Below are 40,590 nucleotides of genomic sequence, written 5' to 3'. Positions count from 1 at the left end.
GTCTTGTGGGCAGGTTGCCTACGTGTTACTCACCCGTCCGCCGCTAGGTTACTTAGAAGCAAGCTTCTAAGTAACCCCGCTCGACTTGCATGTATTAGGCACGCCGCCAGCGTTCGTCCTGAGCCAGGATCAAACTCTCCATTAAAGACCAACCGAAGCTGGTTTATTGAAAGAGCGATTAGCTCATTTGAAACTGACGAGATAAAATATCTCATGTTTGATTTTGCGAACAAAATCAGTTTACTCACTCGTTGTTCAGTTTTCAAAGATCAAACTTTTTTTGAATCAGCTCATCGCCTCATCAACTCTTATATCATATCATGTCCGAACCAACTTTGCAAGCATTTTTTTGAATTCTTTTTTGAATCAATCGCTCACAACTATGTGTTTCTTGGCCGGAATTAGAATATACCATATTCATTTTTACTTTGCAAGCATTATTATATGAAATTTCTCAGCATATATTTGTTATTCGTTTCCCTTCATATATTATTTCTTTTGATTCTGCTCGTGATTAACTAAAAAAAGAACCTCCTTCCTTAAAACAACAGGAAAGAGATTCTTTTATCTACTGAATTATTCGGAACCCATAAAGGCAAAGCGGATCACTACAATAATAGCAAGCACCCACATAAGCCAGTGAATTTTAACTTTATTACTGGTAAACAGATTACTGAATCCCGCCAGCACAACGTAAGACAGGATACCAGCAGAGATACCATTCGCTATCCCACCTGTAAAAGGCATCAAAACGATGGTCAAGAATGCCGGGAATGCCAATAGGAAGTTATCCCATTCAATATTGCGAACCTGACTCATCATCAGCACACCAACGATTATCAGAGCCGGAGCAGTAGCTGCAGAAGGGACAACCAGAGCCAACGGAGCTATAAAGAGGGATAACAAGAACAACACGCCTGTCGTTACAGCAGTAAGACCTGTACGTCCACCTTCTTCTACCCCTGCGGAACTTTCTACAAATGCCGTAATTGTACTTGTACCCAACACTGCACCAGTACTTACACCAACAGCATCTACAAGCATCGCTTTACCGATAATTTTTTCGCCCTTTTTCTTATCTTTCATTATGCCTGCACGCGTCGCTGTACCCACCAACGTACCAAACGTATCAAACAGCTCTACAAATGTGAAGATAAAAATAATATCAAACAGACCGATATGCAAAGCTGCTTTCAGATCTAACTGCCCCACTGCCAAATTGCCGAAGTCTGGAATCCAGTGGCCTGTTGTCAAGCTGCTCAGATTCGTTACACCCATCGGAATACCGATTAATGTAGTCGCTACGATTCCAATCAGTAATGCACCTTTGACCCGAACGACCATCAGCGCTGCAATAATAAGCAACCCGATTAGCGCCAGCAGCGCATCTTTTTGATGTACCAGACTACCTAGAACCAAATTAAAGGCATGACCCGGAACCGGATGACCAACATCGGTCCCTGGAACGATACTCACCATAACCAGATTACAAAGCTTGAAGCCTACAATTGTGACAAACAAGCCGATACCAACTGTAATAGCTGTTTTTAAATTTTCCGGAACCGCAACAAGCAGCATCTGTCTTACCCGGGTAACGGTCAAAATTAGAAAGACGATACCGGATATAAATACAGCGCCAAGTGCCGCTTGCCAAGTAATCATCCCATTAGAACTCAAGACTACAGTCATAAAATAAGCATTCAAGCCCATGCCTGGTGCCATACCGATTGGTACATTTACAAACAAGCCCATCAGAATGGTAACTAAGCCTGCACCTACTGCTGTCGCAAAGAAAACAGCTTCACTAGGCATCCCCGCTCCAGTGGGTCCCAAAAAGGTATTGTTGACCACCAGAATATAAGCCATAGTCATAAAAGTAGTGATCCCCGCAATAAGCTCAGTGCGGACGTTCGTGCCATGTTCCTTTAATTTAAAGAAACGCTCCATGAGTCGTAATTCCTCCTACGCAAAGCATACTCGTATTGTTGTCGTTCAATTGCTGTAATATTCGCATTCATATACGCTGTATTACATCCGTTATTTTAGGCTCTCCCCTACGGCTTGTCAACAGAAAAAGCGAATGTTACAAATTAAACGCATATGTATTGTTCGGAAAATAGATAACCCGCAAGCTATTATCCAGCTGGCGGGTTATCATTTAGGATAATCAGATGCCTTTAAGATCATTTCTTTTTGCACACTTTACATATTCTTCACATTGCTAGACATACGCTGTAGTGCATTTGTTAAAGCCACAACTTCCTCATCGTCAAACTTAGAAAGGAACTTTTCTTGAAAGGCTTCTCTTTGCTCTGTCAAAACTTGCAGCTCTTGAATCCCTAATTCGGTTAAACGTATATAAGTCACACGCTTATCCTGCTCTTTTTTACTGCGTAAAATCAGACCTTCCTCTTCCAGCCTTTTCAGATGCCGGGTCACTGCTGCACCATCCAGAACGAGCAGATGTTGAAGCTCCAATTGACTTAGTTCCTGACGATGATTAACATGATACAAAATTTCAACCTTGGTGAAGCTAGTTTTTAACTGTGCTTCAAAAGCATTATTCATTTCTTTACACAAAAGATGCATGCGATAAAATAACTGGCTTTTTTCAGAGCAATGTTCGATGACTACTTCTCCTCCTCATGATACTTGACCTATCAATTGACGCTTCGAGCATTATACACTCTTACTGAGAATTAACAAGTCTTGTGCCTAATCTATATAAACGCTCTTAACATAAAAATACCTACGCTTAACAGGTAACGTGAGCATTTCTGAGTTTTTACTCTCCTACTCTATTAAATCGTATTATTGATTTCGATAAATTTATGTTCAATTGCTGTCATTTTATGATTTGGACGGGATATTAAATATGTATCCATGCAGCCAAAATTTGAAGGAACGGGTAAATAGGACGATACTTTAAACTGCCTCGCCAGCTTTTTAGACATAAGGGTGATTCCCATTCCCATCAGAGCAAACTCCACCATCGTATCGAATATTCCAACCTCGACAACCTCGCCATGGGTCAATTGCATGTCCTGATACATCTTCTCTAAATGCGTGAGGTACAGGCAGCTATCCGACAATATGATAATAGAAGCTCCTTGCAGCACCTGTTGGAGATCCGAGCCTTCGTGTATACCTTTCCCCACCAGCACCAGCTCTTCACGACATATTTTTTGATAATGAATATATGGGTTGGTAGGATATCCTGTAACAAAAGCAATATCAAGCTCGCCGTCGAGGATGAATTGCTCCATTTCCGTGGTGGTTCCCGTTTTTAATGTCACCGAAGCCTGCGGGTACATCTCGTACACCTTCGTTAGTGCCCTTGTTGTTCCGCCTGCTACAATGGACTGCATCGTGCCGATGCGCAGTTTTTCCTCGTGGGGTCTCATTTTCATTTCTGTGTCTTGCCACAGCGTTAAAATTTGCTTGTACTGAGCATATAAAATTTCTCCGGCGGGTGTCAGTTCCATACCACGAGGCTTTCGGTAAAATAGCGCTGTGCCATAGTAGGTCTCCAGCTTCTTTATTTTAGCCGTCATATTCGATTGCAGATGATTCAGCTTTTGGGCAGCTTCTGTTAAACTTCTAAGCTCCGCTACTGAAACGAATGCCTGCATATTTTGAATATCCACATCTTTACCTCCCATCAAAAAAAATGATATCAACATCATTAACAAACATTATTCTTTATGAGTTAAGTGTATTATATTGGCCTTGAGCGCTATTTTCTACCCACATTTTAAAATCAGGAGGGATGGCACATGGTTAAGCAGAAGATTCGTGCAGGTATCATAGGAGGTTCAATGAATAATAAATGGGCCAGCCAAACGCATATTCCGGCTTTACTCAAACACCCGGACTTGGATATCACAGCCATCGGCACTTCCCGTATGGACAGTGCACGCAAAAGTGCAGAGGATGTGGGGGCGCCATTGGCTTTTGACGATGCCAAAAAGCTCGCAGCTTCCGAGGATGTGGATATGGTCGTGGTGAGCATAAAAGTTCCCCATCATCACGAGGCCGTAATAGCGGCTATCCAAGAGGGAAAGCATATTTTCTGTGAGTGGCCTCTGGGGGCCAACACTGCGGAAGCTGCTGAAATGACTAGAGCAGCGGAACTGGCGGGCATTCATCATACCGTTGGCTTGCAGGCTCGGCAGGATTTTGAGGTGCAGACGATGAAGAGGCTGGTCGAGGACGGGATAATTGGTGAAATTGTATCCTGTCATATGCAAGTAGCTACTTCTGGCAAAGGAGGACGAACAGATCAGGATACGGCTTACTTGCTCAATAGAGCCAGTGGTGCCAACCTGCTGACCATTAACGGGGGGCATGCTCTAGACGCGCTGCAATACATCGTTGGTGAATTCCGCGAACTGTCGGCTATCACATCTTCCCGTTATAACGAAGCCATGATTCAGGAAACGGGTGAAATCATTTCCAAGGATACAGCAGATCAAATTCTGATTCACGGATTGCTGGAAAAAGGAATTCCTGTATCAGTTCACATTCAGGGTGGAGTGAATTCTAAGTTTGAGCTAGAGATTCAGGGAAAAAAGGGCATTTTACGTTTGAGCCAAAATCCTTCGCTTGGACATGTTCAATTTGGGAACCTGACGCTTGAAAAACTTGTATATGATCAGGGAAATCATCAAAGTCATGTGCTTAATGGCTTTTTTGAAACAATATACATAGCAGCTGAGCCTGATGCCGGCCTGGATTTCCCCAAAGAAGGGGTAACTGTAAATGTAGCCAAGGCTCATGACGTATTTGCCAGCGATATTTTGACGGGCACCCGTCTTGCCCCCGATTTCAATCATGCACTACAGCTGCATCAGCTACTGGACCGTATTGAAGAATCGGCCGCAACCGGGAAAAAGATTGTATGGTAAGGTAGAGTTGTAAAAAAAGAACCTTTCAACACCACTATTGATGTGGTGAATTGAAAGGTTCTTCATCTTTATCATATTAGTCGTTAAAATCCTACTCCCACTCGATTGTTGCTGGTGGTTTGGAAGTGATATCGTACACGATGCGGTTGACGTTGTCCACTTCGTTGACGATCCGAACGGAGATTTTCTCCAATACATCCCAAGGGATACGTGCCCAGTCAGCGGTCATACCGTCGATTGAGGTTACTGCACGGATACCTACCGTGTAGGAATACGTACGAGCATCACCCATAACGCCAACGCTCTTCATATTCGGCAGAGCGGTGAAGTATTGCCAAATTTCCCGATCCAGACCCGCTTTGGCAATCTCCTCGCGCAAAATATAGTCAGAATCACGGACAATCTTGAGCTTGTCCTCTGTCACTTCGCCCAATACACGAATGGCAAGACCCGGGCCCGGGAATGGCTGACGCCATACAATTTCGGCCGGAAGTCCACATTCTTCACCGACTTTACGCACTTCGTCCTTGAACAACGCATTTAGTGGCTCGATCAGTTTGAACTTCATGTCTTCTGGTAAACCGCCCACGTTATGGTGCGATTTGATAGTTTGCGCCGTTGCTGTTCCGCTCTCTACAATATCTGTATACAACGTGCCTTGTGCCAGGAAGTCAAAATCATCGAATTTAGCTGATTCTTCTTCAAAAACGTAAATAAATTCGTTACCGATGATTTTACGTTTTTGTTCCGGATCATCCACTCCTGCCAGTTTGGAGAGGAAACGCTCACGTGCATCAATTTTAACAACCTTCATATCGAATTTACCAACGAATGTCTCCATTACACTTTCGGCTTCACCTTTACGCAGCAGGCCGTGATCAATGAACATACACGTCAGTTGGTCACCGATCGCTTTGTGAATAAGCATAGCCACAACGGAGGAATCCACGCCGCCACTTAGAGCGCACAGTACTTTCTTGTCGCCTACCTGCTGACGAATTTCACGGATTTGCTCTTCAATGAACGATTCCATCGTCCAGTTGCCTTCACAACCACACACTTCATACAGGAAGTTGTTAATCATCTCATTACCTTGAACAGAATGCCGTACCTCTGGATGGAATTGTACCGCATACAGATTCCGCTCCAGATTACTCATTGCGGCAATCGGGGCACTCTCTGTTCCTGCATCCAGTGTAAAGCCGGTTGGCAGATCTGTAACGTGGTCGCCATGGCTCATCCATACGGTTTGACGAGAATCCAGTCCTTTAGTCAACCGAGCGCCCTCATTGAATTGCACGTCTGCTTTACCATATTCACGCTTGCCCGCACGTTCTACCTTACCATCCAGTTGGTGGGCCATTAGCTGCATACCATAACAAATACCAAAGATAGGGATGCCAAGATCATAAATTGCCCGATCCACCTGAGGAGCATTGTCTGTATATACGCTGGAAGGTCCACCTGAGAAAACAATCCCTTTCGGCGCCAGCTCTCTCAGCTTCTCCGCAGGCGTATTGTATGGAAGGAGCTCGCTATATACGCCGAGATCCCGAATTCTTCTTGCAATTAACTGGTTGTATTGTCCTCCAAAATCAAGAACTACAACGATTTCATTAGGCTTATTCATTACCGTGCCTCCCTCAATTGTTCGTTTCATTATACGCAACGACAAAACAACACGTCAAGAAATCAACCATAGTTGAGTGGTCATGAAAAGATTGATAAAATAAATTGATTCTAAATTACTTAATCTGCCCGTAGGAGTGTACATGATGGATGTGCTGAAATGGATCGCGCAATTGTTCGAAGAATATGGATATGGCGTCCTTTTTTTCGGCTTGTTACTGGAGTTTATTGCTTTGCCTTTTCCCGGGGAAACCACGATGGCTTATGCGGGATATCTCTCCTATGCCGGTACTCTGGATTTCGGCAATCTAGTGCTGCTAGCTTTTTTGGGCACAACCATCGGTATGACCTTTACCTACTTTATTGGAAAATGGGCTGGACTCCCCTTTATTCAGAAATACGGCAAATGGGTTTTGCTATCGCCGGACAAGCTTCAGAAAACACAAAAATGGTTTCAACGTTATGGATACTGGCTTATTTTCCTTGGATATTTCATCCCAGGTGTCCGGCATTTTACTGGCTATTTTGCTGGAATTATCGCTCTTTCTTTCCGTAAATTTGTCTTGTATGCTTACAGCGGTGCTTTATTCTGGGTCATCCTCTTTCTAAGCATCGGCAAGCTGTTTGGTCCGCAGTGGGATGCCATTTTCCATCTGGTAGAACTGTATGCGTTACGAATCGCGGCTGCCGTAGGATTCATCATCCTGCTGTATTTTATATATCGGTGGAGGAGCTTTCTGTTTGGAACGCTATACAAATCTAAAAAATCGGTAAAAACCAGCAACAAGGATGACATGGAATAGTTTTGCATAATATACCGAAATCACGAAAGATATTACTATACTCCCCCGCTCCTTGAGCCGCCCCATATTCACGGCTTCATTATTTGAGCGCTTCCCCTACTCCAAACATAACAATCTGATGATATCTTGACTCTACGTCGTCAGCATACCCAACAATGGACCCTGTAAATACAATGGGTCAAGCATAAATTCATATTTTCAGAGCATACTAAGCCAACAAACTCCAATATCGGAGGATTTTACGTATGCCGAATCTGAATAAAAGTTGTCCACTAACTCATGTATCCTCTAACTTGGAAGATAACGTGAATCATATCGAGAGCTCCTTTGGGAACAGCGGAGATGTAATCATTAAAGAGCTATTATGGATGCAAAAATGGCCGGCAGCTCTGTTTTATATCGATGGTCTGGTCAACACTCAATTACTTCATGATTCCGTTCTGCGTTCATTAATGCGGGTAAACGAACATCATGTACCTGAGGGCATAGAACCATTTAATTATTTGAAGGATCAAGTTTTAATTGCGGGGCATTCAGGTAGTGTGGACGAAATGGACGCTCTATTCAACCGGATGCTATCCGGCGGTATTATCATTTTGCTGGATGGATACACAAAAGGCATATGGATTGATGCGGTCGGTTGGGAGGATCGCAATGTCAGCGAACCCCAGTCCCAGACGGTTGTACGGGGTCCCATGGAGGGGTTTACTGAAAATTTACGTACCAATACAGCTCTACTTCGTAGACGAATCCGTGATCCGCGGCTGTGGATGGAAACAAGACAGATCGGTCAAGTGACTCATACCAATGTGTCTGTAATGTATATCAAAGGAATTGCTGACGAAGAAGTTATTCAGGAACTGAGAGATCGTTTGGACCGAATTGATATTGACGGAATCCTGGAAGGGGGTTACATCGAAGAGGAAATTCAGGATGAAACCTTCACCCCATTTCCGACCATTTATAACAGCGAGCGTCCGGATTCAGTCGCTGCCAGCCTGCTGGAAGGCCGAATTGCTATATTGGTGGATGGAACTCCCTTTGTTTTGTTAATACCTGCGTTGTTCGTTCAATTTTTCCAGTCGGCCGAGGATTATTACCAGCGTGCTGACATCAGTACTTTGCTGCGTTTGCTGCGATTCTTTTCCTTTTTTATCGCCATGCTTGCACCCGCAGTTTATATCGCGATAACTACCTTTCATCAAGAGATGCTTCCGACAAACCTTTTGATCAGTCTTGCCGCACAAAGGGAAGGCGTACCGTTCCCGGCATTTGTCGAGGCGATGCTTATGGAGATTACTTATGAAATTTTGCGTGAAGCAGGGGTGCGAATTCCCAAGACCGTCGGACAGGCTGTCTCGATTGTAGGTACACTGGTCATTGGACAAGCAGCTGTAGATGCAGGAGTAGTCTCAGCGGCTATGGTCATTGTTGTGTCGATCACAGCGATCTCTAGCTATGTTATTCCAGAAAACGGTTTGTCGATAGCGGTTCGTATTGTACGCTTCGCCTTAATGATGCTAGCGGCAGCCTTCGGACTTCTTGGAATATTGATGGGGATCATTGTACTTTTGCTGCACTTAACCAGTCTGCGATCATTTGGTGTCTCTTATATGAGTCCATTCGGCCCATATGTGGAAAGCGATTTGAAAGATACGCTGTTTCGCCTACCTTGGTCTTATATGAAGTCACGACCTCAATCCACCCCTATCCAAAATACGATCCGCCAAAAAACAAAAAAAAGACGGATTGGCAATAAACCAAAAGCCAGAAGGGATCAACCATGAAGCAGACCATACATTTGCTCTTCGTCTGGGGGCTGATTGCAGTACTATTGGGTGGATGCTGGGATCGAAAAGAATTAAACGAGTTGGGCATCGCTATCGGGATCGGGGTGGATATGGAAGGAAACCAGTATCAGGTGACTGCACAGGTGGTGATTCCTTCTGCAGTAGCCTCCAAATCCTCACCTAGCTCCGGCTCGCCGGTTGTTACTTATCAGGCTACTGCGCCCACGATTCAAGAGGCTATTCAAAAAATGACGGATACAAGCCCGCGATCCATCTATTTATCTCATATTCGAATGCTGATTTTAGGTGAGGAGTATGCGCGAAGAGGAATTTCCGATGCGATTGAAACCTTAATGCGAGAGCCTTTTACCAGAAGCGACTTTTATATTGCGATAGCCAAAAATAACAAGGCCTCTACGATGTTAAAGATCCCCACTCCACTGGAAAAGTTGCCGGCCAATAAAATGTTTGCTTCATTGGATACCTTAACTAAAACATGGGCTCCGGCCACCAAAGTAACCATGGATCAACTGCTTAGCGACTTGGCTAATCCTGACATCCAGTCCACCCTGCCCGCATTGGAAGCTGTGGGAGATATAGAATCGTCCAATGAAAAGGGTGTAGATGCCACCAAAAGCATATCTCCTGGCACCATATTAAGGTTCTCTGGTATTGGTGTCTTAAAAAAAGACCGCTTGCTGGGCTGGATCAATGATCAAGACAGCAAAGGGTTCAATTATATCCGGAATAAGGTAGTTTCTACTACGGGACACGCCGACTGTCAAGGAGGGGGGGACATTGCCTTATTAACCTTAAGCAGCGACACCCAAAAAAAGGTGCTTATTCGCGATGGAGAGCCTGTTATCTCCATATCAGTTACTAACAACAGCACAGTACGAGAGGTTAACTGCCAGCATATGAAGTTAAGTAGTATGGCGGATATTAAAGAAATCGAAGCTGCAAGCAATGAAAAAATCATTGAAATTATGAAACATTCCGTAGAGACCGTTCGGAATGAGTTTAAATCAGACATTTTTGGCTTTGGTCAGCTGATCCACCAGTCCAAACCAGAGCTGTGGAAAAGACTAAAAGAACAAAAAGAAAATCCTTTTATGGATTTAAAGATTGAATATAAGGCAAAAACCAGGATCCGGAAAATTGGTTCTTTGTTAGAATCATTCCAAAAACGAATGAAGGAGTGAGCTTGATGGAGGAGAAAGGGCGTATTAGCATTACAAATATAGCCATACTCGTATTTTTGAGTATTATCGGAGACTGTGTACTGGTGTATCCCTCCCTCATTACAGGCATATCCAAGCAGGATGCCTGGATCAGCTCATTCCTAAGCATCCCTGCAGGACTGGCTTTACTATTGCTACTCCTGCGGGTGCATCAGCTATATCCTGATCTCACCTTTATTCAACTCAGTCAGCGAATTTTGGGTCCGTGGTTTGGCGCTCTCATCTCCATATGGTATCTGTTCCATTTATTAATGAATTCAGCGATTTATTTAAGAGAAGCCGGAGATTTTATGAACAACCAGACCTATGTGATGACGCCCCTTCCCGTTATCAATTTACTCTTAGTTCTTGTGCTTATGTGGGGCATGTATATGGGGCTGGAGCCTATTGCACGTACGGCTCAACTCATGTTTCCATTATGCCTGGCTTTCACTTTGTTTTTAATCCTGTGCCTGCTTCCCCAATGTGACAGTCAGCAGCTTAAGCCTGTAATGGAGCAGGATATTCCTAAGATTATAGAAGGCGGCATTTTTGCATTGTCCTATCCATTCGGAGAATTAGCCTTTTTACTCATGATTTTTCCTTATGTGAACAAACAACCAGGTCTAAAAAAATCCGTTTTACTATCCGGACTGGCTGCAAGCGTTCTGTTAAGTGTACTGCTCCTGGTTTCTCTCCTGGTTTTAGGCCCTTTTGTAACTGAAAATAGTGTGTACACCTCTTATACGCTATCAAAGAAAATCAATATAGGGAATTTCTTGCAGAGAATTGAATCCATGATGAGTACTGCCTGGATTATCACCACTTTTGTTAAAACTATTTTACACTTCTATGCCTTTACCTTAGGAATCACCCAGCTACTGCGATTACATAATGTCCGGACCTTTCTTGGGCCAAGCTTCATGATCCTGTTCGGCATGATTATGGTGTCGGCACCCAATATTACTTACTATCTGGACACGATCATCCATGCCTGGATTTATTGGGATCTGACGGATTCCATTGTTCTTCCTTTGCTGCTGCTTGTCGTATACAAGTTAAGATCGAAAAGCAATCATAGTCTGGGACCTGGTTGAGCCTCACCCATAAAGGAAGGAGCATTTGACATGCTGATTACCATTGTCATTATCTGTATCGGTCTGGCCATTGCCGCCAAGGATTTGCCAGGCTTGTACCGAAAACATCTCTTTAAGGATATGTTCGTGTACATCATTATGCTCGGATTAGGCACATGGCTTAGTATTCTTGCTGCCAAATTAGAGGTAACACCAAGCCCGCTAATCTTGATTGAAATTATCTATAACCCTGTTAATGCTTTTGTGTCCCGTGTATTTGGTTTTTAGAAAGGAGACAGCCACATGTTAAAAAAAGCACGTATTAGCGTTCGACAAGTGACTGTTCTAATGTTCCTGAGTTTAATTGGGGATATGCTCTTAATCTATCCGACTATGATTACGCATATTGCTCACCAGGATGCCTGGATCAGCTCTATACTGTCCATCCCGCTGGGCTTAATTATCATATACGTGCTCCTTCGCCTTCATGAACTCTACCCAAGTCTTACACTAATAGAAGCCACCCGCAAAATTTTGGGACCTGTCTTCGGATCTATCGTTTCTTGCTGGTATCTGTTTTATTTCTTTATGAGTACTGCCCTGAATGCGAGAGAGGTAGGGGATTATCTGACTACACAGATATTTGAGAGCACTCCTTTGCGCGTTCTACTGGCGATGGAAGTTTTGATGCTTGTGCTTGCTGCATTAGCGGGAATTGAAGCCTTTAGTCGGGTTAGCGAGATTTTGATACCTGTGTATGTATTCATTTTTAGTGGCTTGATCCTGGCGCTGCTACCACAAATTCACCTTTCTAATGTACGTCCTGTTTTGGAAAACGGGCTCGCTCCTGTTGCTAAAGGGATGGTTCCAGGCGCGGCAATGCCTTTTGCCGGAATGTCTATCATGCTTATGGTTTTCCCTTTTGTCAACAAAAAAGGTCATTTTAAAAGGGATATGCTGCTCGCATCGCTTCTAGGCGGAGTACTGATCAGCCTCTTTCTGCTGCTCTCCCTGCTTGTCATCGGACCCTTCGTGACCAACTACAGTCCATACATTTCTTCTGCACTTTCAACCAAAATTAATGAGCTGAATTATATTACACGCATTGAATCACTGGTTGCTTTGCTCTGGGCACTAGTCGCTTTTTTTAAGGGAGTCATTTTCTTCTTTGCCTTTACTTTCGGTATAACCCAGTTGTTCCGAATTTCTAATGTCCAACCTTTTATTATACCTGCGGGGGCGCTTGTGTTTGGAATGACCATTTTGATAACCCCCAATGTGTTTTATTATGTAAGAACTCTTGTTTATCCCATGGCTGCCTGGCATTATACGAACGGCTTGATTATTCCGCTTCTTTTGTGGACTGTTTACCTCTGTCGGCAAAAGTGGAAACATCGACAAAACACCTCTAAAAAATAAAAAAACCTTTTGAAACCGATGCTTAAAAAAGCAGCACTCGATTCCAAAAGGTTTTTCTTTACTTACGCCATGGCCTGAATGTATGCCAGCGCGGCATCAATATGCCCTTTTACCCTTAAACCACGCCATTCATGAACTAAAATGCCATTCTCGTCAATAAGGAACGTAGAGCGAACAATGCCCATGTACTGCTTGCCATACATCTGTTTTTGCTGCCATACACCATAGGTTTCAGCCACCTGATGCTCTTCATCAGATAACAGCTGAAAAGGCAGACCGTACTTGGCAATAAACTTGTCATGCTGCTTGAGTGGATCGGGGCTTACACCCAGAATCACTGTGTTCAAGCCTTCAAACTCCGAGTGTTTATCCCGAAAGTCGCAAGCCTGGGTCGAGCAGCTAGAGGTCAAATCCTTAGGATAAAAATACAACAATACCCTGCTGCCTCGATAATCCGATAGCTTGACGCTCGTTCCTTTACTGCCAGGTAATTCAAAGTCTGGTGCCGCTTGTCCAATAACGATCGGTGCCGTGGACATTTTATCATCTCCTATCTTGTAGGGGTCTTATATAAGCCCTATGAGCCAGCCCCCCGGTAACGCCGAATTCCCCAGTTCCACACCAGTAAGCCCAATGTCAGAAAGACAATGCCTACCACCGGAGTTAAAAGTGCCATATGGCGCATGTCCTCTCGTTGAAGAAACAGGGAGGCCGGATATACGCCAACAAAGGCAAATGGCAGTATCCAAGTCAACACAACCTGAATGGCGCGGTTATAGATCGTCACTGGATAACGTCCGTAGCCCTGGATATTGTACATGAGCGGAATAATCCCCGTAGGCGCATCTGAAAAGAATGAAAGGGAAGTTAATATGGTGTAAATCCCTGTATAAATCGCCACGGCACTTAGACTCAAAACGATTAGCGCTGGTACGAACCACCACTCCATAGCCAAATCCATCTGTGCCCCGCTGATGCCCATAATAATCAGACCGATCACTGAGCCGACTAGTGCGGGCGGGTCCACGTTCTCAAGGAAAATCTGGAACAGATTATACGCAGGACGAGTCATTACCCGGTCGAGTTCACCTTTTACAATATAACGCTCACTGAAGTTCCAAAGGTTGACGAAACAACTGAATAACCCGTAAGGAACCATAAAAAATCCATACACGAACACGACTTCACTTTCACTCCAGCCACCCAAGCTGTTCGTATGCATAAAAATAACCAAAATAAAAATAAGATTCGTGGCCTGAAAGAGCAGATCCGAAATGACTTCTACCCAAAAATCGGCACGGTAGGTGAGCCGTGACTTCATGTAATTTTTCAAATATTCGCTAATGAGACCCAAATAGTACATCATCGGCTTACCCTCCCTGCACGAACAGACGTCTGCGCGCCAGCCGCCAAATGATGATCATCGGCACGAGCAGAACGACCAGCCAAATGATTTGGATACCTAGCACATTCCAGATGCCAACGCCTTTTACACGTCCCGTAAATACAGAGCCTGGCAAATAAGTAATTGCCTGAAAAGGCATCCATTGGGAGATTGTCGCCAGCCAGCCCGGGAACAAACTGATTGGCAGGATCAACCCTGAGAACAGGTCTACGACTACGCGCTTCATGCGCATCATGCCCTCGTTATTTTCAATAAAAAAGGCCGTCAATCCAGTAATAATATTAATCTGAGTATTGATTAGAAAGCTGAAGAACAGCATAACCAGAAAACCAATCCAGGCTACCGGGTCACTAGGGAGCTTCACGGGAAACAGCAGCATCGCAATCGCCATGCCTGGAATCATAAACAAGAGGAAACGAAACATCCCCTCGCCGAGCCCCTGCATAAATTTAACAAGCACATAGTTATAAGGCCGGATCATCTGAATAGCAATGCTTCCATCCCGAATATCCGTCGATATTTCGCGATCCAGATTGTTAAAATAAAAGGCTCGTGCCATCCACGATACGGCTACATAGGTCGTCATCTGAGCAGCAGTAAAGCCTCCAATGCTACCCGCATCGCCATATATCGCTTTGTATGTGAAATAATACACGCCGATATTCATGGAATAAATAAGTATGCCTGAATAATAGTTTACCCGATAAGCAAGCATGGTGAGAAATCGGATACGAATAAAATCGGTATATACGCTAAGCATGAACTTTGGCCTCCACTATCGGATTGCCCTGGCGTTCTGCCGAGCCAGACTGATAGATGCTGCGGACGATATCATCCGTGTTGGTTTCAATGATTTTGATATCCGTAATGTCCGTGCGACCAACTACACTAGCCAGCACATCTGATACGTTAATATGAAGAGGAATCCACACCTTGGCCGCCAAATCGTTATCCATAGTCCACGTCAGCGGCATATCAGCCGTCCATGCCTGCAATTGCTCCAGCTGTGTCGTCGTACCAAATTGAAACCTTACTTCTCGGCCTGTCCCCCAACGATCCTTGAGCTCATCCAGTCCACCATCATAAATGATATTCCCATCATCCAACATAATGACGCGCGAGCACAGCGCTTCAATATCCTGCAAATCATGGGTCGTCAGCAAAATAGTGGTCCCGTGTTCCCGGTTCATGTCCTTCAAAAACTCGCGTATTTCAGACTTCACCATGATATCAAGTCCAATGGTCGGCTCGTCCAGAAAAACAATGGATGGATTGTGCAGCAAAGCAGCTACCAACTCACAACGCATCCGTTGTCCAAGGCTAAGCTTGCGCACCGGACGGCTTAACAAATCCTGCAATTGCAGCCTTTCTACCAGCTCATCCAGCCTACGTTTGAAGTCTGTAGCCGGAACCTGATATACTTTGCGCAGCAGTTGAAAAGATTCGATCACGCCGATGTCCCACCAAAGCTGGCTGCGCTGACCAAAAACAACGCCAATGTTACCTACAAATTTCTCGCGATCCTCATAAGGGACATAGCCCCCGACCTTGAGATGTCCCGATGTTGGCACCAGAATACCTGTCAACATCTTAATCGTGGTGGACTTTCCGGCCCCGTTCTCACCAATATAACCGCATATTTCCCCTTGCGGAATACGGAAAGATATATCTTTGACCGCAGCCACCTCGTTGTATTCGCGGGCGAATAAATCAAGGAAGGCGCCTTTTAAGCCCTCGCGGTTTTTTTGAACCTTAAATGTTTTGCGCAGATCCTGCACATCAATTGCTAGCATGCTATACCTCTCAATCAGGATTTATAAAATCCATAGTTAAATTGATTGTGCTCCAAAAAGAAATTATAATGTAATGAACTGAAAAGCGAAAGGGAGAGCATCCATGACAAGCAGAACCAAAAAGACGATATGGTCGGTTCTAGCCGTGGTAATCGTCGCGATTGTCGGCTTTGCCGTGTACTATTTTACATCTATTTATAATCAGCTGGAAAATCTGCATAAAGAGGGTGCTAACTCCCCCTTCAAAAATGTAAAGCAGGTCGATCAGGTTCGTACGCCAGAACCGCCCAAGTGGGAAGGTACCGATATGGTCAACATTTTGCTGATGGGTGTCGATGGCCGTGGCATCCAGAAAGGGGAAGTCCCACGATCGGACAGCATGATGGTTGTATCGCTGGACCCTGTGAAGAAAAAAATCCACTTGTTCTCTATTTTGCGTGATACGTACGTGGATATTCCCGGCTACGGAAAAAATCGGATCAACACTGCCATTACTCATGGACCCAACACGGCGATGAAGACAGCCGGTGATCTGCTCGGCATCCCGGTGCAATATTATGTATATACCGATTTCCAGGGCTTTATTAAACTGGTGGACGCTATAGGCGGCATTGATTTTGAAGTGGAAAAGGATATGCATTATACAAGTAATGCGGATAAGCACGAATACGATATTGATTTGAAAAAAGGGTTACAGCATCTGGACGGCAAGACGGCGCTTCAATATGTACGGTTCCGCCACGATGCTATGTCTGACTTTTCCCGTTCCGGACGGCAACGGGCATTTTTGGAGGCTGTAGCTCAGAAAATGCAGACTACAACTTCCATCGCTAATCTACCCAATATTTTAGAGCAGGTTAACCCGTACATTGATACAAATCTCAGTGTGAACGATATGTGGAAGCTGGCGAATGTGGGGTACCAAAGCAGCTTTGCAGGCAGCGAACAGGTTCCATCGATGAAGCTGCTTGGCGAAGAAAATGTGGGCGGCGCGGAAGTACTTACCGTCCGCGATCCCGAAAAATTGAAGTCGTATGTGCAAGATATATTTAACAATCCTCCTGTGCAGACACAGGAACAAAACAAGGACCAGACCGAAACGAAGCAGCCGGATAGTGCATCGTCTTCCAAGACGGATAAAGCTTCCTTTACCGGGGGCAATAAAACCACTACTGAAGATGCTTCCACACAATCAACAACAAAGACAAGACAAAAAGAGCTATAATGATGTATGCAGGGGCAGCCGTGAACGCTGCCCTTTGGCGTGTGTATACCCTATTTTAATGAACGGAAAGGAAGTTTTGATGATGAAACGGGAAAACTCCGAAGCACTATATAAAGAAGCGCTGGAGCATATTGTCGGGGGCGTTAACAGCCCTTCACGCTCCTTTAAAGCTGTAGGCGGCGGTGCTCCAGTATTCATGAAACGCGCCCAAGGCGCTCATTTCTGGGATGAAGATGGCAATAAGTATATCGACTATTTGGCAGCCTACGGCCCTATTATTACCGGACATGCTCACCCCCATATTACCAAGGCCATCAGCGAAGCGGCGGCGAATGGCGTATTGTATGGCACCTCGACGGCATTGGAAATCAAACTGGCCAAGATGCTGAAGGAAGCCATTCCTTCATTGGATAAAGTTCGGTTTGTGAATTCCGGCACAGAAGCGGTCATGACGACGATTCGTGTGGCACGGGCCTATACGGGGCGGAACAAGATCATCAAATTTGCCGGCTGCTACCACGGTCACTCGGATCTGGTACTTGTAGCCGCAGGCTCCGGCCCTTCCACACTGGGCATACCTGACAGTGCGGGCATTACAACCAACATTGCGAGCGAGGTCATTACCGTGCCATTCAATGACCTCGACGCATTGCGCCAAGCATTGGAGCACTGGAGCGACGATGTGGCGGCAGTCATGGTCGAGCCGATTGTCGGTAATTTCGGCATGGTCATGCCGCAGCCAGGCTATCTGGAAGGGCTGTGCTCGATGGCGCGGGCGAACGGCTCCCTCGTCATTTATGACGAGGTCATTACCGCCTTCCGCTTCCACTACGGCTCCGCCCAAACGTATGCAGGCCTGGACAACCATGATGCGATTCAGCCGGATTTGACCGCGCTGGGCAAAATCATGGGCGGCGGTCTGCCGATTGGTGCCTACGGCGGCAGCAAGCGGATCATGGAGCAGGTTGCCCCGCTCGGCCCGGCCTATCAGGCAGGTACAATGGCGGGCAACCCGGCTTCCATCTCGTCAGGCATCGCCTGCCTTGAAGTTCTTCAAGGGGAAGGCGTGTATGAAGAGATGGAACGTCTGGCTTTGAGACTGACAGACGGTATTCAGTCTTCCGCTGATCGCTACGGCGTGCCGTTGACGATCAACCGCATTCGTGGAGCGTTCTCGACGCATTTCTGCGACCATCCGATCACGAATTATGCACAGGCGCAGGACACGGATAGCGAAGCGTTCGCATCCTTCTTCCGTCACATGCTGAATCGTGGTATCCATCTGGCTCCATCCAAGTTCGAAGCCTGGTTCCTCACAACAGCGCATACGGACGAAGATGTGGATGCCACGCTGGAAGCGGCAGAAGATTCGTTCCGTGCGATGTCACATGGTAAATAAGTAGAGCAGTAAGCGATAGCTGAAATAGATGATAAGCTGGAAGCAGTCTGGAGATACGGGTATCTGACCAACAATTATCCGACCTTTGGGACTGCATTCCAGCTTTTTTTAATTCACAACTGTACCGGTACAGTTGTGTTTTTTTTGGATTGTATCAAGTTATACCATCCGGTTATATTGAGAGAACCACAGGTTAAGATCAGATAACGGAGGTTTATTATGCACAATCGTTCCAGAAATGGGGTCGCCTATCTGGCAGCTCTCAGCTATGCAGCTATACTTGGCTTCTCATTTTTATTTGTAAAACTGACGGTGACGGAGGCAAGTCCGCTGGATGTGATTGCTCACCGCTTTGCATTGTCGTTTATCGCTTTAACCCTTCCAGTGCTGCTTGGCTGGATCAAGGTTAATATCAAGTGGCGTGATATGCTGCGCATTTTACCACTCGCGCTGCTTTCACCGTTACTGTTTTTCCCCTTGCAAGCGTTCGGGCTGATGAGTACTTCTTCATCGGAGGGTGGAATTATTCAAGCTACTGTTCCGATCTTTACGCTCCTGTTAGCTACCTATTTTATTAAAGAGCGCACAACGGGGGTTCAAAAGATTTCCCTACTGCTCTCTGTCTTTGGTGTGGTTTTTATATTTGTGATGAAAAGCGGGACACCGCTAGCTTCCAATAGCTTTGGCGGTATTTTCCTGCTTGTGCTCTCTGCTATATGCCTATCAGGCTATAACGTGCTGGCTCGTCCATTGACACAAAAGTACAGCCCGATGGAATTGACCTACGTTACCTCCATTTTGGGATGTATTGTTTTTAATCTGGCGGCCTTGGGGTATCATGCCATAGACGGTACTATGAGCGCTTATACCGCGCCACTCGTAAAGCCTGATTACTGGCTGGCACTGGCTTATCTAGGCATACTGTCCACCCTCGTCACCTCGCTGTTATCCAGCTTTGCCTTGAAGTGGATCGAAGCCTCCAAAATGAGTGTGATCGGTAATTTATCCACCCTTATTTCCATGATGGCAGGTGCTTATATTTTGAAGGAACAGCTTGCCTACTATCACATTATTGGTGCTGTGATGATCATTGTCGGTGTGCTGGGTACGAATTTCGGAGGGCGAAAAAGCTTCACGCCAATCAAAACAACTTCGGCAAAATCGCAATAATGGATTAAAAGCAGACAGGTAACTAATCTGCCTTCAAAAAAGAAAACTCCAAGCTGGATCATGGGACTGACCCCATTCCAGCCTGGAGTTTTTTAACTTCAGCGTTTTCGTGGACTAGACCGGGTACGCCATGACACTCATTAACGCCAGCTCCGGCTGTGTCGTGTCCAGTCTGCTATATTGTACAATGATAGGCACATCGCTAGCGACCGTAATTGCATAAGGGATACCTGCCGGAATCCGTTCGCCTGACTTTTGGAGCGAGGCTGTGCGGATATGACGGGTTCGTCTTCCTTCCACCACCTCGATCAAACCCTCCAATGGCTCACGGTCCTCAAAATAAATGTCTATACTCAGCTTTGCCGCACAGTTTCCACAGTTTAACACGCATATACTCTCATGACTGAGCAGTTCTCCCCGGCTTTCCGGTGGAATATATCCGTCGGGGATGATCCAAAATAGACCGCCTCGCGGCTGATTAGCCACCTTTTCCTGAGAAAGTTCAGTATCACCCATGCCATTAGCCTCCTTTCAACCTATGTTTACCTCCATACCTCTAGCCCCTTTTCTACCCGTATGGATTCTCCTTGGTACGCAGCAGTTGGGCCAGAAAGGCAAGCGTCAATCCCTGGCCCCATCCCTGAATGCGTTTGTAGGGTACGTTGCGATAGCCATCTATATCGTTCATGACAGCAGTTCCAGCGGATACGCCAGTCACCGTGCCGTCCTCCTTAATACGAGAAAGAATGCCGTCGATCGCCTTTTGCGTATATTTGTTAAACAGTCGGCCCTGCATAAGTAAAGCCGTTGCAATCCCCGCCGAGCCGGAGGTCTCCAGATAAGAGGTATCATCATCCAGCACTGTATGCCACAGTCCTTCCGGAGATTGCAGCCGCACCAATGCATTGAGCTGGTCGCGCAGCGAGCCGTCGATGATCATATAGGATGGATGCTGCACCTCCACACATTTCAGCGCCTTGGCCATCGTGAGGGCTGCCCATGAATTGCCGCGTGCCCAGTATATCCCCGACATGCGGCTCTGGTTCGCATGATCCCAGCCGTGATAATACAAATTCGTATCCGGGTCCTGCAAAAATTCCTCATGTCCGTGATATTGCCGGATGCCATCCTCCCAATATGTCTTGTTGCCTAGCAAATGACCGATACGCAGCAAATAAAAACCGGCCATAAACATCGTATCCACCCATGCCTGCTGCGGAAATACATCATGTAGTGAATTCACGGTATGCTGGAAAATTCCGTCAGCAAACCGCTCCGCTTTTTTGACCAAAAATTCTGCCATCTCGATGGCGATATCCAGGTATTTTTGCTCCCCTGTAGCCTGATGCAGCGTCAACAAACAATGGCCGACAGAAACACCATTTACCGACAGAGGTGGCAGTCCATCCTCGATATTCTCGTCAATCCATTCTTTCAGCTGGATCAAATACTTCTCATTGCCTGTTGCTTCATACGCTTCACATACTCCATAAAAGGCTACTCCACCCGGCCAGTCCCAGCTATAGTGCATTTGAAACGTGCGTTCCACTACCCGGTCGATCACCTGTTTAATCTGTTCCTCATCAAAACTCAATGCAGGCATTTCTACGTCTCCTCCTTTGGTAAGCTTCACGTTAGTTGCCCTCCTTGCCACCTGTTCCAAAAAAGGTCATCCGTCAACGTAAGTAGATGCGCAGCGGTTGCAAATCCAGTTCCTTCACAGCCCTCGTCACCATGTTTGCAATCCGGATCGCACCATGCTCATGAAAATGCGTATTATCCTCCAGGCCACCGGAAAAGTTCATGTATTCCCCAGGCAGCAGCCACATAAAAAGCTCCTTGCTTGCTTCAGAGCCCAGCTCTTCATATAGCTCCTGCGTGCGGGTAGACAAATCAATGAGCGGCACGTTCGCTTCTTCCGCCAGCTCGCGAACCGCCGTTATATAGTCGCCATGTGTGTCGGACAGCGTACCCTCCTCGTTAAAATAGCGACGATGTACAGGCGTTATTAACACTGGGGTACCACCCTTGCTTCTTGCTCCGTCGATATACAGGCGCAGATGCTCCTTGTAGGTCGTAAAAGGCTCCGTAGCCCGCTGCGGATCAGGCTTCTGATCGTTGTGGCCAAACTGGATGAACAGGAAGTCGCCTGCCTTCATTTCCTCCAAAATAGCGTCCAGCCGTCCCTCGTCCACGAAGCTTTTCGAGCTTCGCCCCGATACGGCGTGATTATCCACGCAGACATCATGCTTGAACAGGGCCGGCAAAACCTGGCCCCAGCCTGTATACGGATAGCCGGACAGCCCTTGATCCGTAACCGTGGAGTCTCCGGCTAGAAATAGCCGGAGACTCTGCGGTGCTGGCGCAATCTCCAGCGCATTGATTCGCGGTGCGGTGCCAGATATGGTTAGGCGCAATTTTCCACCCCGGACAGGCACCGCAAACATCGCCTCCGTGAACTGGCCCGGCAGCGTGTGTACCGGGGGCAGCATATGCTTGCCCTCGCCAGCCTGAAGCCGCGTGAGCGTTTCCGCCAGTGGATCGCCAAGCAGTACGGTGACCAAAACTATTCCGTCCGGCACATCTACAATAAATGAAGCGTTCAGTGGAATACAAAAGCTGTTTCGCAGCCGTGTACGTGCATCCTTGGCTGAATTCTGCCTTTGTCGCCCATACACATGTTCCGTAGTCTCGAAGCCATAGCCCTGTTCAGCTGTATAAGTACAATCTGGGGGCACGGCCTTGTAGCCATCCGCAGGCTCCCCCGGACCAAAATCAAACTTCCACATTTTACTCACTCCTCAGCCATGACCCCAAAAACTCATCATTCAATCGTATGCATATGCAGGTGCAGCCTATTTCTATGCACAAGCTTAATATCCTCGCGCTATGCATTTTTTGGGTTCTAGCCCTTCAGGCCACTCGTGCTCATTCCTTCTACGATTTGTTTTTGGAAAGCGAAGAATACAGCGATAACTGGTAGCAGGCTTAAGATAGACATCGCAAACATTCCGCCCCAGTTGGAGGCTGACTCGCTGTCGAGGAACATTTTGAGTGCAATCGATACGGTATATTTCTCGGGCGAATTCAAATATAGCACCGGACCTAACAGATCCTCCCACTTCCAGTAGAAAGAGAAGATGGCCGCCGTAGCCAGCGAGGATTTGAGCAAGGGTAAAATAATCCGAAAATACAACCGGAACTTGCCACATCCGTCAATCGTCGCCGCTTCATCCAACTCTGCTGGAATCGTCCGTATAAACTGCACCATCAGGAAGATAAAGAACGGCATCCCGAAAAAGGATGGCACCACCAACGGTAGGATCGTATTGATCCATCCAAGCTTGGTAAAAATGATATATTGCGGCACCAACACCACATCTCCCGGCAGCATCAGCGTCACCATCATCAGTGCAAACCACAAATTACGCCCTTTGAATTTCAAGCGTGCAAAGCCAAATGCGATCAATGAGGAAGAAAGCACGGCTCCAATCGTGGAAATCACTACGATCGTGAGCGAATTCATGATATATGTGCCGAAGTTATAGCCCGTTGTGCCTTTCCAGCCTGTTACATAGTTTTGCCAAATCCATTCTGTAGGGAACAGCGAGGAGGCCGTGACGAAGATCGTCCGACTTTCTTTAAATGAGCTGAACAACATCCAGAACACGGGGTACAGCATCAGGAGCGCCAGCGCAGCAACCAGAATGTGATAAATTGGCCATTTGAACGTTTTCCATGCCATTGTTATCAGCGCCCCTTTTCCGTTTCATAAAACACCCAGAATTTGGATGTTATAAATAAAATCGCTGTCAGTATCGCAATCATTATGAGCATGACCCAAGCCATTGCCGCCGCATATCCCATATTGCTGAACATAAACGCCTGCCGGAACAGATACAGTGAATGCAGCATCGTTCCATCCATTGGGCCTCCCTCACCCTTGGAGATGACATAGGCCGGAACGAAGGTCATAAACGCACTGATCGTCTGCATAATCAAGTTAAATAAAATGATCGGACTTAGCAGCGGCAGCGTAATACTGAAAAATTTTCGTACTGGTGTAGCGCCGTCCACACTGGACGCTTCGTACATTTCATGCGGAATATTTTTCAGCCCTGCCAGAAAAATAAGCATGGATGAACCAAATTGCCAGACAGACAAGGTAATTAGCATCATTAGCGAAGCATTCGGATCACCAAACCATTTCACCGGGGTTGCCCCCAAGGCCCAAAGCAAGCTGTTAACAATGCCCTCATTACTGAAAATATTGCGCCACATGATGGACACTGCCACGCTCCCCCCGATAATAGAAGGCAGATAGTACATCGTCCGATAGGTGCCCACCATGCGTGACTTGGTATTCAAAATCATCGCCACAAACAACGCAAAAATCAGCCGCAACGGTACACCGACCAATACATACGTAAACGTGACCCTGATCGAATTCCAGTACTTCGGGTCGCCTGTGAACATTTTTTCGAAGTTACCCAGACCAATCCATTTGGGCGGGGTGAACAGATTGTAGCTGGTAAAGGACAGATACAGCGAAATAAACATTGGAATCAACGTAAATGCCAGAAAGCCCACAATAAACGGGCTGATAAACGCATATCCGGTCATATTGGCTTTCAAGCTCTGATGATTTCGCAAGCTCATCAAGCCTCCCTTCTCTTGCATTTTAAAATTGGCGATTTCAAATATGTACATAAACCGTTGTTATGTGAATTTTATTTTGATATCTACAAAGGGAGCTTCTGCGATGGGCTCGTCGGATCAACCGTGCGCAAACATGCTTTGTACTACGCACGGTTAACCTAACGAAACAATCCTTCAACCCTAGGCTTAATCGTTGTCAGATATCAAAAGCCCTCGTTGCATTGTTACTGCTTGTTATTCGCAAGGATGGTATTCGCATCAGCCCGGAATTTGACCGCTGCGTCTTCAGGTGTCATCTGTCCGAAATTGACCTGCTCAATATAATCGGTCAGAGTAGCAATCACTTCCGGCGATCCAACCGGTGGTGGTGGGCTCATGGGAGAAGCTTTTGGCTCCATGGAAGCCACAAATTCAAACACCTGCTTCGTTGCCTCGCTCAACTCCGGCGCTACAGCTTCCTTGATTTTGGCAGAAATCGGTACGCCGCGTTCGCCTTTAATCAATTTATTCGCTTCTATATCGTTCATCCAGAAATCAATAAACTTGGCGGCCTCATCCTTCACCTGTGAACGGGAAGCCACTGCCCAGTACATTGTAGGCTGCATATACACGCCTTTTTCTATATTCGGTCCAAACATCGGAGCAAGCGCCATGGGACGATTCACGACCTGCTGTAAGCCTACATACTGATTGGACCACTGCCAAATGCCGATGCCCGTTCCTTTTACGATATCCGATTCCTCAAGAATGCCCTTGGTTTGGTTCATGACTTCAGGAGACGGTGTCGCCCCCTTCTTAATCAGCTCAGCCAAACCACCGAAGAAATCAACGAACAGCTTATCGTCGTCATATCCCAATCCTGTGCCTTCCGTATTGTAGAGAGATTTTCCATGTGTCCGCAAATAGTAGTGGAAGAAAATATCCGCAGCCATGGAGCTATCAAAGTAAACTTTATTGGAGGCTGCCTTCAAAGCCAGCTCTTTGTATTGATCCCATGTCCAGTTATCAGGAATTTTGTCTATGCCGGCTTTTTTGAGCAATGCCGGATCATACTGGAAGCCCAGCACATTGACACCTGTTGGGATGCCGTATTGTTTTCCGGCAATGATCCCGGTTTTGAGTACATTTTCGTTCACATCAGCGACTTGGATTTTCTGATTCAAGTAAGGCGCCATATCTTCCAGCTGGCCGTTCTTCGCGTATTGGCTAATATACGAAATGTCCATCTGCACGATATCCGGTAGTTGATTGGCTGCCGCCTGCGGTGCGAGCTTCTTCCAATAGTCATCGAAAGAGGCATATTCCACATCAATCGTTACATTCGGATTTTTTTGCTTATACAAGTCGATAACCTTTTGCGTATATTCGTGGCGCGTATCCGATCCCCACCAAGCGATCCGCAACTTTACTTTCCCGTCTGCACTTGTGCCCGAATTGCCTCCGCCGTCCGCTCCACTACATGCCGTCGTCAACACGAGCAGCATTGCTATGATCAGAAACCATCCCTTTTTGCCCACCTATCTCTCCCCTTTTCGCTGTTCTAGAAAGGAGCCCTATGACAAATAACAATGTACTTACGCTTATTTGATAGCGTTTACATTTGCTCCTGTCGTTATTTTCCCAAAAGCAGAGAAACATTGGAATACACAAATCAGATTTCAAAGGTTTAAAAAACAGAGGGACTCAGCAGCTCATCCCCGCTCGTGTGATTTAATGTACTCGGAGGGGGTCATACCTGCCCATTTTTTGAATACCTGGCTAAAATATTGCGCGTTCCCGCCGAAGCCGAACCATTCCGCCAGCTCAAACACCTTTACGTCTCCCGTCTCCCGGATATGCTCAGCCGCGCGTTCGATCCGGTAACGATTGACATAATGCGAAAAGTTTTCACCTGTCACTTTTTTAAAAATTTTCCCTAAGTAGTCGGAATTCATATAGAGCATTTGCCCCGCCACTCCGTTCAGCGAGAGATCGGATTTTCTATAATTTTGTTCAATAATCGTGATCATTTTATCGACCGTGGAAGATTGCCGGTATACATTGCTTTTATAATAGATTGCAGTCATTCGTTCAGCTGCTTCCTGTACAAAAGATTTGAGACATGCCAGCGTTTTTTGCTCTGCCAGCACGACCATTCGGCTCGTAAACGCCGCACGCTCTTCTTCAGGACATATACGGATCATGGCCGCATAGAGCTGTAGCACATAGGAACGGGTTACGGAGATTTCCAGCTTCATACGGGACAGGATGCCGAATAGCCGATCCACCTCCTGTACAACTTCCTCCCTATTTCCAGCCTTGATCAGCAGACCGAACTTCTCCTCGTCCAGCTCCAAGTCTGCCATCTCCCGGGTATCCTCAGCCGCCAAATCGTCCTTCGTAATGAGACTGCCCTCCCCGGTGTAAAAACGGTGATTCATGCAATGCAATGTCTCCCGGTACATCCCCCGCGAATGCTGCATGCTATCCGACTCGCTAATTGCAATAGTTACCTCAAGCTTATAAAAACGGTGAAATGTCGTACGTACCGCTTCAATCTGTTTCATAAATCGGGACGTGTCATCTTCACTTTCCAGCACAATCAGCAGCTGCCCTTGCATGGTCGTACTGAGCAAGACATGATCCATTAAATCCCCTGCTATATTTTGCAACGCAAACAAATGCTCCGGCTCGTGTGACTCCTCCACCCGCAGCAGCAGCATTCGAACCTGCTTATTTTGCAACTCCAGACCGAACAAACGCTCATAAAAAGCGATATCACGGCTGCCGTAAGTTTTATAGGAAATAAACTCCTTCAAAAAATGCTCCTTCACATGTGGCAGCATACGCTGAAAATCAAGCTTCATCCGATTCACAAACTGCTTGCGTTCTTCCTGTTCCTCCCGCTCCTGTCCCAGCTCGGTCAGAGCCTCATGAATTTGCCGCTCATTGCAGGGCTTCAACAAGTAGTGCTTCACCCCGTATTGCATGGCCCGACAGGCATAGTCAAAATCTTTGTAGCCAGACAACAGAATAAAACGAACGTCTGGAAAATGCTCCGTCGTTTTGGCAACAAGCCCGATACCGTCCAGTCCTGGCATAGAAATATCGCTGATCACAAAATCAGGCGGGCTAGCCTGGATTTGATCATAGGCCTCAATCCCATTACGTGCCGTACCTACCAGCCTTGTTCCTGCCTTGCCCCAATCGACCACCTGTGATATGCCTTCCAAAATCATACGCTCATCATCAACCAGTAGCACCTTGTACACGACCCTGATCCCCTTTCACATATGGAATACAGACATGAATTAACGTTCCTGTTCCTGTCTCGCTATGCAGCTCGATCCCCCAAGGTGTACCAAATGTCAGGTTAATCCGTTCTTGAATATTCGCAAGTCCAATACCCCGCCCACGAGTGGTGATCTGTCCGCTCCGCAGCTTTTCCAAGAAATCCGAGGTCATTCCAGGACCGTCGTCTTCAACCCGCAGGAACAGTGCCCCCTCGCTTTCTCTCACGACTATAGTGATCCGACACGGTTCAATACGCGGCTCCAGGGCATAATGGATCGCATTCTCCACCAAAGGCTGAAGCGTTAGCTTCGGGATTTGCGCGTCCATCAGCTCTTCCGGGACATCCAGGTGAAAATCAAGCCGCTCGTCAAAACGTGTTTTTTGGATCGTTACGTAGCTCCTCACGATATCCAGTTCTTTTTGAAGCGGAATCAACTGCTCCTCAAAACTGACTGTGCTACGTAATAGAAAAGCAAGTGCTTCCACCATCTCTGAAATCCGATCCTGCTTATTGGCCTTGGCGAGCCAGTTCACAGACTCTAAAGTATTGTATAGAAAATGTGGATTAATCTGTGCCTGAAGCGCCTTCAGCTCCGTTTCCCGCAGCAATAGCTGCTTGGCAACATTCTCATTAATAAGCTCGCGGATGCGGCGAATCATCTTCTTATACGTCCGATGCAAGAGGCCGACCTCATCCTGTGTGGAAAGGGGGACGGCCCCAAGCGCTTCCTCTTCCAAACGGTCGAGATCGCCTTTTTCTATTTTACGCATGTTCTGGATCAACTGAACGATCGGTTGGGTAATGCTGCCTGATAACCTAGCTCCCAGCGCCAGTGCAACAAGAAGCATAATGACAAAAATTGCGCTTACAATTTCTTTGATTATCGTAATACTGCGGAACATGTCATCAAAGGGAGTTATATGTAAATACGTCCAACCCGTATAAGAGGATTTGATTTGAGCGGCAAAAAAGGTCCCGCCTGTATAGGTTGCAATCCCGTAAGGCTGCTTCCGTCCAAGCTCTGCCTGAATATCGCTCTCACTTAAAAGTGGTGTTTCGGGATAAATCATCCGTCTTCCGTCTGTAATCATCAGCTGTCCATCACGGCCGGAAGTCTGCACACGATCCGCAACAATCCGGTCAATTCGCACACGAATCGCAAGCGTTCCGAGCCCATTCAGCGTAAAATTGGAATCGGTAAAGGATTTGAATTGCCGTGCAGCCAGCAAGGAGGAATGGCCTGCCGCATACCATGCATGGGAGCCGTCATATTTGTCTGCCAACTCCGTCAGGGTAGATCGCAGCTCTTGGGGGATACCTTCGCGGTTGCCCGCACTCATGACCTGTCCCTCTTTGTCGATCACCATCATAGAATAGACATAGGTTTCAGAACCGGCGAAGGCAATAAGCCTATTCGTTATTTTTTTGCGCAATACCATTTTGACATAAGGTGATGTTTCCTTTTCCAACTGGAGCAAATAACGCTGAAGCTGCTCGTCCGTTATGACCTTAAAAGTAACTTTTTCAACATCCTTCAGTTCATTTTCAATGCCGATTGAAGAAATATTGAGTACCTCGGATGTCTTTTTGTACATTTGATTATCATAAATATGAAATACGTATTTAAGTATGACTGCAACAACCGCAAAGTTAACCAGCATGAGCACCGTAATCAGCAGCACCATCTTATGATGGATTCCGGCATTTTTGTAAGCGCTCTTAAAATAGGTAATCAGCACATGTCGCCTCCTTCGCTCCTCCTGCCCGGTCCAGCTCAACATGGAGAAAACTCCATATATTATACAAAATACCCCATGCCTTGGTCATTCGGCAAGAGGTATTTGGGGGGTGCTTAGCGTTGATCGGTTGCTTTCGATTTGTCCGCCTTGCTCATATATTCGTCATATCGGTCATCAAGCTCACGTGCCATCTTCCGGTATTTACGGGTCTCCTCGACAATCGGGTCCATTTGAGTCTGAACCCGCACCTCATATTTGGGACTGAGTCGTTCCCGCTTTTTGGCCTCATTCTCACGAATTTCGCCTTCCGTCAGCAGTTCACTGAGCTGGCGTTCCAATTCTTCGGATTGGCTCATCGCGATTTCCTCCTTTAGGATGATGGTGTACGCAGTATTATAACCCGGTTGCTTCTGCTTCTTTCAGCACTTGAATAAGTTGAGAATGAATAGCTGTATTCGTAGCTACAACATGTCGTACACTCAAGTCATAAGGCCTACCCAATGTGTCTGTGATGGTGCCTCCTGATTCCTGTACCAGCAAAGCGCCCGCAGCCACATCCCAGGCATTCAAACCAATTTCGCAATAAGCAGACAGACGTCCTGACGCCACATAAGCCAGATGCAAGGCTGCCGAGCCGAGCGCTCGAATGCCGCGTACCTGTGGTGTAAGAACCTGTGTAATTTTCATATTCAACGGTTGTGCATACGTACGATCCGGTGGGAAACCGATGCACACCAGACTATCTCCCAACGTTTCTTCTCTCGATGCTTGCATACGATTACCGTGGACATATGCGCCCTTTCCTTTTTCCGCTACAAACATTTCATCACGGGACGGGTCATAAATGACCCCAACAATCACCTCGCCACGATGGGCCAGGGCAATTGACACACTGTAATACGGCAGACTGTGCACGAAATTGGTGGTGCCGTCCACCGGGTCAATAATCCATAAATATTCCTCTTCACGGGCAGCCTCTAACGCTCGTGCAGAAGCTTCGGCTCCCGGCTCTACCCCTTCTTCACCCAAAATGGCATGATCGGGAAAATGGGTGAGAATGAGTCTGCGAATCATCTGTTCTGCACCTTTATCTACCTCGGTCACTAGATCGGTCGGCGACTGCTTGGTACTCAATTGTTCAACCGTTCCCAGTCTGCTCTTAATCCACTCTCCGGCTTTGGATGCCGCATTAATAGCCACGGCCGTATAGCTTTTTCCTGATACGATATAGGGAACCTTTTCGTTTTCATGTTCGTTCAACGTGTTCACTCTACTTTCTATATCATTGTTACGTGGTTTATGAGTTCTGCGCTATAGCACAGTCTCTTAACCATCTCTGTTTCAGTGCAAGTTTGCTAGTTTACACATTCTAGTATACACAATAAGGTTCATAAAGTTTCACCATCTGGAAGCATTATCCGCAAAATACTACTTTTTAAGGCGTAATTTCTATGGAAGCCCCATCTAACACTTTGACCCCATTATCTTCCTGAAGACGCAGTTCATTCATTAATCCAAACAATGCTTCATCCTTCAGTTTGGCTTCGAGCATAACATCGAGTCGATCCGTATATCCAGCAATATTACGCAAAAAGGTAAGCAATGGCTCTACCAGAACACCGTCCGCATGACCACGTGGGTCTTTTTCACTTTTGGGACTGGACGCATGGATTTTGGGCGGCAATGGATGATCAGCAGAAGATCCGGCTTGGGCCAATTCCCCTTTCCAGGTGTCCAATATATCCGGCCATAGCTCCCACGGCTTCTCCCCCTCATTGTTGACCCATTGATGATGGATATCAAGAACCATCGGCAAGCCTGTTAACTTACAAGCTTCGAGTGTTTCCAACGCATTGAATGTTTTGTCATCATTTTCCAATGTTATCCGTTCTCTTAATGAAAGATCCAGGGCATTCACTTGCTCTACAAAACGCTGACCTGAGGTCACCTTATCTCCGTAGGCACCGCCCATGTGAATATTGTTCTTGGCTTCGGCCCCGAGCCCCATGGCCTTCAGCATCGCCACGTGGTACTTCAGATCATGAATGGAGCTCTGCAACACTTCAGGTCGAGGAGTACTTAACACTGTAAAATGATCGGGATGAAACGATACCCTCATTTTATTCGCCTTGACATAGTCTCCCACCTCTGCAAAATCAGCAGCAAGCGCCTCAAATGGGTCCCAGTCCCGCAAATCCTGATGGGTCGCGAGCGGAATCAGCTTGGATGAGAAACGATAGACCTGAATATCACTCGCACGATTATGGCGCAGCAGCCTCAATGTATTATGGAGATTTTCGGCTGCAATCCGTTCTAGTTTGCGGATCGCGGCTTCCCGGTCTCCGATTTTATTAAAACTGGCCATGGTCATGGTTTTAGAAGGGGATGCATTTTGCACGGTGACTGACATGGCAACATAACCGAATCTTACAATCATAGTGTCCTTCCTTTCAGCAGTTCGCAGTAGATGGCAAGGCCTCTTTCTATCTGTGACCTTAACCCCTTTTCTACTGATCATACCCGGAAAAGCATCCGCTGATTCGGTGTATTGCACAAACTGTGGAAAGGAAACAGCTAGGATCGCTGCTGTGCTCCAAAAAACATTTCATCCGCCAGTGCAGTCTGAATTCTGGATTCCTCTTCGTTCAGCTTACGAATGAGAGTCATTTCTACCTCGGTCACTTCGTCACCTTGGAAATTGATTTCAGCGATACAGCCCACAATCTGAACGATGGCTACTGCCACGTTATCCACGCTGTAAGCGATGACCTTCTGTCCTGTCGGAAAAACGCGCAATCCGGATTTAACCATTTTGCCACGTCCATATTCCAGCAATTCGTAAAGCTCTTGCTCGCTCTTGAATTTGCACACCGAGTTAAATTCTGTTTGAAAGCCCATGTGTAGCCGCCACCTTTCATGCCTCATTGGTTAAATAAAATGCTCAAGTAAGTCAATATATGAAACAAAAAGGAGAGTGATCAACTCCCCTTCGTTTTTCGTTTTTATAGGTTCTCATAGTGCAGCGCCGACCTGCGTTCATAACGCTCCATTGCAAGAGCAATCATGCGATCCAACAGACTTGCATACGATACACCCGTTTCTCTCCACAATAATGGATACATGCTGAAAGGTGTAAAGCCAGGCATCGTATTCACTTCATTAATAAGGATATGTCCGTCTGAACGTCTTACGAAGAAATCTGCACGGGAAATCCCGCAGCCTTCCAGAGCGCGAAAAGCTTGTAATGCGGCTTCACGGATCCGATCTGCCACTTCCTCATCCAATGGGGCCGGAATGAGCATTTCCGATTGACCATCGGTATATTTAGCAGCATAGTCGTAATAATCACTCGACGAAACAATTTCACCCGGTACCGAGGCAATCGGCTCGTCATTGCCGAGTACGCTGACCTCAATCTCACGGGCATCGACGTACTCCTCGACAATCACCTTCAAATCGTATTGTAGAGCCAGGTCTACAGCCTTTTCCAATTCTTCTCGGTTACTGGCTTTGGAAATACCGACACTTGATCCCAGATTGGCTGGTTTGACAAAGCAAGGATAACCTAACTCAGTTTCTATGTTGCGCACCAAGTCATGACCGGTTTGTGCCCACTGTGTGCTATTAAAATAGCAGTATTTCACTTGCGGCAATCCTGCATGCTCAAACAGCTTCTTCATGACGCCCTTATCCATACCCGCTGCCGAAGCCAGCACCCCTGCCCCGACATAGGGCATATCGGCCATTTCGAACAGACCTTGAATCGTTCCGTCCTCGCCAAAGGTGCCATGCAGCAACGGAAACAGTACATCCAGCGTCTGCTCTCCGTACAGCTTGCCGAACAACGTATCTAATGCCGCCTTGGTACCGCCCTCAGCGTGCTCCAGCTTCAGTTGCTCTACCGTAGTCAGAGGCGCACTTAACAGCGCCCCTCTACGCCAATCGCCAGCCTTCGTAATATAAAAAGGAATAATCTCGTATTTCTCATAGTTAAACGCGTTCATTACCGCATACGCCGTTTGCAGCGAAACCTCGTGTTCGCCTGATTTACCACCGTACAACAGCCCTACGGTCAATTTTTGATTTGCCATGCCTATCCTCCGCTTTCCTGCTTTCGTCATTGTGCCTGATTTGCGTCACTGTACCTGTTTTCCATCATCTCATTTAAAAATAGTCGGCGATGTGATAAAAGCGATATACCGTATTGTCCGTCCATGCATACGAATTTTTATAGTCCCAATAACGATGTCTGGAGCTTACCGTATGTGCATTGACCAGCGGCATGCCGCCAGCATCAAAGGCCGTTACCACCGTGCTGTGCTGGAAAGTTCCGTCACCATCCCAATCGTAAAAAATGACGTCCCCCAGCATGAGTTGCTCCGGTCGGCTCACCTGCTCTGCGGTCAACCCCCAGGTGCTGGAGCCCAAATACCGCTCCAGACTGTTGGAAACCGCCCAGCTATAGCTCCACAGCTCACGTCCAGCGACCCGTCCTTTATACCACCAGCCCGATTCTCTTTTACCAGTATAGTGGATCGGTGCGCCACCTGCAAAGAGGCACTGCGAGATATAATTGGTGCAATCCACATCAAATCCCTCAAACTCCGGGTTAAAGCTATCCCACCACTGATCTGCATAGGCCGCTGCTTCTTCACGACGATACCGGCTGGGACGTGCTGACGAACCAAAGCCCAGCACACCACGATTCAGCAGCGGCAGACTTCCTCCCTGATTGAACGACGCTTGTTCAAAAGGAACCTCTCCTCCCGCCGGCTTTCGTTCTGCCGGATCGCGCTCGATCCTCGTCACCTGCCAGGCTTCGCCCTCGCGTGTAAACGTCAGACGCTCCCGTTCAATCCGATCCTCCCGGTGAGTCATGCCGCCCTTTTCGTAAAAAAGCCGCACATGCAGCTGTACGTCGACCACTGCTTCATCCGGTGCATCCTGCACGATTCGCAGCGGCTTGGCACGTGTCTCGCTGCGTAGGGGAACGGCGTCCCGCTCGTTGTACCACTGCTCAAGTCTGGCCGCACGTGCTGCCCGCTCCATTCGCTGGCCCACCTCCAGGTACTCATCCGGCTGTGGTATACCATTTACCTCACTGCGATTGTACTGATTGACGTAAGCAAAAAGGGCCTGTTTCCATTCCCGCTCCCCCATCCCTATCCCTCCATTTTTCGTCTCGCTATCGTTATTCGGGGATAACCACGCTGATCTATAGCGTTCTGGTCTGATATGCTCTCTATCTATAAGTATGAATCTTTAAAGCTTGGTATGAACATCGAAACGCTGGAGAATGGAACGTTTTGCTTTCAAGCCTCACACGCATAATTTAGGTCAAAAAAACTTTACGGAACCGTCTGAAAACGGTATACTTAATCCAAAAGCAATCATTTTGAAATCATGTTTCATCTAATGAAACAATTTACATTCATCTCAAACTCTTAACTTTCCATGAACCACTGAAGATGAAATTGAGAACGCAACCAATTCAAACCAAATGTGCAAGACGTCGAAAAAAGACATCCCTATTTTCCCGCAAGCAGCCACTCAAGGAGGTAATACTTATGTCAGGAAAAGATCAATTCTCCATTGCCCGTAGTCTGGAAGTCAACGGGAAGCCTTATCGCTACTACAGTCTTAAGGCATTGGAGGAACAAGGAAAAAGCGGTGTTGCCAAGCTGCCTTTCTCCATTAAAGTGTTGCTGGAAGCTGCGGTTCGCCAATTTGACGGACGCGCCATTACGGAAGAACATGTGCAGCAGCTGACAGGCTGGGCTGAAGATCGTGACAACAACAAGGAGATTCCGTTCATTCCGGCACGCATTGTGCTTCAGGATTTCACTGGCGTTCCGGTGGTGGTCGATTTGGCGGCCATGCGTGATACGGTGAAAAAAGCAGGCGGTGATCCGAAACAAATCAATCCGCTTGTTCCTGTCGATCTCGTAATCGACCACTCGGTCATGGTTGATGCTTTTGGAACCAGTGACGCGCTGGACTACAATATTAATGTAGAGTTTGAGCGCAACGAAGAACGATACCGTTTTCTGCGCTGGGCACAAACAGCATTTAATAACTTCCGTGCAGTGCCGCCGTCCACGGGAATCGTTCATCAGGTTAACCTGGAATATCTCGCTTCCGTAGCCGCCACCAAAACTATCGACGGCGACACCGTTGTTTTCCCGGATTCCCTCGTGGGAACAGACTCCCATACGACGATGATTAACGGACTGGGCGTCGTAGGCTGGGGTGTCGGCGGGATTGAGGCAGAGGCGGGTATGCTCGGGCAGCCGCTCTATTTTGTCACTCCCGATGTGATCGGCTTCAAGCTGACAGGCAGCCTGTCTGAAGGAGCAACCGCTACGGACCTGGCGCTGACCGTTACGCAAATGCTGCGTAAAAAAGGCGTGGTCGGCAAATTCGTAGAATTTTACGGCCCAGGTCTGGCCAACATCAGCTTGGCTGACCGTGCGACCGTTGCCAACATGGCACCGGAATACGGCGCAACGATCGGCTTCTTCCCAGTCGATGCCGAAACGCTGGCTTACCTGCGCAGCACCGGACGTTCCGATGAGCAAGTCAGCCTCGTAGAGGAATATTACAAAGCACAAGGCATGTTCCGCACAGCCGATACTCCGGACCCTGTGTTCAGCGATACGATTGAATTGGACCTGGCTTCGGTTGTACCAAGTCTTGCTGGACCCAAACGTCCGCAGGATCGCGTTGAGCTGAGCCACATGAAGGAAAACTTCGAAGGTATTATCCGTACCCCAGTGGACAAAGGCGGCTATGGACTGAGCGATGAAAAGATTGCTCAGAAGATTCCGCTGACCCATCCGGACGGCTCCACCAGCGAGCTGGGTACTGGCTCAGTCGTGATTGCAGCCATTACAAGCTGCACGAACACCTCCAATCCAAGCGTTATGCTGGGCGCAGGCTTGCTCGCCAAAAAGGCAGTACAACGCGGGCTCAAAAAGCCAGGCTATGTTAAAAGCAGCCTGACACCAGGCTCCCTCGTCGTGACGGAGTACCTGCATAAGGCCGGGCTGATCAAACCGCTGGAAGCTCTCGGTTTCCATGTCGCAGGCTATGGCTGCGCGACCTGTATCGGTAACTCCGGACCACTTCCTGACGAAGTAAGCCAGGCTATTACAGACAATGATCTGACCGTGGCCGCAGTTATTTCCGGTAACCGGAACTTTGAAGGCCGTGTGCATGCGCAGGTCAAAGCCAACTATCTTGGCTCACCGCCACTGGTTGTCGCTTACGCGCTGGCAGGTACGGTGAACATTGACTTGACGAATGACCCGCTTGGTTACGATCAGGACAATCAGCCTGTCTACCTGAAGGACATCTGGCCTACTTCTGAAGAAATCAAAGAAGCGATCAGCCTGTCTCTCAGCCCGGATATGTTCCGTCGCAAATACGAAAATGTATTTACCGCCAACGAAAAATGGAATTCCATTCCAGTTCCTGAAGGCGAACTGTATGAATGGGATGAAAACTCAACATATATTCAAAACCCGCCATTCTTTGAAGGGCTTCAAGATGGTGTGCAGGATATTAAGGAAATCCGCAATGCCCGTGTCCTTGCCCTGCTGAATGATTCGGTCACGACTGACCACATCTCACCAGCAGGCAACATCGCCCCTTCCAGCCCGGCAGGACTGTACTTGAAGGAGCATGGTGTAGAGCGCAAGGACTTCAACTCCTACGGCTCCCGTCGCGGTAACCATGAAGTCATGATGCGCGGTACATTCGCCAACATCCGTATCCGCAACAATGTTGCTCCAGGGACCGAAGGCGGCGTGACCAAATACTTGCCAACAGATGAGGAAATGTCCATCTATGATGCGTCCATGAAATATCAGGCAGCCGATCAGAACCTGATCGTCATTGCCGGCAAGGAATACGGCACAGGCAGCTCCCGTGACTGGGCGGCCAAAGGTACGCTGTTGTTAGGTGTTAAAGCCGTCATTGCTGAAAGCTTCGAGCGGATTCACCGCAGCAACCTGGTTGGCATGGGCGTATTGCCACTGCAATTCCAAGAAGGCTATGGCTGGTCCAGCCTGGGTCTGAACGGTCGCGAAACCTTCGACATCCTCGGCATTGACAACGACGTGAAACCAGGTCAGGAACTTACAGTTGTAGCCAAACGCGAGGATGGCACCAAGTTCGAATTCCCGGTCACTGCCCGTCTGGACAGCACCGTCGACATCGACTACTACCACAACGGTGGTATTTTGCAGACCGTATTGCGTCAAATGATTCAAGTGTAATAATCGGGTGAATAGTGAAAATCCCCTCCCAATGCAGTGTAAGCTGCAATTGAGAGGGGATTTTTTACATGCTTCAAGCCTTCAAAAGAAAACATATACCAAGGATTGAGAACACAAGGGTTATAAAAGTGTGAAGAGACCAGGCAGGCTTTCCATAATTGCAGAACCTTCTTCGCTCTTGAACTGACGACTGAGAAAAGGCTGGAGAAATAGTGTAATCACAAAAGCTATGAAGCTAAGTGCACACAACAACCATACCTCAGGGGATGATTTGTCAACAAAACGATCAGCGACATCATTGAAATTGTAGTGAATTGCTATATTTCGCGGCATTGACGGATAGATAAACAAGTAGATGCTGAAGGGCACAATAGAAAGAAGAAATGACATTAAATTCAAACTATTTAACCTACCTCGCATGAAAATCCACCTTTTAGAGCTAAACGCTTTATATGATACACAGATCATCAGCCTATATTTTTACTTCCCTGGCTTAGTAAGAGAGAAATAATAAAACTAATCATCGTGGGCAAAAAAGAAGCGAGTACCATATACGCATTAACTTCTTGTCCTAATCCTATGGCGGTCCCTATTAAGCCAAAGGCTATCCAAATATAAGCAGAGATGCGATGTGTCTTCTTCCATGCTCTTTCATTGGAAAGCAGCCAAGGGAACTTTAGTCCGATTAGACGATTGGGTGTTATTGTAGCAAAAGACATTCCTATTGCTAAATGCAAAATAGCCGACAAAAATAAGGCTAATTTTAATGTGTTGAATAGAAATCCACCCGAATATTTGAACATGAGTGCAAGGAAAATCAAATCAAGTACAACAAACACACTTGCACAAATCTTACGGTAAGAAGCGAGCATACGTTCAGTAAAGGTGTCTCTATGCTTTGAACACCTTGGATTCAGTACTACGATAGCCAGTGTTAAAACCATAGTAACTAATGGAAAATACAACAATGCTATACGATCGTTAGCGGAATGAAACGAGGAGGAAAACAAAGAAAAATTTATAACATGCAGCACAATAAAGAACATAGACACATGCATCCACGGCTTCTTGAATTCTTCTTTTACATTATAGTTGCTTTTACTCTCCATCCCGCTTACACCCTCCATATAACAGAAATTGAGTGACTCAACTTTATTATGCATATTTTCCAATACTAAAAATGAAATAAACATCACAACAGCAAAAAAGCCGATCCTATCAGGACCGGCTTCCGACTATATTCTCTTATATCCTTACCTTCGTATGCCAATCACTTCGAAATATCCAAAAAGCCTTCTCCGAACACGTCCCGCACATCATGAATGGTGATAAACGCTGCTGTATCGATCGCTTTTACAATCTTTTTAAGCGCTGATACCTCTTGTTTGCTAATGACAATATATAAAACTTCTTTTGGATTTTTAGTGTAATATCCGTGGCCTGACAGGACGGTAACCCCACGATCCATTTTCGTAATAACCATCTCGGCAATTTTATCCTGGTGCTCCGAAATGATCATAACCGCTTTTTTCGGATTCAGTCCTTCAATCATGAAGTCCATCACCTTCGTACCGACATACAAAATAACGATGGTCAGCATCAACTTTTCCGGACCAATAATAAAATAGGAAGAGAAAGCAACGATCAAATCAAAAAACAGCAAAGCATAGCTGATATTCCAATCCAGATACTTGTTGGCAATCCGGGCTAAAATGACCGTTCCCGCCGTTGTGCCACCTACCCGTACGATTAAGCCAATTCCAACCCCTATCATAACTCCGGCAAATATGGCATTAATCGTCGGCTCATGCGAATCAATCCGCCAGTTAACCGTTAAATGTAAAAACAATGAGTTAAAAGCAACCGCAATTATAGTGTACAGGGTCGTTCGCTTGTCCAAAAATTTATATCCGACAATTAACAACAAGCCGTTAATCACCAGATTGACGATCGAGGGAGACCACTGAAACAGGTAGTACAAGATAATCGTAACCCCGGTAACGCCCCCCTCGCCAAACTCATTCGGGATCACATACAGATTAACAGCCAGTGCGAATAAAAACGCACCTACAATAATAAATACGATATCTGCCATACTTTTTTTCATATATGTTCTAATCCTCTCTCTAACATTTCAACGGATGAATTGCCAGATGGATTGGCTGACTCTTCTTGCCAAAATACGCTGACAACCAGTTCATGGTATCTACTCCCCAACATAAAGTCAATACAACTTTGACACTTTAATTCGCCACCAGACTGCCTTAATCCAACTTTAGAATTTGCCAAAATCCCGCTTAAACAAGCTTATTCGACAAAAAAACACAATCCCGACTGCTAAACTAAGAAAGCGGGCCTCTAGCCCTTGTTTTGATCCTAGGCACATTTTCCCCTAAAATGACCATCCTCCTAATACACATTTTGGACACCTACGACCATCTTCCTGTTTTATGGCAAAAGCGTTTTACTTTGGATAAATGCGGGTATAATGATTGAAACATTACCAAGCAACCTACACGGCATTGCGACATCAAGTACATACAGATAGTCCTATACAGACGTTCTAAGCAACTCAAGCTGAATTTGACAATATGGAATTGGAGGAATGACCCACATGAATACAATGAACTTAACTGTCCACACCCTGATGCCTTTTCACCACCAATACCAACGTGCCAACGCGGTGAGTATGCAGAAGAAAGAAGATAGCTCGGAGAAGAAGCTCAGCTTTCAGGACATTTTGAATGAAAAAATGGGTAAAAAATAAAGCACCGTTTCAACCGGTTTTATGATTTCGCTTTAC

General features: G+C 46.6%; 37 protein-coding genes and 1 rRNA gene. 12 read left to right on the top strand and 26 right to left on the bottom strand.

Annotation, left to right across the window (positions count from 1 at the left end; all coding sequences use genetic code 11):
• The 4 genes from FKV70_RS18070 to FKV70_RS18055 form a co-directional block, all read right to left on the bottom strand.
• Positions 1-145: ribosomal RNA gene (locus tag FKV70_RS18070) — 16S ribosomal RNA — on the bottom strand; the annotation flags it as partial.
• Positions 146-576: 431 nt separating this feature from the next.
• Positions 577-1,947, bottom strand: a complete 1,371-nt coding sequence (locus tag FKV70_RS18065; RefSeq protein WP_063211625.1) for an NCS2 family permease — start codon at positions 1,945-1,947, stop codon at positions 577-579.
• Positions 1,948-2,202: 255 nt separating this feature from the next.
• Positions 2,203-2,568 (bottom strand): MarR family winged helix-turn-helix transcriptional regulator, encoded by a 366-nt coding sequence (locus FKV70_RS18060; protein ID WP_244310778.1) that lies wholly within the window; start codon positions 2,566-2,568, stop codon positions 2,203-2,205.
• A 233-nt stretch (positions 2,569-2,801) separates the two neighbouring features.
• Positions 2,802-3,647 carry a LysR family transcriptional regulator gene (locus FKV70_RS18055; protein ID WP_142613722.1) on the bottom strand — a complete coding sequence of 282 codons (846 nt, stop codon included), beginning with the start codon at positions 3,645-3,647 and terminating at the stop codon, positions 2,802-2,804.
• 129 nt (positions 3,648-3,776) lie between these two features.
• Here FKV70_RS18055 and FKV70_RS18050 point away from each other — a divergent pair, with 129 nt between their 5' ends.
• The gene (locus FKV70_RS18050; RefSeq protein WP_142613721.1) at positions 3,777-4,907 is read left to right on the top strand and encodes a Gfo/Idh/MocA family protein; all 1,131 of its coding nucleotides are present in this window, start codon (positions 3,777-3,779) and stop codon (positions 4,905-4,907) included.
• A 91-nt stretch (positions 4,908-4,998) separates the two neighbouring features.
• Here the strand turns inward: FKV70_RS18050 and guaA are convergent, their stop codons facing one another.
• Entirely contained in the window at positions 4,999-6,537 is a 1,539-nt protein-coding gene (gene guaA, locus FKV70_RS18045) for a glutamine-hydrolyzing GMP synthase (protein ID WP_063211617.1), read from the bottom strand.
• A gap of 145 nt (positions 6,538-6,682) precedes the next feature.
• Between guaA and FKV70_RS18040 the strand changes: the two genes are divergently transcribed.
• The 6 genes from FKV70_RS18040 (at position 6,683) to FKV70_RS18015 (ending at position 12,844) form a co-directional block, all read left to right on the top strand.
• The gene (locus tag FKV70_RS18040; RefSeq protein WP_063211615.1) at positions 6,683-7,339 is read left to right on the top strand and encodes a DedA family protein; all 657 of its coding nucleotides are present in this window, start codon (positions 6,683-6,685) and stop codon (positions 7,337-7,339) included.
• Between the two features lie 245 nt (positions 7,340-7,584).
• Positions 7,585-9,126, top strand: a complete 1,542-nt coding sequence (locus FKV70_RS18035) for a spore germination protein (RefSeq protein WP_063211613.1) — start codon at positions 7,585-7,587, stop codon at positions 9,124-9,126.
• Positions 9,123-10,331 (top strand): Ger(x)C family spore germination protein, encoded by a 1,209-nt coding sequence (locus FKV70_RS18030; RefSeq protein ID WP_142613720.1) that lies wholly within the window; start codon positions 9,123-9,125, stop codon positions 10,329-10,331. Before FKV70_RS18035 ends, FKV70_RS18030 begins: the two co-directional genes overlap by 4 nt.
• A gap of 5 nt (positions 10,332-10,336) precedes the next feature.
• Positions 10,337-11,446 (top strand): GerAB/ArcD/ProY family transporter, encoded by a 1,110-nt coding sequence (locus FKV70_RS18025; protein ID WP_142613719.1) that lies wholly within the window; start codon positions 10,337-10,339, stop codon positions 11,444-11,446.
• Positions 11,447-11,476: 30 nt separating this feature from the next.
• Positions 11,477-11,713, top strand: a complete 237-nt coding sequence (locus FKV70_RS18020) for a hypothetical protein (protein WP_142613718.1) — start codon at positions 11,477-11,479, stop codon at positions 11,711-11,713.
• 15 nt (positions 11,714-11,728) lie between these two features.
• Positions 11,729-12,844 (top strand): GerAB/ArcD/ProY family transporter, encoded by a 1,116-nt coding sequence (locus tag FKV70_RS18015; protein ID WP_142613717.1) that lies wholly within the window; start codon positions 11,729-11,731, stop codon positions 12,842-12,844.
• A 62-nt stretch (positions 12,845-12,906) separates the two neighbouring features.
• Here the strand turns inward: FKV70_RS18015 and bcp are convergent, their stop codons facing one another.
• The 4 genes from bcp to FKV70_RS17995 are packed head-to-tail and all read right to left on the bottom strand — an operon-like array spanning position 12,907 to position 16,042.
• Positions 12,907-13,383 (bottom strand): thioredoxin-dependent thiol peroxidase, encoded by a 477-nt coding sequence (gene bcp / locus FKV70_RS18010; RefSeq protein WP_142613716.1) that lies wholly within the window; start codon positions 13,381-13,383, stop codon positions 12,907-12,909.
• Positions 13,384-13,421: 38 nt separating this feature from the next.
• The gene (locus tag FKV70_RS18005) at positions 13,422-14,210 is read right to left on the bottom strand and encodes an ABC transporter permease (RefSeq protein ID WP_081276784.1); all 789 of its coding nucleotides are present in this window, start codon (positions 14,208-14,210) and stop codon (positions 13,422-13,424) included.
• A 4-nt stretch (positions 14,211-14,214) separates the two neighbouring features.
• Entirely contained in the window at positions 14,215-15,009 is a 795-nt protein-coding gene (locus tag FKV70_RS18000) for an ABC transporter permease (RefSeq protein WP_016819311.1), read from the bottom strand.
• Positions 15,002-16,042 (bottom strand): ABC transporter ATP-binding protein, encoded by a 1,041-nt coding sequence (locus tag FKV70_RS17995; RefSeq protein ID WP_063211601.1) that lies wholly within the window; start codon positions 16,040-16,042, stop codon positions 15,002-15,004. The genes FKV70_RS18000 and FKV70_RS17995 overlap by 8 nt, the downstream gene beginning before the upstream one ends.
• A 103-nt stretch (positions 16,043-16,145) precedes the next feature.
• Here FKV70_RS17995 and FKV70_RS17990 point away from each other — a divergent pair, with 103 nt between their 5' ends.
• The 3 genes from FKV70_RS17990 to FKV70_RS17980 all read left to right on the top strand — a co-directional run bounded on the left by FKV70_RS17990 (position 16,146) and on the right by FKV70_RS17980 (position 19,836).
• Positions 16,146-17,267, top strand: coding sequence for an LCP family protein (locus FKV70_RS17990; RefSeq protein ID WP_142613715.1), 1,122 nt, complete (start codon positions 16,146-16,148; stop codon positions 17,265-17,267).
• Between the two features lie 82 nt (positions 17,268-17,349).
• Entirely contained in the window at positions 17,350-18,666 is a 1,317-nt protein-coding gene (locus FKV70_RS17985) for a glutamate-1-semialdehyde 2,1-aminomutase (protein WP_280115090.1), read from the top strand.
• Between the two features lie 219 nt (positions 18,667-18,885).
• On the top strand, positions 18,886-19,836 hold the full coding sequence (locus FKV70_RS17980) for a DMT family transporter (protein ID WP_142613714.1): 951 nt from the start codon (positions 18,886-18,888) through the stop codon (positions 19,834-19,836).
• 114 nt (positions 19,837-19,950) lie between these two features.
• Here the strand turns inward: FKV70_RS17980 and FKV70_RS17975 are convergent, their stop codons facing one another.
• The 14 genes from FKV70_RS17975 to FKV70_RS17910 form a co-directional block, all read right to left on the bottom strand.
• Positions 19,951-20,352: a sensory rhodopsin transducer gene (locus FKV70_RS17975; protein WP_142613713.1), complete on the bottom strand. Its 402-nt coding sequence runs from the start codon at positions 20,350-20,352 to the stop codon at positions 19,951-19,953.
• 52 nt (positions 20,353-20,404) lie between these two features.
• Positions 20,405-21,439 (bottom strand): glycoside hydrolase family 88/105 protein, encoded by a 1,035-nt coding sequence (locus tag FKV70_RS17970; protein ID WP_142613733.1) that lies wholly within the window; start codon positions 21,437-21,439, stop codon positions 20,405-20,407.
• A 73-nt stretch (positions 21,440-21,512) separates the two neighbouring features.
• A complete protein-coding gene (locus FKV70_RS17965) occupies positions 21,513-22,625 on the bottom strand; it encodes a rhamnogalacturonan acetylesterase (RefSeq protein ID WP_142613712.1) in 1,113 nt (370 codons plus the stop codon).
• Between the two features lie 116 nt (positions 22,626-22,741).
• Positions 22,742-23,581 (bottom strand): carbohydrate ABC transporter permease, encoded by an 840-nt coding sequence (locus FKV70_RS17960; RefSeq protein WP_025685353.1) that lies wholly within the window; start codon positions 23,579-23,581, stop codon positions 22,742-22,744.
• Between the two features lie 5 nt (positions 23,582-23,586).
• The gene (locus tag FKV70_RS17955; RefSeq protein ID WP_142613711.1) at positions 23,587-24,495 is read right to left on the bottom strand and encodes a carbohydrate ABC transporter permease; all 909 of its coding nucleotides are present in this window, start codon (positions 24,493-24,495) and stop codon (positions 23,587-23,589) included.
• 224 nt (positions 24,496-24,719) lie between these two features.
• Entirely contained in the window at positions 24,720-26,012 is a 1,293-nt protein-coding gene (locus FKV70_RS17950; RefSeq protein ID WP_142613710.1) for an ABC transporter substrate-binding protein, read from the bottom strand.
• Positions 26,013-26,186: 174 nt separating this feature from the next.
• Complete coding sequence (locus FKV70_RS17945) at positions 26,187-27,746, bottom strand: response regulator transcription factor (protein WP_142613709.1); 1,560 nt, start codon at positions 27,744-27,746, stop codon at positions 26,187-26,189.
• The gene (locus FKV70_RS17940; RefSeq protein ID WP_142613708.1) at positions 27,724-29,550 is read right to left on the bottom strand and encodes a sensor histidine kinase; all 1,827 of its coding nucleotides are present in this window, start codon (positions 29,548-29,550) and stop codon (positions 27,724-27,726) included. Before FKV70_RS17940 ends, FKV70_RS17945 begins: the two co-directional genes overlap by 23 nt.
• Before the next feature lie 71 nt (positions 29,551-29,621).
• A complete protein-coding gene (locus FKV70_RS17935) occupies positions 29,622-29,864 on the bottom strand; it encodes a hypothetical protein (RefSeq protein WP_063211582.1) in 243 nt (80 codons plus the stop codon).
• A 37-nt stretch (positions 29,865-29,901) separates the two neighbouring features.
• Entirely contained in the window at positions 29,902-30,768 is an 867-nt protein-coding gene (locus FKV70_RS17930) for an inositol monophosphatase family protein (protein WP_142613707.1), read from the bottom strand.
• A gap of 175 nt (positions 30,769-30,943) precedes the next feature.
• Positions 30,944-31,945 carry a UV DNA damage repair endonuclease UvsE gene (uvsE, locus tag FKV70_RS17925; protein ID WP_142613706.1) on the bottom strand — a complete coding sequence of 334 codons (1,002 nt, stop codon included), beginning with the start codon at positions 31,943-31,945 and terminating at the stop codon, positions 30,944-30,946.
• A gap of 137 nt (positions 31,946-32,082) precedes the next feature.
• Complete coding sequence (locus FKV70_RS17920) at positions 32,083-32,406, bottom strand: hypothetical protein (RefSeq protein WP_064796562.1); 324 nt, start codon at positions 32,404-32,406, stop codon at positions 32,083-32,085.
• Positions 32,407-32,510: 104 nt separating this feature from the next.
• Positions 32,511-33,599 (bottom strand): D-alanine--D-alanine ligase, encoded by a 1,089-nt coding sequence (locus FKV70_RS17915; protein WP_142613705.1) that lies wholly within the window; start codon positions 33,597-33,599, stop codon positions 32,511-32,513.
• A gap of 73 nt (positions 33,600-33,672) precedes the next feature.
• Entirely contained in the window at positions 33,673-34,668 is a 996-nt protein-coding gene (locus FKV70_RS17910) for an amidase domain-containing protein (RefSeq protein WP_064796564.1), read from the bottom strand.
• Positions 34,669-35,075: 407 nt separating this feature from the next.
• On the opposite strand from FKV70_RS17910, the gene acnA reads away from it, so the two are divergent.
• Positions 35,076-37,787 (top strand): aconitate hydratase AcnA, encoded by a 2,712-nt coding sequence (gene acnA / locus FKV70_RS17905; protein ID WP_142613704.1) that lies wholly within the window; start codon positions 35,076-35,078, stop codon positions 37,785-37,787.
• 120 nt (positions 37,788-37,907) lie between these two features.
• On the opposite strand, the gene FKV70_RS26705 is transcribed toward acnA, so the two are convergent.
• The 3 genes from FKV70_RS26705 to FKV70_RS17890 all read right to left on the bottom strand — a co-directional run bounded on the left by FKV70_RS26705 (position 37,908) and on the right by FKV70_RS17890 (position 39,894).
• The gene (locus tag FKV70_RS26705; protein WP_244310782.1) at positions 37,908-38,120 is read right to left on the bottom strand and encodes a hypothetical protein; all 213 of its coding nucleotides are present in this window, start codon (positions 38,118-38,120) and stop codon (positions 37,908-37,910) included.
• Between the two features lie 134 nt (positions 38,121-38,254).
• Positions 38,255-38,896 (bottom strand): SdpI family protein, encoded by a 642-nt coding sequence (locus FKV70_RS17895; RefSeq protein WP_142613703.1) that lies wholly within the window; start codon positions 38,894-38,896, stop codon positions 38,255-38,257.
• A 161-nt stretch (positions 38,897-39,057) separates the two neighbouring features.
• The gene (locus FKV70_RS17890; protein WP_063211567.1) at positions 39,058-39,894 is read right to left on the bottom strand and encodes a YitT family protein; all 837 of its coding nucleotides are present in this window, start codon (positions 39,892-39,894) and stop codon (positions 39,058-39,060) included.
• Positions 39,895-40,401: 507 nt separating this feature from the next.
• Between FKV70_RS17890 and FKV70_RS26175 the strand changes: the two genes are divergently transcribed.
• On the top strand, positions 40,402-40,554 hold the full coding sequence (locus FKV70_RS26175; protein WP_010348453.1) for a hypothetical protein: 153 nt from the start codon (positions 40,402-40,404) through the stop codon (positions 40,552-40,554).
• The last annotated feature ends 36 nt before the right edge of the window (positions 40,555-40,590 follow it).

This window comes from Paenibacillus ottowii (assembly GCF_006874425.1).
In the GTDB taxonomy this organism is placed as follows: domain Bacteria; phylum Bacillota; class Bacilli; order Paenibacillales; family Paenibacillaceae; genus Paenibacillus; species Paenibacillus ottowii.
Note: the sequence above shows the minus strand (reverse complement) of the source record. Positions and strands in the feature narration are given on the sequence as shown.

Excerpts from the sequence above, each read along its gene's own strand:
- FKV70_RS18065 (WP_063211625.1), bottom strand. The coding sequence starts at position 1,947 with ATGGAGCGTTTCTTTAAATTAAAGGAACATGGCACGAACGTCCGCACT.
- FKV70_RS18060 (WP_244310778.1), bottom strand. The coding sequence starts at position 2,568 with ATGAATAATGCTTTTGAAGCACAGTTAAAAACTAGCTTCACCAAGGTT.
- FKV70_RS18050 (WP_142613721.1), top strand. The coding sequence starts at position 3,777 with ATGGTTAAGCAGAAGATTCGTGCAGGTATCATAGGAGGTTCAATGAAT.
- guaA (WP_063211617.1), bottom strand. The coding sequence starts at position 6,537 with ATGAATAAGCCTAATGAAATCGTTGTAGTTCTTGATTTTGGAGGACAA.
- FKV70_RS18040 (WP_063211615.1), top strand. The coding sequence starts at position 6,683 with ATGGATGTGCTGAAATGGATCGCGCAATTGTTCGAAGAATATGGATAT.
- FKV70_RS18035 (WP_063211613.1), top strand. The coding sequence starts at position 7,585 with ATGCCGAATCTGAATAAAAGTTGTCCACTAACTCATGTATCCTCTAAC.
- FKV70_RS18030 (WP_142613720.1), top strand. The coding sequence starts at position 9,123 with ATGAAGCAGACCATACATTTGCTCTTCGTCTGGGGGCTGATTGCAGTA.
- FKV70_RS18025 (WP_142613719.1), top strand. The coding sequence starts at position 10,337 with ATGGAGGAGAAAGGGCGTATTAGCATTACAAATATAGCCATACTCGTA.
- FKV70_RS18020 (WP_142613718.1), top strand. The coding sequence starts at position 11,477 with ATGCTGATTACCATTGTCATTATCTGTATCGGTCTGGCCATTGCCGCC.
- FKV70_RS18015 (WP_142613717.1), top strand. The coding sequence starts at position 11,729 with ATGTTAAAAAAAGCACGTATTAGCGTTCGACAAGTGACTGTTCTAATG.
- bcp (WP_142613716.1), bottom strand. The coding sequence starts at position 13,383 with ATGTCCACGGCACCGATCGTTATTGGACAAGCGGCACCAGACTTTGAA.
- FKV70_RS18005 (WP_081276784.1), bottom strand. The coding sequence starts at position 14,210 with ATGATGTACTATTTGGGTCTCATTAGCGAATATTTGAAAAATTACATG.
- FKV70_RS18000 (WP_016819311.1), bottom strand. The coding sequence starts at position 15,009 with ATGCTTAGCGTATATACCGATTTTATTCGTATCCGATTTCTCACCATG.
- FKV70_RS17995 (WP_063211601.1), bottom strand. The coding sequence starts at position 16,042 with ATGCTAGCAATTGATGTGCAGGATCTGCGCAAAACATTTAAGGTTCAA.
- FKV70_RS17990 (WP_142613715.1), top strand. The coding sequence starts at position 16,146 with ATGACAAGCAGAACCAAAAAGACGATATGGTCGGTTCTAGCCGTGGTA.
- FKV70_RS17985 (WP_280115090.1), top strand. The coding sequence starts at position 17,350 with ATGAAACGGGAAAACTCCGAAGCACTATATAAAGAAGCGCTGGAGCAT.
- FKV70_RS17980 (WP_142613714.1), top strand. The coding sequence starts at position 18,886 with ATGCACAATCGTTCCAGAAATGGGGTCGCCTATCTGGCAGCTCTCAGC.
- FKV70_RS17975 (WP_142613713.1), bottom strand. The coding sequence starts at position 20,352 with ATGGGTGATACTGAACTTTCTCAGGAAAAGGTGGCTAATCAGCCGCGA.
- FKV70_RS17970 (WP_142613733.1), bottom strand. The coding sequence starts at position 21,439 with ATGCCTGCATTGAGTTTTGATGAGGAACAGATTAAACAGGTGATCGAC.
- FKV70_RS17965 (WP_142613712.1), bottom strand. The coding sequence starts at position 22,625 with ATGTGGAAGTTTGATTTTGGTCCGGGGGAGCCTGCGGATGGCTACAAG.
- FKV70_RS17960 (WP_025685353.1), bottom strand. The coding sequence starts at position 23,581 with ATGGCATGGAAAACGTTCAAATGGCCAATTTATCACATTCTGGTTGCT.
- FKV70_RS17955 (WP_142613711.1), bottom strand. The coding sequence starts at position 24,495 with ATGAGCTTGCGAAATCATCAGAGCTTGAAAGCCAATATGACCGGATAT.
- FKV70_RS17940 (WP_142613708.1), bottom strand. The coding sequence starts at position 29,550 with ATGTTGAGCTGGACCGGGCAGGAGGAGCGAAGGAGGCGACATGTGCTG.
- FKV70_RS17935 (WP_063211582.1), bottom strand. The coding sequence starts at position 29,864 with ATGAGCCAATCCGAAGAATTGGAACGCCAGCTCAGTGAACTGCTGACG.
- uvsE (WP_142613706.1), bottom strand. The coding sequence starts at position 31,945 with ATGATTGTAAGATTCGGTTATGTTGCCATGTCAGTCACCGTGCAAAAT.
- FKV70_RS17920 (WP_064796562.1), bottom strand. The coding sequence starts at position 32,406 with ATGGGCTTTCAAACAGAATTTAACTCGGTGTGCAAATTCAAGAGCGAG.
- FKV70_RS17915 (WP_142613705.1), bottom strand. The coding sequence starts at position 33,599 with ATGGCAAATCAAAAATTGACCGTAGGGCTGTTGTACGGTGGTAAATCA.
- FKV70_RS17910 (WP_064796564.1), bottom strand. The coding sequence starts at position 34,668 with ATGGGGGAGCGGGAATGGAAACAGGCCCTTTTTGCTTACGTCAATCAG.
- acnA (WP_142613704.1), top strand. The coding sequence starts at position 35,076 with ATGTCAGGAAAAGATCAATTCTCCATTGCCCGTAGTCTGGAAGTCAAC.
- FKV70_RS26705 (WP_244310782.1), bottom strand. The coding sequence starts at position 38,120 with ATGCCGCGAAATATAGCAATTCACTACAATTTCAATGATGTCGCTGAT.
- FKV70_RS17895 (WP_142613703.1), bottom strand. The coding sequence starts at position 38,896 with ATGGAGAGTAAAAGCAACTATAATGTAAAAGAAGAATTCAAGAAGCCG.
- FKV70_RS17890 (WP_063211567.1), bottom strand. The coding sequence starts at position 39,894 with ATGAAAAAAAGTATGGCAGATATCGTATTTATTATTGTAGGTGCGTTT.
- FKV70_RS26175 (WP_010348453.1), top strand. The coding sequence starts at position 40,402 with ATGAATACAATGAACTTAACTGTCCACACCCTGATGCCTTTTCACCAC.